The organism is Arthrobacter luteolus NBRC 107841 (assembly GCF_001552075.1).
Lineage (GTDB): Bacteria > Actinomycetota > Actinomycetes > Actinomycetales > Micrococcaceae > Arthrobacter_B > Arthrobacter_B luteolus.
In genome coordinates this window covers 1-57,671 of sequence record NZ_BCQM01000001.1, presented here as the reverse complement: position 1 = coordinate 57,671, position 57,671 = coordinate 1, and the positions used below count along the sequence as shown (strand labels likewise).

Sequence of the window (57,671 nt, the reverse complement as noted above, 5' to 3'; positions counted from 1 at the left end):
CGAAGCTGCCCAGCGGCGCGCAGCCGCAGCCCAGCTGCGTAATGAACAGTCCAGCCTGCGTACGGCCTTGCCGGACCTGCGGACCACGGCTGCCGGAGCGGCATCCGCCCGGGACCGGATGGACCAGGCCGACCACCTGATGGCTGTGATTGCCGGATACGCCAAGGCCCAGGCAGCGGCAGCTGTTTCAGCAGCAGCTGCTGCCGCCGCCCGGCAGGAGTACCAGGACCGGCGCGGTCGCTGGCAGGACCTGCTGCAGCTCAGGCTCGACCAGGCAGCTGCCGAACTTGCGGCTTCGCTGGCGGCAGGGGAGGCCTGCCCCGTCTGCGGCAGCTGCGAACATCCAGACCCCGCGCCGCTTCCCGAAAACGGGAAGTTTGTGGCGCGGGAAGAGGAAACTGCGGCCCGGGCCAGCAGTGAGGCGGCGGAAAAACTGTGGGAGGAAGCCAGGGCAGCAGCCGAGACGGACACCGCTGCCGCCGCAGCACTGCAGGCACAGGGCGGCGACGCCGATTCCGGGGACGCACTGCGGGCACGCGGAGCAGCGGCGGCCGAGCTGCACCTGGCCGAAGCAGCCGCCGCGGAACTGTCTGCAGCCGAAGCGCGCCTGCAGACGCTGGAACAGGAGATCGAAAGCCTGGGCGGAGCGGAGTCCAAGCTGCTGCAGGAGGCAGCCCTGGCAGAGGCCCGGGCACGCTCGGCGGCCGAGGACATCACCGCGCTGCGCAGCCGCAGCGCGGACCTGCGCAAGGGGGCGGCGACGCTCCAGGACCGGGTCGCCTCGCTCCGCACGCTCCGCAGACTGTGCGGCTCTGCGCGCTCTGCCCTGCAGGCCGTTGCCTACGCGGAAAATTCGCAGGCCACCAGCCGGCAGGCGCTGGACGAAGCCCTTGAAGGAACCGGGTTCCTCAACGCGGATGAAGCCCGGGACGCCCTGCTTCCGGCGCACGAGGCAGAGCAGATCCGCAGCACCCTCGATACCCTCGACGCCGACACCGCACGCCTTGCCATGCGGCGCGAAAGCGAGGACGCGGCAGCTGCGCAGGATGACGGCGGCGCACCGGCGCCCATGCCGGATGAGGAGGACATTGCCGAGGCCGCCGAGGCGGCAGACTCCGCGCGCCAGGCTGTCGCCGACGGAGGCATCCAGGCCGGCCTCCTGGAGGGGTCCGCGGCAACGCTCCAGGAACTGGCCGGAGAGCTTGCTGCTGCAGCCGAAGCGATGCGTCCCCTGCGCAGCCGGTTTGAACTGCTGCAATCGGTGACCGATACCGCGCGGGGCAACGGTGAGAACAACTACCGCATGGCGCTGAGTACCTATGTGCTGGCTGCCCGCCTGGAACAGGTCGCCGCCGCAGCAACCGAACGGCTGGCGGCAATGACCGCTGGACGGTATTCGCTGGTGCACGACGATTCCCGTTCCGGGAACCGCAAGGCCGGGCTCGGGCTGCACGTGATTGATGCCTGGACCGGGGTCCGCCGGGATACGTCCACCCTTTCGGGAGGGGAATCGTTTATGGCATCGCTGGCGCTGGCACTGGGGCTGGCCGACGTCGTACAGCAGGAATCGGGCGGCACCAGCATGGAGACGCTCTTTGTCGACGAAGGGTTCGGCAGCCTGGACGACGAAGCGCTGGAACAGGTGATGGATGCCTTGGAAGGGCTCCGGGACGGAGGCAGAGTGGTGGGCCTGGTCAGCCATGTGGCGGAGATGAAGCAGCGCATTGGTGCTCAGCTGCAGATTACCCGGGGCCGCAACGGGTCCAGCATCCGGTTCCGGGCCGCGGAGGCATTGCCGGCCTGACCAGCGGAAGAACAGGGGAGAGTAGTAGAATCACGGTGTAACCGGGTCGGGCGCATCGGGAGGAGGGACGATGCGCAGTTTTGCGTGAACAGAGCCAGAAAAATGACCCGAGATCCCCTGCAGCCTGAACAGCCCCCATCACCTCCCGCCGGGCCTCAAACCGCCGGGCACGGTGCCCGGTCCGCTGCGCCGCCTGCGCCGCCTGCGCAGCCTGCCCCGGAGGCCGGCACAGCTTCACCTTCCCCTACCCCTTTCTCTCAGCAGCCGCCCAGGAACCGCTACGCGCGGATTTTCGACATCGCGGGTAAAGCATTCTTCCCGGTCGCGTTCCTTGCCCGGCTGCCCCTGGCGATGCTGACGATCGGCGCGCTGACCCTCGTCACCAGCATCACCGGCTCCTACGCCCAGGGCGGGTTCGCCGCCGGGGCTGTAGGCCTGGGCTCCGCAGTGGGAGGACCCCTGCTCGGATACCTGGCGGACCGCATCGGCCAGCGCCCGCTGCTGCTGGGCGCCGCCGTCGTCAACCCACTGATGATCCTCGCTGTCCTCTTTACCGCAGCGCAGCTGCCCGCGGGCGGAACCTTGGCTGCCGTGCTCGCAGCTGCCTTTGCCATGGGAGCCACCGGAGCCCAGGTAGGACCGCTGGCGCGTGTGCGCTGGATGGCCATGACCGCCAGGGACCGCAGCGGCCGGGAACTCGGCACGGCACTGTCCTACGAGAGCATGGCGGATGAACTGAGCTTTGTCCTTGGCCCGGCCCTGGTGGGCCTGCTTGCGGCGGCGGTGGCGCCGTGGCTTCCGCTGGCGCTGGCCGCGGTGATCTCCGGAACCATGGTGGCGGCCTTTGCCCTGCACCGCTCCGCCGAGACGGTGGCTCCTGCCGGAAGGCGGCGTCCGAACCGGGGCCGGGCGAAGACCCGCGCCGCCGGCGCGGAGCACCCGCCAACCGCCGTCGTCTGGCGCACGTGGGCGCTGCTGGCCCTACCGATCCTGGGAATGGTGGCCATGGGGACATTCTTCGGGGCCACGCAGGCAAGCCTCACCGCCTTTGGCGGCACCTTCGGCATCGCCGACGCAGCGGGGCTGCTCTACGCAGTGATGGGCATCAGCTCGGCGGTGGCAGCACTGTCGGTTGCTTTCTGGCCGGAACGGCTGAGCCAGTCCGCGCGCTGGGCCCTCTCTGCATTGGCCATGACCGGTGCCGCCCTGCTGCTGCTTCTGCCCGCCGGAATTCCGCAGATGCTCGTGGTCCTTTTCATCCTCGGCATCCCCGTGGGACCGACCATGGTCAGCATCTTCGGCATCGGCGCCCAACTGGCACCCCCGAACCTGATGGGTACGGTGATGACCCTCCTCGCCAGCGGGACGGTCGCCGGGAGCGCGCTCGGTTCAGGGCTCGCGGGTCCGCTTGCACAGGAGTTCGGACACACCGCAGCCTTCTGGGTAAGCGCCGGGGCCGCCGGTGCCCTGCTGATCCTCGGCGTGGCCTCGGCCGCCGCGGTGCACGGGCTAAAAAAGCCTCCAGCCTAACTGAGCACCGCCTCATTGCGCGCATTCTTTGCGGGCGGCCCGGATACATTACGCGCGGGTATCGAATGTGGCTCCAATCACGTTTTTTCCTTGACGAAGAGTGACGTATTTCATAGCGTCTACCTGTAGAACTCTTGTTCAGCATGCGAACACTCGCTGCCGCAGGATGTTCTCGGCCCCGTCTCCGTCCAACCGGGGTCCCCCACGCACAAGGAGCTCTTTTCGTGAAACGTACTGTCCCCGTCATCCTCGCTGCCACGGTGGCTCTCGCTCTCAGCGCCTGTGGCGGCGGTTCCCTTTCCGGTGACGAGAGCACCGGGGAGGCTGAGGGCTCCGCCGGCCTGACCGCGCTGTCCGTTGGTGTTATTCCGATCGTTGACACCGCACCTATCTGGCTTGGCAAGGAGCAGGGCTTCTTCGAAGCGGAAGGGATCGACCTCGACATCCAGACCACCACCGGCGGCGCAGCAGCTGTTCCCGGCGTGGTCAGCGGCGACTTCCAGTTTGCCTTCGGCAACGTGGTGTCGGTAATGGTTGCCAATGACAAGGGCCTGAACCTGGAGTTCGTGTCGAACGGCAACTCGACCACCGGTGACACCTCCTCCGACTTCGGCGCCGTCGTTGTTCCGGCAGGCTCGGACATCCAGACTGCAGCGGACCTCTCCGGCAAGACCGTCTCGGTCAACAACCTCTCCAACATCGGGGACACCACGATCCGCAAGGTCGTCGAGAACGCCGGCGGCGACCAGGAGAGCATCAAGTTCGTGGAGATCCCCTTCCCCGATGCTCCGGCCGCAATTGAAGGCGGCCAGGTTGATGCAGCCTGGATCCTGGACCCGTTCCTGACCCAGTCGGTGGACAACGGCGCCCGCGTGATTGCCTACAACTTCGCCGAGACCCACGAGAACCTGGACATCTCCGGCTACTTCACCTCAAGCCAGTACGCCCAGGAAAACCCGGAACTCGTCGAAAAGTTCACGGCTGCAATGAAGAAGTCACTGGACTACGCGCAGGAGAATCCGGACGCTGTCCGCGACATCGTCGGCACCTACACCAAGATCGACGAGGAGATGCGCGCCAAGATGATCCTGCCGACCTTCCGGGCAGAGTTCGACCGTGACGGACTGACCGTCCTGGGCGAGGCTGCCGCAAGCTACGGAACGCTTTCCAAGGCGCCGGACCTGGCCGCCATGCTGCCCGCACAGGACTAACACCGGACTTCGTCCTCGACAGATCGAGACCTTATGAACACCTCCAAACGACTCCCCACGGGGCCGTTGCTGGGTTTGGCGGGAATCCTCGGATTCCTGCTGACCTGGGAACTGATTCCCCGGCTGGGCGTGGTCAATCCCCGTTTCCTACCTCCCGCCAGTGAAGTCCTGGGAGTCTTCTTCAGCAATCTGGGCCTGGGAGCTTTCTGGACCGCGGTCCTGGATACCATGACAGGCTGGTTCCTGGGCCTGCTCATCGCCACTGTCGCAGCCATCGTGCTGGGACTGGTGATCGGCTCCAGCGACTTCCTGCGGAAGGCCACCAACTCGACGATCGAGTTCCTGCGCCCGATTCCCTCGGTCGCCCTGATTCCGCTGGCAGTGCTGCTCTTCGGACTCAGGCTCGAATCGACTCTCCTGCTGGTCATCTACGCCTCCTTCTGGCAGGTCCTGATTCAGGTCCTGTACGGGGTGGCGGACGTTGACCCCGTTGCCAGCAACACAGCCAAGAGCTTCGGTCTGGGCCCGCTGGCCCGGATCCGGTACGTCGTATGGCCCACCACGCTGCCGTACCTGATGACCGGCATCCGGCTGGCCGCGGCCGTGGCCCTGATCCTGGCGATCACCGCCAGCCTGATCATCGGCTCCCCGGGTCTGGGCAAGGAGATCGCCAACGCCCAGTCCGGCGGTGCGATTTCCCAGATGTACGCGCTCGTGCTGACCACCGGCGTGCTCGGCATCCTGATCAATATGGGCATGCGCTTCGTTGAACGCCGCACCCTGTCCTGGCACAGCTCGGTCCGCGGGGAGGTCGTTGTATGAACACGCTCAAGAAAGCCGGCTATCTGGTTGCACTGCCTGCGCTGCTGATTTTCATCTGGTGGATCAGCACGCTGGGAAGCACCAACTTCTTCGTCCCCAAGCCCGGCATGCTGGTGGACAAGCTCGTGACGGTCTGGACGGGGGAGCGGCTGGTCGAGGACGTGCTGCCCAGCCTCACCAGGCTGGTCATCGGCATCCTGCTGGCAATCGTCCTGGGCACGGGGCTCGGCATCCTGGTCGGCACCACGCGCTGGCTCCGGAACCTGCTGGAACCGGTTCTGGAGTTCTTCCGGGCCATTCCGCCGCCGGTGCTTATTCCGGTGCTGATGCTGCTCATCGGCGTCAATGACCAGATGAAGATTGCGGTCATCGTCTCGGGCTGCATCTGGCCGGTGCTGCTGAACACCATCGAAGGCGTCCGCGCGGTCGACGGCGTGCTCAGCGATTCCGCCCGCACGTTCCGGATCAGCGGAGTCGCCCGGCTGCGCTACCTGGTCCTGCCCAGCGCCAGCCCGCAGATCATGGCGGGTGTGCGTCAGTGCCTGTCCATCGGCCTGATCCTGATGGTGATTTCGGAGATGTTCGCATCTTCCGAAGGTCTCGGCTTCACCATCGTCCAGTTCCAGCGCTCCTTCGCTATCCCGGAGATGTGGAGCGGCATCGTGGTCCTTGGGCTGATCGGTGTGGCCATGTCATTTATGTTCCAGTGGGCCGAACGCCGCATTCTCGGCTGGTACCACGGTTTGAGAGAGGTAGAACATGCAGAGTAATCCCACGGATGGCCAGGGCCAGCCGCTGCTTTCGGTCCGGGGTATCCAGAAGATCTACAAGGTTGACGCCGGCGAAATCGAAGCCGTCCGGAACCTGACCTTCGACCTGCGTCCGGGGGAACTGGTCTGCCTGGTGGGCCCCTCCGGCAGCGGCAAGACGACTCTGCTGAAGATCATCGCCGGCCTGATGGCGCCGACCTCGGGCGAAGTTGTCCTGGCCGGTAAGAAAGTCACCGAACCGCCGAAGGACATGGCAGTGGTCTTCCAGGAATACGGGCGCAGCCTGTTCCCCTGGATGACGGTCCGGGGCAACGTCGAGCTTCCCCTGAAGAACGCAGGAATTGCCAAGGCCGAGCGGAACCAGCTGGTGGACAACGCACTGGAGGCCGTGGGTCTGTCCCACGTGCCCACCAGCTACCCCTGGCAGCTTTCCGGCGGTATGCAGCAGCGTGTGGCCATCGCCCGCGCCGTCGCTTACCAGCCCAAGGTGCTGCTGATGGATGAGCCGTTCGCCGCCGTCGACGCCCAGACCCGCGCCGACCTCGAGGACCTGGTCCGTGACGTGTGGGAGAAGCTGGGCGTCACCATCCTCTTCGTCACGCACGACATTGACGAGTCCGTCTACCTGGGGGAGCGGGTGGTGGTGCTGTCCAGCTCGCCTACCGTTGTCCAGGAAGACATCATCATCGATCTGCCCGAAAAGCGCGACCAGCTCACCACGCGTTCGCTGCCGCGTTTCGTGGAACTGCGCAACCACGTCTATGAGCAGATCCAGATCGCGAAGAAGAACAAGGGTGCAGCCACCACGGCGCCGGTGGACCCGCGGGTCACGGTGCCGCACGCCGCAGATGCGGAGAACGGTCTGCCTTCTGCCGGGGAAGTGAACGCTTCCTAGCGGCCCGGGGAACGCTTCCGGAGAGCTGTCCGGAACTGGACAGGGACCTGGCTTCCTCCGCTTCGGCGGGGAAGCCGGGTCCCTGTCCAGTTAAAGGATGGTGGCCTAGTATCGGAAGTCAGCGGTCACGGCAGGCAGCGCGGCCGAGGTACCAGCCAAAGGGAGACAGTCATGGCTGAATCAGGCAAGCAGCAGCCCCGGGAGCAGGACGGGCCGGAGCCGGAGGAGCGTCCGGAGGCGAAGGGCGGAGCCGGGCCGGAAGGTACTATTCCGGCGTCGGACGACGGCGTTGCGGCAGGAAGCGGCGACGAAGCCTCGAACTTTGAACCGGAAGAGGACACGGACGCCGCCGGGGGTGGCGGGTCCTGACACTGCCTAGCCCAGGCTGGGTGCGTGGTCGGGCGGCAGCGGGATGTAGATATTACCGGTGGTGATGCCGCCGGTGCTGACTTCCTCGTCTTCCGGGACCGCCGCGCCTCCGACGGCCAGGGCAACATCGGGCTCGGCAGCCAGCAGGCGCAGTGCCGCCGCAGCATCCTGCGCTGCCGGGCGGACGTCAGGAAGCCGCGCCGTCATGGCGCGCAGCAGATCCGTCCAGTCCTCGCCGAGGGCAGCGGGGATCTCCGGATCCCGGAGCAGGCGGGCGACCGCCGCTTCCACGATGGGGCCAGGGAAGGCCTTTTCCCCGGTCAGTGATTCAAGGAGCACCAGGCCCAGCGAATAGACATCCGTTGAAGGCTGGACTGTTCCGCCCTGGGCCTGTTCCGGGCTGAGGTAATTCGCGGTGCCGATCGTCGCGCCGTGTGCGGTGGCGACCGTGGCTTCCACCATGCGGGCGATGCCGAAGTCCGTGAGTTTGGGGTACAGCCGTGAATCGTGCTCCTGCGGGTAGAGCAGGATGTTCGCCGGCTTCACATCGCGGTGGATGACACCCTGGGAATGCACATAGGCAAGTGCATCGGCCAGGTCAGCGCCGAGCGACGCGACAGAGACCGGGGGCAGCGGACCCGACTTAAGGGTGCGGCGCAGATCCGGTCCGTCCACCAGCTCCATCACGAGGTAGCTCAGGACGCGGCCGTCCTCATCGTGGTGCACGCCGGCGTCGAGGAGCGTGACCAGCCCCGGATGGTTAAGCGTCGCCAGGAGCAGCGTTTCGGTGTGCTGCCGGCGGTAATCGTCGTCTTCCTGCACAGTGGGCCGAAACAGCTTCACGGCAACTTCGCGTCCCAGGTTCTCATCCGTTGCGCGGTGTACGGATGCAGCGCCGCCGGTGCCGATGAGCTCGGTAATGCGGTAGCGCTGCCCCAGGAATAGGTCCAACGGCGTCCTCACTTATGGGTGGACTGCAGCACAAAAACTGCAGCAAAAAATGCAGGGGAAAGGGAAAAGGCAAAAATCGAAAGCACGCTTAGTAATTGTTTAAGTGTACTGACTGTTTGATCTTAGCCTGTACCCCCACCCTGCGGGTCCCATTTCCGGCCGGTCGTGACCAAGTCTTGACCTGGCGGGTCTAGACGGCAGCAGCGGTGTCCGGACCGAGGAACTCCACCGCAGCGCTCTTGAAGGCCCGTGAGGTCACCGCATTGGAATGGCTCCGGCCCGGCAGCAGAAGCAGGTCTGCCCGGCCGCTGAGTTCTGCCAGCTGTGGAGCGGTGGCGGCCAGCGCATCCTTGTCCCCGGCGACCAGCAGCAGCGGCATGGCGGGAACAGCATCCCCGGGCCGGAACGGCTCCTGTTTGATCGCTTCGATCAGTGTGAACAAGGCCTCGAGGTTATTGGACGGAACCAGGGTTGCCATCCGCAGCAGGTCCGCGCTGACCGGATCGGGGATGGGTGTCCCCTCGGCAAGCGAGGCACGTGCACCGGCCAGGTCGAAGCCGGCCAGCGGATCGCCGGTGCCCGGGCCGCCCAGAACCATCCGGTGCACATAGGCCGGAGCTTCTGCCCCGAATTCCCATGCCAGGCGGGAGCCGAGAGAGTAGCCAACAACGTCGACGCCGGAGGAGTCGTCACCGGCCGCCAGCGGCCGGACCCCGTTGGTACTAAGCAGCTGCAGGAGACCGGCCCTGATTTGGCTGGGCCGGTAGCTGTCCCTGGCCGCCGGAGCAGGGCTGCGCCCATGGCCGGGAAGGTCGACGGCGATTACCCGCCGTCCAGCCCCGGTAAGGGCCGGGATCCAGCCGGTGGACTGCCAGTTCATTTCCGTCGAGGAGGCAAAGCCATGCAGCAGCAGAATGGGCCGCAGGCCGGCGTCCGTTCCCTCGGCGGGATCATGGACCTCGAGATGCAGTGCCATTTCCGTGCCGTCGAGGGTGCCCGCCGTCATCAGTCCTCGTCCAGGACGGCGGAAAGCCGGACCCGGCGGCGCGCCGGGGCTTCCTCGGGAACGGTGCCGACAATGCCTGCGGTGTTATCCGGAACCTCAAACACCACCAGCGGCTCACCCACGTTGATCTTTTCGCCCGGTTCGCCGTAAATGCGGGCTACGATCCCGGCCTGCGGCGAGGGAAGCTCGACGGCGGATTTGGAGGTTTCCACCTCCACCAGCGGCTGGTTGCGCTCAACCTGGTCTCCCGGGGCCACCAGCCACTCGAGGACTGTTGCTTCGATCAGGCCTTCGCCGAGGTCGGGCAGGGGAAAGGAAATTTCAGCCACGTCGGTACTCCAATACTCGCTGGATCCCAAAGAGGATGCGGTCAATGTTCGGGATGTATTCGTCTTCGAGGTCACCTGAGGGATACGGTACGTCGAATCCGGTGACCCGTTCCACCGGAGCGCGCAGTGTGTCAAAGCACCGCTGGGTGATGAGTGCGGCGACTTCCGCTCCGAGGCCTGCGGTCAGCGGAGCTTCATGGACCACCACGGCGCGCCTGGTCCGGCTGACCGAAGCCGCCAGCCCCTCGGCGTCGATCGGCTTGAGCCAGCGCAGGTCCAGGACTTCGATTTCGATTCCGTCTTCGGCCGCAAGCTCTGCCACCTGCAGGCAGCGGGCCACCATGGCGCCCCAGGCGACGAGGGTCAGGTGCTTTCCGGGCCGGACCACCTTGGATCCCAGCGGTGAGCCGGAATCCGCGAAGTCAACGGAGTCCTTCTGCCAGTAGCGGGACTTCGGTTCCATAAAGACCACCGGATCCGGGCGGGAGGCGGCGTACTTAAGCAGGTGGTAGGCCTCGTGCGGGCTGGAAGGTGAGACCACCTGCAGCCCCGGAACATGGGCGAAGAGGGCTTCGAGCGACTCTCCGTGGTGTTCCGGCGCGCGGATGCCGCCGAAGCTGGGAACGCGCAGGGTGACCGGCATGGGGAGCGTGCCGCGGCTGCGGTAGTTCATCCGGGCGAGCTGCGTGATGATCTGGTTGACGGCGGGGTAGGTGAAGCCGTCAAACTGCACCTCGGGGATGGGGTGAAAGCCAGCCATGGCCAGGCCAACCGACATCCCCAGGATTCCGGATTCGGCCAGCGGCGTGTCAAAGACCCGGTCGGCACCAAAACGCTTCTGGAGTCCGTCCGTGATGCGGAAGACGCCGCCGAGCCGGCCGACGTCTTCACCGAGCACCACGGCCTTTTCATCGGCGGCCAGGATCTCTGCAAGCGCACGGTTGAGTGCTCCCTGCATGGAAAGTGTCTCGACGGCCGGGGAGGCGTCGGCGTCCAGGGGGCGGGCCCCCTCTGTCAGTTGGCTAGACATGCTCGGATTCCTCCCGCCAGGCACGTGCCTGGGCCTTTAGTGCATCAGTGGGCTCTGCATAGACAAAGTCGAACATTTCCCGGCCTGGCCGGGACTTGAGTGCCTGGACGCCTTCGCGGACGGTTTCGGCGTGGGACTTCGCCTCGGCAGCCGCCGCCGCCAGGAACTCGCTGGTTCCGGCGCCGCTGGCAAGAATGAGTTCCGCCAGCCGGGTGACCGGATCGGTTCCGCCGTCGCGGCGCTCCTGGTCGAGGCTCCGGTAGCGGCCGGGATCGTCGCTGGTGGAGTGCGGACCCCTCCGATAGGTCATGGCTTCGATCAGCACCGGTCCCTTGCCTGCGCGGGCGTGGGCAGCTGCGGTTCGCGTTGCGCGGACGACGGCGGCCGCATCGTTGCCGTCGACCGTCACTGACGCCATGCCGTACCCGGCGGCCCGGGCGGCCACCCTGCCGCCCGCGACCTGTTCCTCGGTCGGCAGGGAAATTGCCCATCCGTTGTTCTGCACGAAGAAGATCACGGGAGCCTTCAGGACCCCGGCGAAGTTCATCGCCTCGTGGATGTCGCCCTGTGAGCTGGCGCCGTCGCCAAAGTAGGTGACGGCGACCGGAAGGTCCGTTCCGGGCTCAGCGGCGAGCCTGGACCCGTGCGCCCAGCCGACGGCGTGCAGCACCGAACCGCCGACGACAGCTTGGATAGGCGCCAGCCGGGTTTGGACCGGGTTGTACAGTCCACCGTGCCAGCTGGCTTTGTGGGTGGACATGTACTCGACCATGTCCACGCCCAGGGCCAGGGCGACGCCCATTTCGCGGTAGGTCGGAAACAGGAAGTCCCGGGCCGGATCCATGGCGAAGGCGCTGCCTACCTGGGCAGCTTCCTGTCCCAGCTCCGGTGCGTAGCCCGGAATAATGCCCTGGCGCTGCCAGGCGACGGCGGCCAGGTCCAGTTCCCGGGTGGCGCTCACCAGCGAATAGAGCCGGCGGAGTTCCTCGTGCGTGAGCTCGGGAGTGCTCGTGGTGTCTAGGTCCATGAGGTGAAAGTAACCGCTGTCACGTAGCCGAGGCAATCAGAGATGCCGGCGTTGAACATACTGTGCATGTTGTGCCCCGTAGATGCCAATTACCTGTACAAAGTGTTTAGCTCTTCCCTAAACCGCTGGTCAGAGGGTGCAGCACAGTGCGCCAAGGGTGGTGACAGGTGTTGCCGGCGGGGTTGTTGAGGTTAAGCGGAAACCGGTTCTCCGGGACGGATTTTGCGGGCCGGACTGGCATTTATTTTATTTCCCGGTATGGTCTGAAAGTATCCACTGGTTGAGTGACACAGGAGTGTAAATTGTCTGGAAAATCACCGCAAGGATCCGACGCCAAAAAACCCGGCAAGTCGATCAAGGAGAAGCGGGCCGAGAAACGGGCCAAGTCAGCAGCCGACACTGAGCTCGTGCCCAGGAAGCGCAAGGGACAGTAGCGCATCAGGCGGCAGCGCTCCAAGGCTAACCGCCTGGAGGGATGGTCTGGAAGAGAAGCCCGGCTGGGTTTTACGGGAATTAAATATCCGTAAAAACCTGTCGGCTGGTTTTGCTTTCTGCGGGTTTTTTGCCTGAAAACCGTTTGGTAAAACGGCAAGGCTGCCTGCCGGCATTTTCTGCCGTTTTATTCCTTGAAAATAATCTAAATACGGCCGCCCCTGCTGGTTTTCCGGCGGGGGCGTTTGCCGTGGCGCGCTGAGCACTGTGCCGGTTCTGCGGATAGAGTTCCGGATGAGGGCCAGCGCACCTGCGCCCTCCGGTCCGGATCTGTTCGTCGGGCTGCCGGTTGCGGTTCCACGGAAAGGTTGCCATGGCGACGGATCAGCTCGATGCCAGGATCGTCTCCCTTTTTACCGACGACCCGCGGATGTCTGTGCTGGAGGCATCACGAAAGCTGAAAGTGGCCAGGGCAACCGTGCAGGCGCGGCTGGACCGGATGCAGCGCACCGGAGTGATAGCCGGATGGGGGCCGAGGCTTGACCCGGCCGCGCTGGGGTACGACGTCATTGCCTACTGCTCACTGACCATCCGCCAGGACCTGGGCCACGACGCAGTGGTGGCTGCGCTGGCGGAAATCCCGGAAATCCAGGAAGCGCACACGGTGTCAGGTGAAAGCGACCTGATCGCGCGGGTGGCTGCCCGCTCCAACTCTGACCTGCAGCGGGTCATTGACTCCATGGTCGCCACCGGAACGGTCCTTCGGTCCTCCTCCGTCATTGTGCTTAATACCCATTTTGAAGGGCGCATGCTTCCGCTGCTGCACGCCGCGGCCGGTCTCGAGGCGCAGGAAAGCCCCGGCTAGAGCGCGTAGCGTGGAGCTGAAGCTGCACTGACTGCCACTTAAGTTCAAGGAAGGGCCTGCGGGGATGACTCCGAAGTACGCCAACGTCTCCGAACGGGAGCTGGAGCCGCCGTCACTGGCCATTTCGACGGTGATTTTCGCCCTGCGCCCCGACCCGGACACCGGCAGGCTGGTCCTGTGGCTTCCCCTGGTCCGGCGGATCCGTCAGCCGTACCGGGATCTGTGGGCCCTGCCCGGTGGACCGCTGCGGCCCACCGAATCACTGCAGGACGCTGCCGCCCGGAACCTGCAGGACACCACCGGGCTGTCGCCGCGCTATCTCGAACAGCTCTATGCCTTCGGCGGCCCGGACCGGTCGCCGACGCCGCGGGTCGTCTCGATTGTTTACTGGGCGCTCGTCCAGCCTGATGAGGCGGCGCTTGCCCGCCAGGACGAGAATGTGGACTGGTTCCGCGCTGACGCCGTTGGAACCCTAGCCTTCGACCACAACCGGATTATTGAGTACGCCCTCTGGCGGCTGCGCAACAAGATGGAGTACGGCTCCATCGCCTACGCCTTCCTGGGCCCCACCTTCACGCTGGCGCAGGTCCGTGAGGTCTACGAAGCCGTCCTCGGTCGGGAACTGGACCCGGCGAATTTCCGCCGGCAGCTGCAGGCAACCCAGGACATTGAGCGGACCGATTCCTTCCTGCAGGGCGGCCGGCACCGGCCACCCCGGCTCTACCGCTACACCGGGCCGGAGCTGCAGTCGGACGCCTTCCCGCCCGCCTGATCCGGCCGCCCAGTCCGCCCGGTGCGACGCCGCGCCGTCGTTGAGCGGAATGAACCGGACGGCGCCGCACCCGCCCGCGGTGCCAGAACGGGTTGTGACGGTGATTACACTCATCCCATGCCTACGAGTGCCCTTGCTGACGCCGAGCCGCTGCCACGTACCCCGGAGGAGGCCGCGGCCTCCCGGCTGGCGCAGCTGATCACCTGCCGGACCGTCTCATCCCGGGATCCGGACGACCTTGACCCCAGTGAGTTTGCCAGGTTCAGGCGCCTGCTGGCAGAGCTGTATCCACTGGTGCATGCGGCACTTGAGTTTGAGCAGGTCAACGGCGGTGGTCTGCTGTACCGCTGGGCCGGACGGGCAGGCTCCTCCGGCCCGGCCGCCCCGCCGGCACCTATAGTGCTGATGGCGCACTACGACGTCGTTCCGGTTGAGGACGAGGACACCTGGGAGCATCCGCCCTTCGCCGGGGTCATCGACGGCGGCTACATCCATGGGCGTGGGGCGCTGGATGACAAGGGCGCCCTGGCGGCCATCCTGGAAGCAGTCGAAGCGCTGCTGCAGGAAGGTTTTGTTCCTGAGCGGGACGTTTACCTCAGCTTCGGCGACAACGAGGAAACCGCAGGCGACACCGCGGCCGCGATCGCGGAGACCCTCGCGGTCCGCGGGGTGCGGCCCTGGCTGGTCCTGGACGAGGGCGGCGCCGTGGCAGCGCAGGCCTTTCCCTTCGTGAACCGGCCGGTCGCCGTCGTCGGTGTCTCCGAAAAGGGAATCCTCGACGTGGAGCTGTCCGTGGAAGACCCCGGCGGACACGCGTCCACGCCCAGCCGCAGGGGCGCCACCAGCCGGCTCGCCCGCGCCGTCGTGCGCCTGGACAACCGGCCGTTCCCGGCATCGCTGCACCCGGTCACCCTCGAAATGCTGGGCCGGCTTTCCACGGGGGCCTCGTTGCTGCCCCGGCTCCTGTTCGCCCGCGCCGGCAACCTGCGGCGTCCGCTGACGCGCGTGTTCGGTGCACTGGGCGGCGAACCGAACGCCCTCACCCGCACCACCGTGGCGGTGACGCGGCTGCAGGGGTCCAAAGCCTCCAACGTGCTGGCAACCCGGGCAAGCGCCACCGCTAATATCCGCATCGCCCCGGGGGAGTCCATCGGCTCCGTCCTGGACCGGCTCCGGCGCACCATCCGGGACCGGAAAGTCTCCCTCCGCGTGATCGAAGGAACCGAGCCGTCGCCGGTGTCATCCACCACCAATCCGCAGTTCGCCCTGCTGGAAGAGGTGATCGGGGAGATCTTCCCGGATGCCATCACCGCCCCGTACATCATGCTCGGCGGCACCGATTCCCGCCGCTTCACCACCATCTGCGGCGCCGTCTACCGCTTCGCCCCGTTCAGGATGGACAAGGCAGCCCGCGCGTCCATCCACGCGGACAACGAAAAGCTCGCCGTGAAGTCCTTCGGTGAGGGGATTCTCTTCTACCGCCGGCTCCTGCAGGGTCTCGGGACGGAGGCCTGATGCGCGCGCTGGGACCGGTTGTCCTCTTCCTGGTGCTGGTGGAAATCACCAGCGGTATCCTGCAGGGCTACTACACGCCGATCCTCACGGACATTGCCCGCGGGCTGGGCATTGCCGACGGAGACGTTAACTGGTTCGAAGCCGCACAGCTGATGTTCAGCGCCCTGGCCGTTCCGGTCCTGGCAAGGCTGGGAGACATCTACGGGCACAAACGGATCCTGCTCGTCTCCACCGTGCTGACCGCAGCCGCGTCCTGGGGTGTGGCGTTCGCCCCCGATTTCTGGACCTTCCTGGCGGCCTGGTCGCTGCAGGGCTTCTATGTGGTCTGGCTGCCGCTGGAAGTGGCCCTCATCTTTGCCCGGGCTGGGTCGTCGCCGAACCGTGCGGCCCTGACCCGCAAGGCTGCCGGGCTGCTGGTGGGCGGGCTGCAGTTCGGCGTGATTGCCGGGGCGCTCGCAGCCGGAGCCCTGGTGGAGATTTTCGACGGCGATCTGCGCCTGACGCTGATGGTCCCGGCGGCCGCTGCCACGCTGTGCATCTTCGCCGTCTGGTTTGGCGTTCCGGAGTCCGCAGCCCGGGCGGGCGGCACCGTGGATATCAAGGGGTTCGTGCTGCTGGCTGTTGGGCTGCTGCTGCTCACCTCCGGTCTCACCTTCCTGCGGATCAACGGCGTGGACACCTGGTGGGTGTGGCTGGTGCTGGCAGCGGGACTCGCGGCTTTTGTGCCCTTTGTCCGCTACCAGCTGGGGCTGGCCGAGCCTCTGGTCGATATCAGGATGCTGTGTGCTCCGTCCATGTGGCCGGTGCAGCTGACCGCTGGCCTGTTCGGCATATCGGTGCTGGGAGCACAGGCGCCCATGTCCACATTCGCGCGGACGAACCCGGATCTGCACGGCTATGGGCTGGGTCTGGAAGCGGGGTCGGTGTCGCTGATTATCGGCGCCTACGTCCTGTCAGTGCTTGCAGGTGCCCTGCTGTTCCCGCTGGTTGCCCGGCTTTCAACTCCGCGGATTACGCTGAGCGGTGCCGCCGCCGTCGTCGGTATCGGGTACGGGATGTTCCTTCCCTTCCACGATTCCCTGGCCCAGACCCTGACCAACATGGTGGTGGCCGGCCTTGGCTCCGGGGCGCTCGTGGCGGCGCTGCCCTCCGCCGCTGCGGCCGCGGCACCGCTGAACCGCACCGGCATGGCGACAGGGCTGACCAACACCACCAAAACGATCGGCGGATCCTTCGCCTCGGCCGTCTTCGGGATTGCGCTGCTCAGCGCTGCGGGGGAGTCCCTGGGCGGGGTGACCGGCGCCGCCACAGCCGCCCCGCTGGCCGGGTACCTGACGGTGTGGATTGTCTGTTCGGTAACGGCTTTCGCGGCGGCACTTGCGCTGCTGCTGGTGCCGCGCCTGGCCTTCGCGGACCCGCCGCTGGCCTCAGGTGTGGAGACAGCTATGCCGGCGCCTGAAGATACCGCACCCCGGTGAGCCCGCAGCTGGCATCCCACAGCCGTGTTCCGGTTCCCCGGTCGAGGGCCCGCGGCGCGGGACGGATCCGCACTGGAGATCCGCGCAGCTGCAGCCGGCCGGACGGTGCATAGCAGTCTCCCTGTGCGGCCCCCGGAGCCAGCGCAGCGTGCAGCACCGGCAGGGCGCCCAGCCCGGCCGGCTGCACCAGCGCCCTGAACAGCCCACCCAGCAGGTCTGCAGCGGCGTACCTGCCGGTCAGGAAATTGGTATCCGTGAGGCCGGGGTGGGCTCCCAAAGCGGTGACTGGCAGGTCCGCCGCCGCCAGCCGGCGGCCCAGTTCCGCCGTGAACACCAGATTGGCGAGCTTGCTCATGAAATACCGCTGCCAGGGCCGGTAGCTGCGTTCGGCGGACAGATCGGTGAAATCAATCCGCCCGTAGCGGTGGGACACACTGGAGACCGTCACCACGCGGGCAGCGGATGCGGCCGCCAACCGGGGCAGCAGGAGCCCGGTCAGGGCGAAATGACCCAGATGATGCACTCCAAACTGCAGTTCGAAGCCGTCTCTGGTCTCGCGGCGGACTCTCGAAAAACCGCCGGCGTTGTTGATCAGCAGATCCAGCGGCCCGGTGATGGTTGAGGCAAACCTGCGGATGGAACGCAGGGAAGCGAGGTCAAGTACCCCCGGCCGCACCTGGTTGTTTCCGGTTTCCGCCCGGAGCGCTTCAGCGGCCCGGTAGCCGCGGCCGGTATCCCGGCAGGCGAGCACCACAGTGGCACCGTCCCGCGCCAGGGCACGGGAGACGGCCAGCCCGATACCGCTGTTGGCTCCGGTGACCACCGCCGTCATACCGAAGAGCTCCCGCTGGACGGGAGCCGCAGGGTGCGACGGCGGTTCAGTCATGCCGGTCCGGGTTTGCCGTCCGCGTTGAGGCTGTCGAGCAGCTTGTCGGTCAGGGCCTTCAGATCACTGAGTTCCTGCGGGGTCAGGGCCGGGGCGAGCAGGTCGTGGATGCCCCGGACATGAATCCGGCCCAGGCGCTTCTGCACCGCCCGGCCTTCCTCCGTCAGGGACAGCTCCACGCCCCGCTGGTCATTCTGGGCCGGACGGCGGCAGACCAAACCCTTGGTCTCCAGCCGGTCCATCATCCGGCTCAGGCTTGGCTGGCTGATCAGGAGGTGTTCGTTGAGCTCGTTCAGCCTGGTCCATCCGCCTGGGCACCGGCTGAGGTTAAACAGCACGTCGTACTCGCGCATGGTGAGTTCCTTGAACTCCCGGTCACGCTGGAGCCTCCGCATTACGCCGACCTGGGCCCGGAAGAGTGATTCCCAGGTTTCGGCTGTCTGTTTGACGGGAGTTGACCCGCTGTTCTCCGAACTCATCCCTTTAGCCTACTGAAGAAGATGCGCTCTGTGTGGCGGCACCGGCGCGAGCCGCAACCCGGTCTGCGTGGGTGGGACCGTCGGGTACGTGTGCCGGACGGCGGGAATCGAGCTCGCGGCGGAGTTCCGGCAGGACGTACTCACCAAAGAGATCCAGCTGCTCCAGCACGGTCTTCAGCGGCAGGCCGGCATGGTCGATCAGGAAAAGCTGGCGCTGGTAGTCGCCGAAGTACTCCTGGAAGGTCAGGGTCTTTTCCAGCACTTCCTGGGGGCTGCCGACGGTCAGGGGGGTCTGCGCGGTGAAGTCCTCCATCGAGGGGCCGTGGCCGTAGACCGGAGCGTTGTCGAAGTACGGCCGGAATTCGTTCACGGCATCCTGGGAGTTCTTCCGCATAAAGAACTGTCCGCCCAGCCCCACGATGGCCTGGTCCGCTGAACCGTGGCCGTAGTGCTCGTAGCGTTCCCGGTAGAGGCCGATCAGCTGCATGTAGTGCTCCTTCGGCCAGAAGATGTTGTTGGCGAAGAATCCGTCACCGAAGTAGGCAGCAATCTCTGCCACCTGCGGCGTGCGGATGGAGCCGTGCCAGACGAATGGGGCGACGCCGTCGAGCGGCCGCGGTGTGGCGGTGAAGTTGTGCAGCGGGGTGCGGAATTTACCTTCCCAGTTCACTGTCTCCTTGTCCCAGAGCTGGCGGAGCAGGTTGTAGTTCTCCACGGTCAGGTCAACCGAGTCCTGAATGTTCTTTCCGAACCAGGGGTAGACGGGGGCGGTGTTGCCGCGGCCCAGGACCAGGTCGGTGCGGCCGCCGGAGAGGTGCTGCAGCATGGCGAAGTCTTCCGCGATCTTCACCGGATCGTTGGTGGTGATCAGGGTGGTGGCGGTGGACAGGATGATGCGTTCTGTCTGCGCCGCAATGTAACCCAGCAGCGTGGTGGGTGAAGATGCATAGAACGGCGGGTTGTGGTGCTCGCCGGTGGCATAGACGTCCATGCCGATCTCTTCGACCTTCTTGGCTATCGCTACGGCAGCCTGGATGCGTTCGCCTTCGGTGGGCATCCGTCCCGTGACGGGGTCCCGGGTGATGTCGCTGACGCTGAATACGCCGATCTGCATGGTGGCCTCCTGTTGCCTGGCTGGTCCTGTTTCGCCGGTGGACGGAGAAACAGGAGATATATGCATTTGCATCTAATGACAGGATACAACAGAGCATCGGCCAGGAACATTCCTTCCGGACGAATCAGCCTCGGGGGAACCTGCTCAGCCGCCGGCGTCCGCGGTGCGGCGGGCAGATTCTTCCTTCGCCAGGGCACGGCGTTCCCTGGGTCCTTCAACCAGCTGGTACAGGACCGGGACCAGGACCAGGGTGAGCAGGGTGGAACTCACCAAACCGCCGACGACGACGATCGCCAGCGGGCGGGAAATGAAACCGCCTTCGCCGGTGACCCCCAGGGCCATCGGGGTCAGCGCAAAGATGGTCGCCAGCGCCGTCATCAGGATCGGCCGCAGCCGCTGCCGCGCTCCCCGCAGGATCGCGTCCCGCACGCTCATGCCAGGTTCGCCGCCGCGGGGCCTGCGGTATTGGTTGATCAGGTCCATCAGCACAATGGCGTTCGTCACCACGATGCCCACCAGCATCAGCATCCCCACGAGCGAGGGAAGGCCCAGCGGCACGTTGGCGATCAGCAGAAGAAGGATCGCTCCGGTGGCGGCGAACGGAATGGAGACCAGCAGGATCAGCGGCTGCACCAGGGACTTGAAGGTCGCCACCATGATCACGTACACAATCGCGATCGCCGCCAGCAGGGCCCAGCCCAGCTGGGTGAAGGACTCGTTCTGCTGGGTGGCGGCACCGCTCAGCGTCGCGGTGACGGTGGGCGGCAGCTCGACGTTGGCGAGCTCGGCCTGGACCTCGGCGATCGCACCGCCAAGGTTGTCACCGGCCGGGGTCACCGATACGACGGCGGTGCGTTCGCCTCCGGAGGAGGACACCGTGGTGGGGACGCTGGTTTCCTCCACGACAGCCAGATCGCTCAGAGGTACCGGCCCCGTGGCCGTCGGCACAATAATCCCGGCGAGCTGCTCCGTGGTGGTGACCTCGGTGCCTTCACCGATCAGGACAGGAAAGTCATCGGTGCCCAGCCGGACTGTGCCGGCCGGCAGCGGGCTCAGGGTGGAGGCAAGAATCCCCGCCACCTGCTGCTCATCCAGGCCCGCCGCGACGGCTTTCGCCCGGTCGATGGTCACCTGGACCACCGGTTCCGAGGAGGCCAGGTTCGACGTCGCTTCGGAGACACCGGGAAGCGTGGACATGGCTTCGACCAGGGCATCCGAGGCGGGCTGCAGCTCGGCCGGGTCACCGGCTGAGATCTCGATGTCCACCGTATTGGACGTGCCGAACCCGCCGCCCTGGGTGCCCAGGGACACGGTGCCGGACTCATCGCCAAGATCTTCCAGCTCGCGGCGGACGGTTTCGCGGAGCGCAACCTGGTCCACGCCCTGATCGGTGATCACCGTGAAGTTGGCGACCGACGCCCCGCCGGCGCTGAACGCGGCAATACCGGAAGTGGAGGTGCCCATGGTGACCTGGACGTCCTTCACCCCGTCGGTCCCGGCCAGCAGGTCTTCCACCGCGGCCGCGGCTTCTGAGGTGGTCTCCAGCGAGCTGCCCGGCGGGAGCTCCTGCCGGACGCTGAAGGTGTTCTGCCCCGTATCGCCCAGCAGGTTTGTCTGCAGCAGCGGCGTCATCGCCACGGTTCCGGCCAGGACCAGGGCGCCGGCCAGCAGGGTGTACACCGGATGCCGCTGCGTGCCGCGCAGGATCGGCAGGTAGCCGCGCTGCAGGAAGGTGGACTGTTCGCGGCGTTCGGCCTCGGCACGGTAGCCCTGCGGATCGCTGACCGGCTTGGGGGACTTCAGGAACCAGTAGGCCAGCACCGGAACAATCGTCAGGGAAACCAGCAGCGACGCCAGCAGCGCCAACGACGTGGTGACGGCAAAGGGGCGGAAGAGCTCCCCGGCCAGCCCGCCCACCAGGGCGATCGGAGCGAAGACAGCCACCGTCGTCAGGGTGGAAGCCGTCACCGCTCCGGCGACTTCACGGATCGCGGTGAGGATGGCCGTGCGTTTCTCCTCGCCGTACCCCAGATGGCGCTTGATGTTCTCAATCACCACGATCGAATCGTCGACCACCCGGCCGATCGCGATGGTCAGTGCGCCCAGGGTCAGGATGTTCAAGGAGTAGCCAAACGCCAGCAGCCCGATGAACGTGACCAGCAGTGACAGCGGAATCGACACCGCCGTGACCAGGGTGGACCGGACGGAGAGCAGGAACACCAGGATCACCAGAACGGCAAAGCCCAGGCCCAGCAGGCCTTCGGTAGTCAGGTCGGAGATGGACTTTTCGATGAAGGGGGCCTGGTCAAAGATCACCGTGAACTTAGCTCCGTTGCCCAGTTCGTCCTGGAGCGAGGGCAGCAGGTCCATCACTTCGTGGGATATCCCCACGGTGTCGCCCGCCGGTGTTTTCGTGATCGAGATGGCGAGGGTGGCCTCGCCGTTCGTACGGGTGATCGAGGTCTGTTCGTCGTCGGTGATTTCCACAGTGGCTACGTCGCCGATAACCGGAGGTTCTGCACCGGGCGAGGCGCCCTCCGTTTCCAGCGGCAGCGCTGAGATCTTCTCCAGGGAGTCCAGCGGGCTGCCCACCTGGATCGAGAGGGTGCGGGTGTCCTCCTGCACTGTTCCGGCCGGGATGAGGGCGCCGCTGTTCTCCAGGGCCGCGGATATGGCCGACGGCGTGACGCCCAGTGCCGCCATCGCGGCGTCGTCGGGCAGCACGGCAATGTGACGTTCAGAGCCTCCGGTGACCTCTGCCGTGCGGACACCCTCGATCTTCTGCAGCCGCGGCACGGTGAGCCGCTGCAGGTCAGCGCTGAGCTCGCTCAGCGGCTGGTCGCTGGAAACCGCCAGATAAACAATGGGGAAGTCACTGATGCTGCCGGCGAGCGACTGCGGGTTCGTGTCTTCGGGCAGGGACTGCCGGGCATTGGAGATGGCCCGGTCCACCTGGCCGCGGGCCCGGTCCAGATCGGTGCCGTAGGCGAAGGTCAGGGTGATCGCCGAAATGGAGGTCCGGGAGGTTGCGGAGGAGGACTCCAGGCCTTCGACGGCGGTCAGGGCCGCTTCCAGCGGCTCGCTCACCTGCTTGTCCACAACCTCGGGGGAGGCTCCCGGCAGCGCGGTAATCACGCTGATCTGGGGGAACTCCAGGGCAGGTATCAGTTCCTGTTTCAGCGAGTTCAGCGAGATCACACCGAAGACGGCAACGAAAACCGTGATGAGGGCGATCAGGGCCCGGTTGGAGAGGGAGAGCTTGGCCAGACGATCCATGTACCTGCCTTTTGACGTAGACGGAATCATCATACGTGCGCTCCCGGGCGGCCCGGCCGCAAACGGGCGTTAACGTGCTGTGCCCCGGACCGCACGTGGCGGTCCGGGGCACAGCGTCCGGGCGGGGGCCGGCTAGCCCAGCTTCAGGACGCGGTTTGCCTCGGCATCGATCTCTTCGGCGAGGGACTCGTTCTCGTTCAGTTTGACGCCGTAGCCCGGGATCATTTCCTTGATCTTCGGCTCCCATCCGGCGAATTCGCCGGGGAAGCAGCGCTTCATGAGGTTGATCATGATCGGGGTGGCGGTGGAGGCTCCCGGGGAGGCTCCGAGCAGGGCGCCGATGGACCCGTCCGCCGAGGTGATGAGCTCGGTGCCGAACTGCAGCACCCCGCCGCTCTTCGGATCCTTCTTGATGACCTGGACCCGCTGGCCGGCGGTGATGAGGTCCCAGCCTTCAGTGGTTGCTTCGGGGTAGAACTCGCGCAGCGCCTTGGTTTTGCCTTCGCGGGACTTGAGGACCTCAGTGACGAGGTACTTCACCAGGGACATGTTGTCCTTGGCGACGGCCAGCATGGGCACCAGGTTGTGCGGGCGGACGGACAGCGGCAGGTCCAGGAACGAACCGCCCTTGAGGAACTTGGGGGAGAAACCGCCATACGGGCCGAACAGCAGGGACTTCTTGCCGTCCACGAAGCGGGTGTCCAGGTGCGGGACCGACATGGGCGGGGCGCCCACCGAGGCCTGGCCGTAGACCTTGGCATTGTGCTGGGCGATGATCTTCTCGTCAGTGGAGCGCAGGAACTGGCCGGAGACCGGGAAGCCGCCGAAGCCCTTGCCCTCCGGAATGCCGGAGCGCTGCAGCAGGTGCAGGGCACCGCCGCCGCCGCCGATGAAGACGAACTTCGCCGAAACCGTGCGGGTTGTTTTCGTGGCGCGGTTCCGGACGGTGACGTCCCAGCCGCCGCTGGAGGCCCGCGTCACGTTGGTGACTTCATGGCCGAAGTGCAGGTCTGCCCCGTTGGCTCCGAGGTAGTTGATCAGTTCGCGGGTGAGCGCGCCGAAGTCCACGTCCGTGCCGCCGGCGACACGGGAAGCTGCGACCCGCTGTCCGGCGTCGCGGCCCTGCATCAGCAGGGGGGCCCACTCGGCAATCTTGCTGTGGTCCTCGCTGAACTCCATGGACTTGAACAGCGGCTGGGCGCTGAGCGATTCATAGCGCTTGCGCAGGTATTCGGCGTGTGCGTCACCCCAGACAAAGCTCATGTGGGGGAGCGGATTGATGAAACCGCCTGAGATGTGGCCCTGGTCCACCATGTGTGACCAGAACTGACGGGAGACCTGGAACTGCTCGTTGATGCCGACTGCCTTGGCCGGGTCAACTGTTCCGTCCGGTCCGGCCGGGCTGTAATTGAGTTCGCACAGGGCGGCATGGCCGGTGCCCGCGTTGTTCCACGGGTCCGAGCTTTCGGTGCCGGCACGGTCCATGCGCTCGAAGAGGGAAATGCTCCAATCGGGAGCCAGCTGCTTCAGGAACGCTCCGAGAGTCGCGCTCATGACGCCGCCGCCGATCAGCAGTACGTCAGTTTTTGTTGCGGACTTCTCCGCCGGGCTATCAGCAGTCAACTTCATATCTCCAGTCACGTGGACGCTAGCCTAAGAAGCGTATCCCCCGCAGCGCGCTTACTAAAATTCCTTGCGCTCTGTAGACACGGGACACGCCATCAAGGTGCCCCACGCTAGTTGGTGAGCCGGACCTTATTAAAGACCTCGTTGAGGACGGGAGAGGTTGGATACTGGGCAACCCGCGGTGAAACCGTCAGTGTCGAGATGGGGTAGGCCAGCGGTATGGCCGGCACACGCGTGGAGATGCGGTCCGAAATGGAGCGGTAGGCCTCGGAGCGTTCCTCGTCTGCCGGCAGCGTTCGGGCCCGGTTGATTTTGGTGAACAGCTGTGGATCGTCGTAGGCGAACTCTTCGCTGTAGGCCCCAAACAGGGTTCCCACGAAGTTGTCGGCGTCCATGTAGCTGCCGCTGAGGCCGGAGAGATGAAGCGCGCGGTCGCCCTTGCGGGAGATCTGCTCCAGGTAGCCGTCTGACCACTCGACGGGAACGGGCCGGATGTTCAGCCCCGCCGCCGTGAGCTGCCGGCTCAGCTCGGCGTAGACCTTCTCCGGGTTCGGCAGGTAGGCGCGGGTGACCCTGCGCGGGTAGTAGAACGGCAGCTCTTCGCCGGCATAGCCGGCTTCCGCCAGGAGCTCCTTGGCACGTTCGACGTTGTGGCCGTAGTTGGTCACGTTGTCTGACCTCAGCCCCAGCTTTTCCGGAATGAACTGGTTGGCTGACTTTGTGCCGCTCAGGAACAGGTCTTCGAGCAGGGCCGGTTTGTCCACGGCGTGGGCAATGGCCTGCCGCATCTTCGGTTCGTCGAGGCCGGGGAAGTTCTGGTTGATGCCCAGGTAAAGAATGGAATAAGGATCGCGCTGCAGGATCTGCATGCCGGCGCGCGCCAGTTCTCCGACGTCGGAGACTGTCACCAGGTCGTAGCCGTCCACCTCACCGTTCTTCAGGGCGCGCAGCCTGCTTTCCGGACTGGTGATGGTGCGGAAGACCAGCTCGCCGATCTCTCCCCGCTCGCCCCAGTAGTCCGGGTTGGAAACCAGCAGCACTTCATCATCGGTCCAGCTGGTGAAGGTAAACGGTCCTGTGCCGACCGGGTGCTGCGCGTAGGCGGAGACCCGGGTTCCGTTGCGGTCCTCGGAAAGGGTGTCAGCGCGTCCGCCGGCCAGCGCGCGGGGGGAGGAGATGCCGAACTCAGGTGAGGCGAGTGCGGGAATGAGACCGGTGAGCCTGGTGGTCAGTTCCAGCCGGACGGTGTACTCGTCCACCGCGGTGCAGGACTTGTAGGCGGAAGCGTCCGGCGTGTCGGCGAAGCCTTTGAAGACGGAGCGGAAGGTCAGTACCTCGGAGCCCCGGACCGCGGCCGGCAGGTTGTACCAGCGTTCAAAGTTGGTGCAGACGGCCGCCGCGTTAAAGGGCTCACCGTCGTGGAAGGTCACGCCCTGGCGGAGCGTGAAGTCATAGATCCGTCCGTCCTCGGACTCGGTCCAGGCCTCCGCCAGCAGGGGCACGGGGGCAGACGTCACGGGATCCACGCCCACCAGGGTTTCCAGGATCTGGCGCGTGATCCGGTGGGATTCCGTGTCGACGGCGAGGAACGGGTCCAGCCCGGCGGGGCGGGCAGCGGTCGCAAAGGTGAAGGACGCCGTGGGCTCGGTGGACGGCGACGGCGAGGGGGAGGGACTGGTTGGCTCCTCATCGGGGCGGGCGGCCGTGCAGCCTGCCAGGGCAAGGGCTGCGGCGATGGCTCCGGCCTTGATCACGGAGCGCCGTGTGGCGGATTGGGTCACAGCTGTTTGGTTCTCCTCCGGGACGCACCATCCCTGCCGGCTGGGTGAATTCCTAAGTCTAAATGATAAAAAACCGGTAAAGGCGGGTGAGAGTTACCTCACAACTGCCCTTTGGTAAGGCAGGATATGGAAATGACTGAAACCAGCCCTGAATCTCCGCTGCTCGAAGTGACCGATCTCGCCGTTGGCTTCCAGACGATGGACGGCCAGGTGCAGGCGGTGCGCAAGGCAGGGTTCAGCCTCGGCGCCGGACAGACCCTGGCGATCGTGGGGGAATCCGGTTCCGGAAAGTCCACCACGGCGATGGCCGTGATCGGCCTCTTGCCGGGCAACGGCAAAGTGACGGCTGGGAGCATTCGCTTCGACGGCAGGGAACTCGTTGGCCTGGCGGAGTCCAAGATGCGTGCCATCCGCGGCCGTGCGATCGGGCTGGTGCCGCAGGACCCCATGTCCAACCTGAACCCGGTCACCAAGGTTGGTACCCAGGTTGCTGAGACCCTGCTGGTTCACGGTATGGCCACTTCCAAAGACGTGGACCGGAAGGTTGTGGAGGTCCTGACTGCAGCGGGGCTGCCGGACGCCGCCGAGCGTGCCAAGCAGTATCCGCACGAATTCTCCGGCGGGATGCGCCAGCGTGCGCTCATCGCCATCGGCCTCGCATGCCGGCCAAGGCTGCTGATCGCCGATGAACCCACCAGTGCCCTGGACGTCACGGTCCAGCGGACCATCCTGGACCAGATTGGCCGCATGACCGACGAACTTGGCACGAGCGTCCTGCTGATCACGCACGACCTTGGACTGGCCGCCGAACGCGCCTCGGAGCTGGTGGTGATGCACCGGGGCGAGGTGGTGGAGACAGGGCCGGCCCGGCAGCTGCTGGAGGACCCGCAGCATCCCTACACACAGTCTCTGGTCCGGGCGGCTCCCAGCGTCGCCGCGGTCCGGCTCAGCCCCGGCGCGTTTGCGGCGCCGGCGTCCCAGCGCCTGCACCTGGCCGAAACCGGATCTGCCGGCGGCGCCGAATCTGCCGGCTCAGCTTTGGCTGTGGCAACTGAATCCGGTCCGGAAGCGGAACGGACGGAGGAGACCTACGCGAAGACGCCGAACATCGTGGAGATCCGGGACCTGAATAAGGTCTACAAGATCCGCGGCAAGGCCGGTGACTTCCATGCGGTCCGAAATGTCAGCCTGGAAATCCCCCGCGGCCGGACGGTGGCAATCGTCGGCGAGTCAGGTTCGGGGAAAACCACCACCGCCAGGATGCTCCTGAAACTGATCACCCCGACCAGCGGCACCATGACGTTCGACGGCGTAGACATCGCGTCGCTGGAGAAGAAGACACTGCGCAGCTTCCGCCAGCGCGTGCAGCCCATTTTCCAGGACCCGTATTCGTCCCTGGACCCGATGTTCACCATTGAGCGGATCCTGGAGGAACCGCTCAAGACGTACAAACGCGGGGACCGCGCTGAACGGGCTGCCCGGGTCCGGGAGCTGATGGAGCAGGTGGCGCTGCCGGCGTCGATGCTGCGGCGGTACCCGGCTGAACTCTCCGGCGGGCAGCGCCAGCGCGTGGCCATTGCCCGGGCGCTCGCCTTGAACCCGGAACTGATCGTGTGCGACGAACCCGTGTCTGCACTTGACGTCCTGGTGCAGGCCCAGATCCTGAAACTGCTCGGCGATCTGCAGCGGGACCTGGGACTGAGCTACCTCTTTATTTCCCACGACCTCGCCGTGGTCCGGCTGATCTCGGACTATGTCTGCGTGATGAAGGACGGCGAGCTGGTTGAGGCGGCGTCATCCGAGGAAGTGTTCCAGAACCCCCGGCACCCTTATACGCGGAAGCTGCTTGCCTCAATACCGGGCAACGAACTGAACATCGACGGCGAACTCGCCTCCTAGCACTCAGAAGAGGTCCTGCCTCCATCGCCCGCTCTCCGGAGTGCCGCTCCGCCAGCCGTGCGCCGGCGTACAAAGGGCCGGGCCCGCTCCGTGGGGAGCGGGCCCGGCCCTTTGAACGCAGCAGTGCGGTTATTTGCGCCTGGTTTTGGGGTCCAGGGCTTCGCGCAGCGATTCACCCAGCAGGGTGAAGCCGAGCGCTGTGACCGCAATGCAGATACCCGGCAGGAACGCCAGCTGCGGTGCCACCGCCAGTTCATTCTGTGCATAGGTCAGCATCCGGCCCCACTCAGCGCTTTCCGGACGCCCGCCGCCGAGTCCCAGGAAGGACAGGGCCGCGGCGTCGATCACGGCGGTGGCGAGGGTCAGGGTGGCCTGGACGATCACGGGACCGACGCTGTTGGGCAGCAGATGGCTCATGGTGATGGTCCGGGTGCTCAGCCCCAGTGCCTGCGCAGACAGGACGTAGTCCGCTCCGCGCTGGCTGATCATGGAGGAGCGCAGGAGCCGGGCGAAGATGGGCACCTGCGACACGCCGATGGCAATCATCACTGCGGAAGGCGTCTGCCCCAGGACCGCCGCGATGCTCACCGCCAGCAGCAGGTTGGGCACTGAAAGCAGGATGTCCACAAAGCGCATGATGACGTTGTCCACCCAGCCGCCGAACCCGCCGGCAATCACACCGAGCAGCATGCCTCCCAGCAGGCCGAGGGCCGTGGAAATAACGCCGATCAGGAGCGAAGCGCGTGCTCCCCAGATGAGTTTGGAAAGGACGTCGCCGCCGAACCGGTCCAGGCCGAGGGGGTATCCCTCGATATCCCCGGGGCCGGGAATCGACGTCGGCGTGATCTCGGTGCGGCCGGGTAGTTCCTCACCCCCGTAGGGAGCCAGGATGGGTGCGAAGATGGCCACCAGGATGAAGAGGCCAACGATCACGGCGCCCGCGATTGCCGCCGGGTTGCGGCGCAGCCGCCGGAAGGCGTCCTGCCACATGCCGCTCCCGCGCGTGTCTGGAGCTGACGGCTCATCCGGCCGGACGGCGCCGCCGGCAGGAGGGGGAAGAACTGTACTCATTGCACCCTCACCCTCGGGTCGATGAAGCCGTAGGAGACGTCAACCAGCAGGTTGATCAGTGAATACGCCACGGCGATGAAAATGATGAAGCCCTGCAGCACTGGATAATCCAGGTTGAAGATGGCATCCCGCAGGAATCTGCCCACTCCGCTGAACGCGAAGACTGTTTCCGTCAGCACCGCCCCTGAAATGAGGAGCCCGGTCTGCAGGCCGATCGTCGTGGTGACGGGAAGCATGGCGTTGCGGAGCACGAACCGGTTGCGGATGGTCCGTTCCATCAGGCCCTTGGCCCGGGCGGTGCGGACGTAGTCTGCTCCCTGGACTTCCAGGACCGAGGCACGCGTAATGCGCACGATGATCGCCAGCGGAATGGTGCCCAGGGCGATGCCGGGAAGCACCAGGTGCATCAGGGCATCCCAGGACGCATCCCATTCCCTGGTCAGCAACCCGTCCAGGACGTAGAAGTCCGTCACATGGGTAGCGTTGATCCGCGGATCCTGCCGGCCGTCTGTGGGGAAGAGGGGGATCTGGATGGCCAGGAGCCATTTGAGGATGAAGGCCAGGAAGAAGACCGGCACGGTGATGCCGATCAGGGACAGCACCACGGAGGAGTGGTCCCAGAACCGGCCGTAGTGCCTGGCTGCCATGTAGCCCAGGGGAATGCCGATGCCGATCGCGAAGATGAGGGCGACGGCGGCGAGTTCCAGTGTGGCCGGGAACCGGGTGGCGAACTCTTCCAGCACGGGCCGGCCGGTCACTGTGGACGTGCCGAAGTCGCCCTGGAGGAGCTTGCCGACGTAGGTGAAGTACTGCTCGATGAGCGGGCGGTCGAAGCCGTAGGCTTCGTTGATCCTGGCGATGGCCTCGGGTGTGGCCTTGTCTCCCAGGAGGGCGGTTGCTGGGCCGCCGGGAAGGCTGCGGACCCAAATGAACAGAAGGATGGACAAGCCGATCAGGGTCGGGATCAGCATTAGCAGGCGCTTGCCGATAACTCGCAGCACGAGTGTCCTTTCTCAGCCGGTTGCGTGGCTGCGGAAAAGGTAAGGACAGAACGGACCGGGACCCAGCTGAGCTGGATCCCGGTCCGTTTCGCCGCTACTTGTTGAGCTTGATCTGGTTGAACACTTCGTCATTCACGGGGGAAGCCGGGTAGGAATCCACGCGGTCTGAGAAAGCGAGCGACGGTGCCGGGTGTGCCAGCGGTACAGCCGGCACATACTTGGCGATGTCGTCGTTGATCTTCTCGTACATCGGAGTCTGCTCGTCCAGGCTGCTCACCTGGCGGGCTGCCTCGAGCTGGTCGAAGATTTCCGGGTTGGTGAAGCCGAATTCGGGCTTCTCCTGGCCGAAGAACACGCCTACGAAGTTGTCCGTGTCGTTGTAGTCGCCGGTCCAGCCCAGCAGATGGATGCCGTGGTCTTCGGTGGCCTGCACGCGGTCAAGGTAGTCGGGGGACCACTTGCTCGGCTGCGGGTTGACCTTGATGCCCACTTCCTCCAGCTGTGCGGAGATGTTGGAGAACACCTGCTCAGGAGTCGGCATGTACGGGCGGGAAACGCCAGTCGGGTAGTTGAAGTCCACCGTGAAGCCATCCGGGTAGCCGGCCTCGGCCAGCAGTGCCTTTGCCTTCTCCGGGTCGTACTCGTACGTGGTGACGTCTTCGTTGTAGCCGTTGACTACGTCCGGAATGAACTGCGTGGCCACCTTGGTGCCTTCAGGAAGCGTCTGGTTGACCAGCGCTTCCTTGTCGATTGCGTGGGCGATTGCCTGCCGGACCAGCGGGTCGGCAAGCTGCTCGACCTTCTGGTTCATGCCCAGGTAAAGGATGGTGAAGGGATCACGGGGAATGACCTTGAAACCGGCGTCGGCCAGGGCCTGGGTATCGGCGGGAGCCACCAGATCGTAACCGTCGATGTCCCCGGACTGCAGGGACTGACGGCGGGAGTTCGGATCATCGATCACCCGGAAAATGATGTCCGTGACCTGCCCCTGCTCACCCCAGTAGTCGGCGTTGGCCGCGAGGGTGATCTGGTTGCCGACTTCCCAGCCGTCGAACTTGAACGGACCGGTGCCGGTGGGGTGTTCCTTGGCATAAGCGGTCAGGGTGGGTGCCTCAGCGGTCCCGGAGGCCTCGTCAGCGCCGAACTCCTCCATGGCGGAGGGGCTCTGCATGGAGAACGCGGGGAGCGAGAGGGCAGCGATGAACCCGGCGAACGGCTTGGCCAGAGTAACTACTGCCTCGTTTTCTCCGGTGGCCTCGCAGGACTCATAGGTTGCGGTCTCGGGGGTATCAGCGAATCCCTTGAAGAGCTTGCCGTAGTAGTAGGCGAGGCTCTCGGCCTGCTGGATGCCGGTGAAGTTGTACCAGCGGTCGAAGTTGGCGCAGACAGCTTCTCCGTTGAAGGGGGTGCCGTCGTGGAAGGTGACGCCTTCCTCGAGCGCGAAGGTGTAGGTCAGGGCATCCTCGGAGGTCTCCCAGGACTTGGCCAGCAGCGGCGCCGGGTCTGCGGTGCCGGGCTCCACACCTACGAGGCCCTCGAAGATCTGGCGGCTGACGCGGAAGGACTCGCCGTCGGAGGCGAAGGCCGGATCCAGGGTTTTGGGATCCGAGGATGCGGCGAAGACGAACGTGCCGTCAACTTCCGAGGCTGTGGCGCCGTCGTCAGCGGCGTCGCGGTTGCTTTGGGCGCAGCCGGAGAGCACGAGTGCGCTCATGGCCAGCCCGGCGGTCAGGGCAGCTGCCCGTTTCCGGGTGGACCTGCTGAGAGTGAATCTGCCAGCAAGGGTCATTGTTATCTCCTCTGGGGCGGTGAATCCGGACAGCGTGCTGGCCGGCGGGTGTGGTGTGGCGTAGAACACAAACGTAATGTCAGAGCCTAATGGCACGTTGCCGGTGGTTTGGGACGCTAAGCAGGTCCGGCGCGGTCACAATTCGGTTAAGCCCACCCAGCCCCGAAGGGCTGCCATCGCAGCTTTTGTGTGGACACTGCCAGCCGGCGGCCGTAGCTTCGAAGGGTGAGATCCACTCCATCTGGTGCACCTTCGCCCTCCGGCGCTGCGCTCGCGGCCCTGGCCGCCGGAGCTGCTGCCGGCCTGGCGGCAGCGGCAGCTGCAGTGGTGCTCCGCAGGATGCTTCGGCATCCGGTCATCACCTCAGCGGTTCCGGGACCGGAGCGGCCGGGTACCGCGGGCGGGCCCGGTAACGGTAATCCGGCACCGGTAACCGCCGTCAAGGATGCGGGTGAACCCCTGCCAGGCTGGAAAGAGGTCTTTCCTGCTGTCCGGGCGGCGCCGGTTGAGGCGGTGGAGGTCACTCCATTGGATGCTCCGTCCGGCATTCCGCTGCGCACATGGGTGGTGCAGGACGGCCCTGAATGGGAAGGCGAACCGGGGGAGTTTATGATTCCACAGCCGGATCCGCGTCCGGGCGGGAGGAATGCCGGGCGGTGAGCCCGCCTCCCTTGGCTGCTGATTTCACTTTTACGAATAAGTACTGGTAGAGTTTCATGTCGTTGCGGAGGAGGAACTGCGGAATTTTCCGGCAGATTCAACCTCCAAAACTGCCAGCACCTCTAGCTCAATTGGCAGAGCAATTGACTCTTAATCAATGGGTTCCGGGTTCAAGTCCCGGGGGGTGCACAGAGTGGAAATCCCCGCGTCATCCGGTCAGTGGCCGGATGGGGCGGGGTTGCTCGTTCCGGCCGCCAGTCTGCCGGGTCCGCATAGCACCGGTTCGGTCCCGTGCGGAAAAGCTGGTAGAGTAACTTGTCGTTGCCCATCGCCCGGGACTGTCATCCAGTCTGGGAAAAAGCAGCGCTGTATCACCGCCAAGCACCTCTAGCTCAATTGGCAGAGCAATTGACTCTTAATCAATGGGTTCCGGGTTCAAGTCCCGGGGGGTGCACAGCTGGGCCCCGTCCGGAAGGTTGATCCTTCCTGGCGGGGCCTTTTTGCGTTCGGGTCCCGGGGCCGGGAAGTCTGCCGGGCTGCTTCCGCGGCCCCGCCTGCGCGCGTAGCATTCCCGGCAGGGCCGCTGCTTTTCTCCTGCCTCTGCGGCGGCGCGGTAACAGGCCAGAATGGGAGCCCTGATGAGCAACGAAGTCCGCATTGAAAGCCCCGCGAAGGACACCTACGTGCTGCGCAATACCAGCGGAAAGACACTTGAGCAGGTGATGGTGGACATCGCCAGGACGGGTGCCACCTCGCAGGACCTTCCGGCCGGGATGTCACTGGCGGCGGGGGAGGGCGTGGAATTCCACCTGCACCACCATGGCGGATACCATCCGCCGGCCAGTATGCACGTGCGTTGGGACGGCGGGCCGGAGTGGGTGGAAGTACCCGTTCAGTAGGCCAGCCGGAGCTCCGGCGGCGGTGCGCTTGCGGTACATGCGTGAACGGTGGCATAAAACGCTCCGACAGCGGCTAAAACGAACAGCGGCTTAAACAACAGTGTGCACGCTCAGAAGTGAGCGCGCACACTGGAAACTCTGCTGCCGGCGGTCCTTGGGACGGCGGGCCGGGTGCTGTTAGGCGGTTTGCTGCTCCGGGTTCAGCGGCGGAGCCAGCGGTGTATCGAGCGGAACGGGGAGGCCGGGAACGTCCACTGCCATCTGCCAGCGCGGGTTCCCAAGTTCGCGGATGACACTTCTCAGCTGGCTGCGCAGGTCTTCGGAAAGCAGTTCCTCGCCGTCGAGCAGCGTCCGTTCAATGTCGTGCGCCTCCCGCAGCGCCTCGACGCCGGCGGGGGTGATCGAAACCATGTGGCTGCGCTTGTCCAGGTCATTGCGGACACGTGTTACATGGCCGTGGGACTCCAGCCTGGAGAGCGTTTTGCCCATCGTCTGTGCCTGGACCCGGACCAGCTGGGCAAGGTGGGCCTGGGTCATGGGCCCCTGGGAATCCAGGACGCCAAGTGCGATGACGCCTGCATGCGTCACCCCTATACGGACCAGTCGCTCATTCCAGGCATGCTCCACCAGACGGGCAGCGGTTGACAAGAGGCGACCGGTGGGCCAATGCTCCATATCCGGCATAAAACTGAACTCTTCCTTTCGAGTACGGATTCGCCAGGCCAATCGGATAGCCTACAAATCCAGTGTCTAGGATATCCATCCGAAAGCCTGCTGTCGTCCTGTGACACAGCCGATGCGCAATCGATACCGAAGGAGCACCTGTTCAATGCCCAGACTAACCGTTGGTGACATCGCACCTGATTTCACCCTGACGGCGTCCGATTCCTCCGTCGTATCGCTCGCGGACCTGCGTGGCCGCAGCGTCATTGTGTACTTCTATCCGGCAGCGGCAACTCCGGGCTGCACCAAGGAAGCGTGCGACTTCCGGGACAACCTGAACTCCCTGTCCGCCGCCGGGTTTGCAGTGCTGGGAATTTCCCCCGACAAAGTGGAGAAGCTTGCAAAATTCGCTGCGGATGAGGCCCTTACCTTCCCGCTGCTCTCCGACCCTGACCACGCGGTTGCCGAGGCATACGGTGCCTGGGGCGAAAAGAAGAACTACGGCAAGGTGTACGAAGGTCTCATCCGGTCCACCGTGGTGGTGGATCCCGAAGGTCGGATTGCCCTCGCCCAGTACAACGTGCGGGCCACCGGACATGTTGCCAAGCTTCGGCGTGATCTCGGTCTCGACTGAACCTCGGGTACACTAAAGGCTGGCATTTGCCCCGGTCATCCGGGGCAGGCCGCGCGCGAGTGGCGAAATTGGCAGACGCGCTGGATTTAGGTTCCAGTGTCTTCGGACGTGTGGGTTCAAGTCCCTCCTCGCGCACCAGATGAAGGGTCGAGGCATCCTTCCCGGATACGCCGGATCATCTCAGGCACCCCGGTCTTTTGACCGGGGTGCCTTTTCTTGCCAAGGGCCGGCTGCCCGCCCGCTAGGCTTATGTCGCATGTCACCAGAATCACGCGCAGTCCGAAACATCACCGTTCCGACGGAAGAACTTCTCGATGCCCTGGGGCCGCTGCCCGCCGGTATGCGGGCAGGGGTCTGGGATTTGGTCGGTGAGCCCCGCGGGCTGGACTACCCGGAGATCGACGCCGTCGTGACCCCCTACGCGAGCGCCGCTGACTGGCGCTCCGGCGTCGCCCGGGTCCCCAACCTTCAGCTGCTCCAGGCACAGACCACCGGCCACGACGGGCTTCCGGAGCTGGTGGGCAGCGGTACAGCGGTTGCCAGCGCGGCCGGCGTCCACGCAGCGGCGACGGCGGAACTTGCGGTTGGTTTGATGCTCGCCTCCCTCCGCGGCATAGATGCGGCGGTCCGTGACCAGCTGGATGCCCATTGGAATCCGCAGCGCTGCCCCGGACTGGCTGACCGGCGCGTCCTGCTGGTGGGAGTAGGCGGGATCGGCCGGGAGATCGCGGCCCGGCTGGCACCGTTTGAAGTGGAGCTCACCCGCGTGGGCAGCCAGGCACGGGATGAGAATGAAGGGCATGTCCACGGCACCGATGAACTGGTGGAGCTGGCCTCCCGCACCGATGTGCTGGTGCTGATTACGCCGCTGACTGAGCAGACCCGGCACCTGGTGGGCCGGGAGGTGCTGGCTGCCCTTCCGGACGGCGCCTTGGTGGTGAATGTGGCCCGCGGGGCGGTGGTCGACACCGATGCCCTGACCGAAGAAGTGGTATCCGGCAGGCTCAAGGCTGCCCTCGACGTCGTCGACCCGGAGCCGCTGCCCGCGGACCATCCGCTGTGGAAAGCGCGGAACGTTATCCTGACGCCGCATGTGGGCGGGAACTCGGACGCCTTCACGCCCAGGATCCAGGCGTTCCTGCGCCGCCAGGTGCACCGGCTGTCCGATGGGCGCGAGCCGCTTAACCTCGTGCAGCGCGGGCCCTGGGCCTGACCCGGCACGTAGTTTGATCCGGCCCGCGGGAGCGGGCAGGCGCAGGTCCTAGGCGAGCTCCAGGAAGGTGTCCAGGAAGGAATTGAAGTCCTCCTGGTCCGCTTCCTGGAGTACCCGCTGCTGCGCTCCGCCGTTGCCGGGGGACAGCTTCGCCTCGGGCTCAACTCCGAAACGGAAGATCCGCCCGGTGGTGGTACCCACTTCGTAACTGCCCGGTCCAACCTCGTCCGCGTGCGAGAGATTGGTTGTGTTCACCGCCGTCGGAGGTTCAATGCTCTCGAAGGAGCCGGGGGAGAACGGGGCGAAGACGAGTTCCGCAGGCCGCCAGCGGTAGCCCATCACGTAGTAGGTGGAGGAGCCGGGAGCCGGTGTGGCACAGACCAGGTTGTAGTCCCCGTAGTTGGGGATCTGCGAATCGAAGATCCTGCGGAGCAGGGTCTTCAGGGCTTCGCTGGACTGGACATCGGGTGAGCCGGGTTCCGGAGTCATGGTCCCCAGTGTATGGACATGCGCCCCCATTGGGGGGAAGCGATGCGGCGCGAAGGCAAACTTGATGCCGCCGTCCAGGCTGCGTAACCCGGGCGTAACAAGCAGCGGCACGGACCGGCGGATGCGCCCGCGGGGCCGGCTTGGGAATAGGATTTCGGGTATGAGCATGGAGAACACCCCTGACATCAAACCCCGCAGCCGAGTTGTAACCGACGGTATTCACGCGGCCCCTGCACGCGGCATGTTCCGTGCTGTCGGTATGGGGGACGACGACTTCGCCAAGCCGCAGATTGGCATCGCCAGTTCCTGGAACGAAATTACCCCGTGCAACCTGTCCCTGAACCGGCTGGCCCAGGGCGCCAAGGAAGGCGTCCATGCGGGCGGCGGGTTCCCGATGCAGTTCGGCACCATTTCCGTCTCTGACGGTATTTCGATGGGCCACGAAGGTATGCACTTCTCGCTGGTCTCCCGCGAAGTCATCGCCGACTCGGTCGAGACAGTCATGATGGCTGAACGGCTGGACGGCTCCGTCCTGCTGGCAGGCTGTGACAAGTCCCTCCCGGGCATGCTGATGGCAGCAGCCCGCCTGGACCTCTCCAGCGTCTTCCTGTACGCCGGTTCGATCATGCCCGGCTTCGCCAAAATGGAGGACGGCACGGAGCGCGAAGTCACCCTGATTGATGCTTTTGAAGCCGTGGGCGCCTGCGCCGCCGGCAAGATGAGCCTCAAGGACCTGGACACCATTGAACGGGCTATCTGCCCGGGTGAAGGTGCCTGCGGCGGTATGTACACCGCCAACACGATGGCCTGCATCGGTGAGGCCCTGGGTATGTCCCTGCCCGGATCCGCTGCCCCGCCCTCGGCCGACCGCCGGCGCGACGAATTCGCCCGCAAGTCCGGCGAAGCCGTCGTCAACCTGCTGCGCAAGGGCATCACCGCCCGCGACATCATGACCAAAAAGGCGTTCGAAAACGCCATCGCCGTCACCATGGCCTTCGGTGGTTCCACGAACGCCGTCCTGCACCTGCTGGCCATCGCCCGCGAGGCCGAGGTTGACCTGACGCTCGAGGACTTCAACCGCATTGGCGACAAGATCCCGCACCTGGGTGACCTGAAGCCGTTCGGCCGCTATGTGATGTTCGACGTCGACAAGATCGGCGGTGTGCCGGTCATCATGAAGGCCCTGCTCGATGCCGGCCTGCTGCACGGCGACTGCCTCACCGTCACCGGCAAGACCGTCGCGGAAAACCTCGAAGCGATCAACCCGCCGGATCCGGACGGCAAGGTGCTCCGCGCCCTGGACAACCCGATTCACAAGACCGGCGGCATCACCATCCTGCACGGCTCCATGGCCCCGGAAGGCGCCGTCGTGAAGAGCGCCGGGTTCGACGCCGATGTCTTCGAAGGCACCGCCCGCGTGTTCGAACGCGAGCAGGGCGCCCTGGACGCGCTCGACGCCGGAGAGATCCACGCCGGCGACGTCGTCGTCATCCGCTACGAAGGCCCCAAGGGCGGCCCGGGCATGCGCGAGATGCTTGCCATCACCGGTGCAATCAAGGGCGCCGGGCTGGGCAAGGACGTCCTGCTGCTCACCGACGGCCGGTTCTCCGGCGGCACCACCGGCCTGTGCATCGGGCACGTGGCGCCGGAAGCGGTCGACGGCGGTCCCATCGCCTTCGTCAAGGACGGGGACCGGATCCGCGTGGACATCGCCGCCCGCAGCTTCGACCTGCTGGTGGATCCCGAAGAACTCGAAGCCCGCAGGATCGGCTGGGAGCCCCTCCCGGCCAAGTTCACCAAGGGTGTCCTGGCCAAGTACGCCAAGATGGTCAACTCGGCCTCGACGGGCGCTTACTGCGGTTGAAACCCCTCCCCAAGCGTCAGGCGCTGGAGCGCCTGACGCTTGGGGCCCCTAAGGGGTTTCAACCTTATTAAGCCCTGCCGCCTCTAAAGGGCATGCTTCAAAACCCGCTAGTGCGGGGTGGGAATCCTGCCGTCTCTGGAGTTCGGGGTGTCCAGAAGGTGGAACCGCTGTCCATATAATGAGACGGTAAAGCCTCCGGTTGACACTGGAACCGGGGGAGGGGAAGACTGAGCAGTATGCAGATCGTAACCGTCGTCCTTACCAAGCGCGTGGCGTAACAGCCCGACTTGAAAAAGACGTCACGCGCGAACCCCTACGGAGCCAACAGGCACGAGGGGTTTTTTTATTGGCTTCAGAAAGTACAAAGGCCGCACCGGTCCGACCGCCCGGGCAGCCGCCGCATCAGAACAACATGGATATGTATCCGCAAAGGAAGTTTCCGATGAGTAAGGGATCGCCAATCAGCCCGTCGCTGATGGCACAGAAGGCAGGCCCGGCCCGGTCCGTGCATGCCAAGAAACAAGATGCAGCATCCCCTGTAGCGGCCTCGGCTGAAGCTATGGACACGCGTGTCCAAGGTCCGAATAACGTAGTACCTCCCACCGAGATGACCGGTTCGCAGGCCATCGTCCGTTCGCTCGAAGAGCTCGGAGTCGATGACGTCTTCGGCCTCCCCGGCGGCGCCATCCTGCCGACCTATGATCCGCTGATGGATTCAAAGAAGCTGCGGCACATCCTGGTGCGGCACGAGCAGGGCGCCGGCCACGCAGCCGAAGGTTATGCCATGGTCACCGGCCGCGCCGGTGTCTGCATCGCCACCTCCGGCCCGGGCGCCACCAACCTGGTCACCGCCATCGCGGACGCGCACATGGACTCCGTGCCCATGGTTGCCATCACCGGCCAGGTTTCGAGCGCGGTCATCGGCTCGGATGCCTTCCAGGAAGCAGACATCGTCGGCATCACCATGCCGATCACCAAGCATTCCTACCTGGTGACCAACGCGGACGACATTCCCCGCGTCCTGGCCGAGGCCTTCCACATTGCCACCAGCGGCCGCCCCGGCCCCGTCCTGGTGGACATCACCAAGGATGCCCAGCAGGGAAAAACAACCTTCTCCTGGCCGCCGAAGATCGACCTGCCCGGCTACCGCACGGTGGTCCGCGGACACTCCAAGCAGGTGCGGGAAGCTTCCCGGCTGATCGCCGCTGCCCAGCGCCCGGTGTTCTACGTCGGCGGCGGTGTCCTCAAGGCCAACGCCTCGCAGGAACTGCTGGAGCTGGCAGAGACAGTCGGTGCGCCCGTGGTGACCACGCTGATGGCCCGCGGAGTCTTCCCCGATTCCCACCCGCAGCACGTCGGCATGCCCGGTATGCACGGTTCCGTCTCCGCCGTCACCGCACTGCAGCAGTCGGACCTGCTCATCACCCTGGGCGCCCGCTTCGACGACCGCGTCACCGGCGTACTGAGCACCTTTGCTCCCAACGCCAAGGTCATCCACGCGGACATCGACCCCGCGGAAATTTCCAAGAACCGCACGGCCGACGTTCCGATCGTTGGTTCGGTCAAGGAGATCCTTCCCGAACTGACAGACGCCGTCCGCGCCCAGTTCGAGGCCTCCGGCACGCCGGACATTTCCCCGTGGTGGTCAGTGATTTCCCGGCTGCGGGACACCTACCCCACGGGCTGGACCGAGCCCGAAGACGGACACATCGCCCCGCAGCAGGTCATCAAGCGCATCGGTGAACTCACCGGTCCCGAAGGCGTGTACGTGGCCGGTGTGGGCCAGCACCAGATGTGGACCGCACAGTTCATCAACTACGAGCGTCCCCGCGCGTGGCTGAACTCCGGCGGCCTGGGCACCATGGGCTACTCCGTGCCCGCCGCCATGGGCGCCAAGGTCGGCAACCCGGACCGTGTGGTCTGGGCGATCGACGGCGACGGCTGCTTCCAGATGACCAACCAGGAACTGGCCACCTGCCTGATCAACAACATCCCGATCAAGGTTGCCATTATCAACAACTCCTCGCTGGGCATGGTGCGGCAGTGGCAGACCCTGTTCTACAACTCGCGCTACTCCAACACGGACCTGAATACCGGACACGACACCGTCCGGGTGCCGGACTTCGTCAAGCTGGCTGATGCCTACGGCTGCGTGGGCCTGCGCTGCGAACGCGAAGAGGACATCGACGCCACCATCAAGCAGGCGCTGGAAATCAACGACCGCCCCGTGGTCATTGACTTCGTGGTCAGCCGCGACTCCATGGTGTGGCCGATGGTCCCGACCGGGGTCAGCAACGACCTCATCCAGATTGCCCGCAACATGACGCCCACCTGGGAAGAGGAGGAGTAGGGACATGGCACGCCACACCCTTTCCGTACTGGTCGAAGACGTCCCCGGTGTCCTGACCCGGGTTGCGTCCCTGTTCGCCCGCCGGGCGTTCAACATCAATTCTTTGGCTGTCGGACCTTCGGAGGTTGCCGGGCTGTCCCGCATCACCGTGGTCGTCGAGGCCGAGGGGGATCTGCTCGAGCAGGTCACCAAACAACTGAACAAGCTCGTCAACGTCATCAAAATCGTCGAGCTGGTTCCCGAGTCTTCCGTGCAACGCGACCACATCTTGGTCAAGGTTCGCGCGGATGCCGCAACCCGGCTGCAGGTAACCCAGGCAGCCGAGCTGTTCCGTGCTTCAGTGGTAGATGTGTCCACCGACTCCCTGATCGTTGAAGCAACTGGCACCGCCGATAAGCTCAATGCACTGCTTTCAGTGCTGGAGCCCTTTGGCATCCGCGAAATTGTTCAATCCGGAACCCTGGCCGTTGCCCGCGGCGCGAAGTCGATGAGCGACCGCGCGCTGCGCAGCGCCTAGGTTCCACCAAAACCTTTATCCAAGAACCCAAACAGGAGATATTGAAGTGACTGACATGTATTACGACGACGACGCCGACCTGTCGATCATCCAGGGACGCAAAGTCGCCGTCATCGGCTACGGCAGCCAGGGCCACGCACACGCCCTCAGCCTGCGCGATTCCGGTGTTGATGTCCGCGTTGGCCTCAAGGAAGGCTCCAAGTCCCGCGCCAAGGCCGAGGCCGAGGGCCTGCGCGTCCTCAGCGTCGCCGAGGCCGTAGCCGAAGCCGACCTGATCATGGTGCTGACGCCGGACCAGGTCCAGCGCTTCGTTTACGCGGAGGAGATCGCACCGAACCTGAAGTCCGGTGACGCACTGTTCTTCGGCCACGGTTTCAACATCCGCTACGGCTACATCCAGCCGCCGGCCGACGTCGACGTTGCCCTCGTGGCACCGAAGGGCCCGGGCCACATCGTCCGCCGCGAATTCGAAGCCGGCCGCGGTGTTCCCGACCTGATCGCCGTGGAGCAGGATGCTTCGGGCAAGGCCAAGGACCTGGCGCTTTCCTACGCCAAGGCCATCGGCGGCACCCGTGCAGGCGTCATCGAGACCACCTTCACCGAAGAGACCGAAACCGATCTCTTCGGCGAGCAGGCTGTCCTCTGCGGCGGCGCTTCGCAGTTGATCCAGTACGGCTTCGAAACCCTGACCGAAGCCGGCTACAAGCCGGAGGTCGCGTACTTCGAGGTCCTGCACGAGCTGAAGCTGATCGTCGACCTGATGGTTGAGGGCGGCATCGCCAAGCAGCGCTGGAGCGTTTCCGACACCGCCGAGTACGGCGACTACGTCTCCGGCCCGCGCGTCATCACCCCCGAGGTGAAGGAAAACATGAAGGCTGTCCTCGCCGACATCCAGAACGGTGCCTTCGCCAAGCGCTTCATCGATGACCAGGACGCCGGCGCTCCGGAGTTCAAGGAACTGCGCCAGAAGGGTGAAGACCACCCGATCGAGGCCACCGGCCGCGAGCTGCGCAAGCTCTTCTCCTGGATCAAGTCCGACGACGATTACACCGAAGGTTCCGTCGCACGCTAGTCACCTGAGTAACAAAGACGCGGATTCCCCGTGTCAATAAGCGGCACGCTAGGCTTAAAAAGCAAGCCGTTTCGGTAAGGAGGCCGGGCCCGGCAACGGGTCCGGCCTCCGGCGTGAATACCCAAACCACATCGACACACAGCTAAAGAGGTCATCGGTGACTGCCACCAAACCAGTAGTACTCCTTGCGGAGGAACTTTCGCCTGCCACGGTTGAGGCCCTCGGCCCCGATTTCGAGATTCGCCAGACCGACGGAGCAGACCGTACCCAGCTGCTGTCCGCCATCAAAGACGTTGACGCCATCCTGGTGCGCTCCGCCACCCAGGTCGACGCCGAAGCTATTGCCGCCGCCAAGAACCTGAAGGTCATTGCCCGCGCGGGCGTGGGCCTGGACAACGTGGACATCCGGTCAGCGACCCAGGCCGGCGTGATGGTGGTTAACGCGCCGACGTCGAACATCATCTCCGCTGCGGAGCTGACCGTTGGCCACATCCTTTCCCTGGCCCGCCACATCCCGCAGGCCTCCGCCGCGCTCAAGGGCGGCGAGTGGAAGCGCTCCAAATACACCGGCACCGAGCTCTTCGAGAAGAAGATCGGCATCATCGGCCTGGGCCGCATCGGCGCCCTGGTGGCAGCCCGAGTGCAGGGCTTCGGCACCGAGGTGCTGGCCTATGATCCGTACATCACCTCGGCCCGCGCGGCCCAGCTGAACGTCAAGCTGGTCACCCTGGATGAGCTCCTGGAACAGTCGGACTTCGTCACCATCCACATGCCCAAGACTCCGGAAACCCTGGGCATGCTTGGCGCCGACGCGTTCGAGAAGATGAAGGACACCGCCTACGTGGTGAACGTGGCCCGCGGCGGCCTCTTGGATGAGGAAGCCCTCTACACGGCCCTGACCGAAGGCAAGATCGCCGGCGCCGGCGTGGACGTCTTCGTCAAGGAACCGAGCACCGATCTGCCGTTTATGTCCCTGGACAACGTCATCGTCACCCCGCACCTGGGTGCATCCACCGACGAAGCGCAGGAGAAGGCCGGCATTTCCGTGGCCAAGTCCGTGCGCCTGGCCCTGGCCGGTGAGCTGGTCCCCGACGCCGTGAACGTCGCCGGCGGTGTGATCGCCGAGGACGTCCGCCCGGGCATTCCGCTGATCGAAAAGCTGGGACGGATCTTCACCGCCCTGGCCCACGACTCCATGACCGCCATCGACATCGAGGTGGCCGGCGAGATCGCGTCCCTGGACGTCAAGGCACTGGAACTGGCCGCACTGAAGGGCATCTTCACCGACATCGTCTCCGAGCAGGTGTCCTACGTGAACGCTCCCGTGCTCGCTGAGCAGCGCGGCATCGCCGTGCGGCTGATCACCACGCCCGACGTGGACGACTACCGCAACCTGCTGACCATCCGCGGCGCCCTCTCCGACGGCACGCAGCTGGAGGTGGCCGGCACCCTGACCGGGCCGAAGCAGATCCAGAAGCTGGTGGGCGTCAACGGCTACGACCTGGAAATCCCCATCAGCGAACACCTGCTGGTGCTGATCTACCAGGACCGTCCCGGCGTCATCGGCTCCCTCGGCCAGGTGCTGGGCGAAAAGGACATCAACATTGCCGGTATGCAGGTGGCCCGGAACTCCGAAGGCGGCCAGGCGCTGTCCCTGCTGACCGTGGATTCCTCGGTGCCGCAGGACGTCCTGGAAACCCTCCGCGACGCCATCGGTGCCTCCGTGGCCCGCGAAGTGGATCTGCAGGACTAATTCCGCAGAGTTTGTCAGGATGAGGCCGGTCCCGTTGGGGCCGGCCTCATCTGCGTCTACGGCAGCAGGGCTCGCTGACCCGTCTCCACCCGCAGTACGACGGCGCGTCCCGCCGGTTCATGCCGGAATCCGACGCGCCGGGCGGGCGCCACAACGGAGACTGGAAGCATGAGTGCAGATCTTCCGCTTCTGAGCGCCCACAACCTGAGAAAAACCTACGGCAGCACGACCGCGCTGAACGGCGTATCCGTTGGCATCCGCGCCGGTGAGTCGGTGGCGGTGATGGGCGCGTCCGGATCCGGCAAAACAACCCTGCTGCACTGCCTCGCCGGAATCGTGCAGCCGGACAGCGGGACGGTGCTGCTGCAGCTTCCCGGGACGCGGACGGACATTTCGTCCCTGAACGACGCCGGGCGTTCGCTCCTGCGCCGCCGGGACTTCGGTTTTGTGTTCCAGCAGGGGCTGTTGATTCCGGAGCTGACCGCAGGGGAGAACGTAGCCATGCCCCTGATGCTGAACGGAGTCCGGCGGGCCGCTGCCGAAGCCTCGGCGGCGCAGTGGCTGGCCCGGCTGGGACTGGCAGGGATGGAACAGCGCCGGATCGGCGAGCTCTCCGGCGGCCAGGCGCAGCGGGTTGCCATCGCCCGGGCCCAGGTCACCGGCGCCCAGGTCCTGTTCGCCGATGAGCCCACCGGTGCCCTGGATTCCCGTACCTCCGCCGAGGTGATGCAGGTGCTGCTGGAATCCACGGTTCACACCGGCAAGACGCTGGTTGTCGTCACCCATGACCCCTCGGTTGCGGCGTGGTGCAGCCGGACCATCACGCTGGCGGACGGAACCACAGCGGACGGGACCATAGGGGACGGCTCCGCGCAGGTGCGGGGCGGTGCCCGGTGAACCGCGCCGTCGAACCCGCACCCGGCGTCATCGGGAACCGTCCCCTCCGGGCCGGCGGGGCGGTGCCCTTCCGCGTCGCCTGGCTGCTGGCCAGGCCCCGGTCCGCCGGGAGGTCTGCTGCCCTGCTTCCGGTGGCTGCGTTCGCCGTCGTCACCACTTTGCTGCTCACCGTCCTGGCCGGCGCACTGACCTTCCTGACCTGGACGACTGAGCTGGCCGGCCTTTACCAGCTGCTGGCCGCACTGGCCCTGGTCCTGCTCCTGGTGCCGCTGCTGACACTGGGTGCCTCCGCCGCCCGGCTGTCTGCGCGGCGCCGAGACGCGAACCTTTCCACCCTCCGGCTGCTGGGTGCCACCTCGGGAACAGTGGCCCTGGTCAGCATCCTGGAGTCAGCGGCACTGGCCCTCGCCGGATCGCTGGCGGGCCTGGGCGGATACCTGCTGCTCGGCCCCCTGGTGCAGCTGATTCCGTTTGACGGTGCGCCGCTTGGATCCGCGTACTGGCTGAACCCGCTGGTGGCCGCGGCCGTGCCCGCCGCCGTCGTCCTGCTGGCAGCCGCCAGTGCCGCAGCGGGACTGCGCCGTGTGGTGCTGACCCCGCTGGGTGTTCGGATGCGGACCCAGCCGCAGAAAGCACACTGGCTCCGGGGACTCACCGGCCTGCTGGTCATCGGAACGGTCTTCATCCTGATCCAGACGCCGTTCGCGGACGCAGCGGCCGCCACTGTGGTGATTCTGGGCGGATTCGCCGCCGGCTGGGCCGTCCTGAACCTGGCCGGCCCGTGGGTGATCGCCGTCGCCGCCCGCCGGCGGCTGCGCCGGGCGGAGTCACCGGCGCAGCTGCTCACCGCCCGGACCATCCTGGATGCGCCCAAGGCAGCGTGGCGCCAGGTCAGCGGGGTGGCGATGGTGAGCTTCGTAGCCGTCTTCGGCGGCACCGGGGTGGCTCTCGCCGACGGGGCCGGGGGTGCAGGACCGGAGGATTTCCTGCTGCAGGACATCCGCACCGGGATCCTGATCACCGTGATCACCGGTTTCCTGATGGTCGCCTGCTCCGCGGCCATCAACTCGGCGGCCGGCATCCTGGACCGGGCGGACCTGTACGTCAGCCTTGACCGGATGGGAATGCCGTCCCAGGTGATCGACCAGGCACGGACCCAGGCAGTGATGGGACCGCTGCTGACAGTCAGCCTGCTCTCCTCGGCGTCCGCAGCCGTGCTGGTCTTCCCGCTGGCCGGCCTGGCCCTGGTCCTCGCGCCGCTCTCGGTGGCCGTGATCGCTGCCTCTTTGGCAGTGGGGGTCCTGCTGGTCCGCGGCGGGCTGCGGGCAACCCGCCCGGTGCTGGACGGCGTGCTTGCCGGCCCGGCCGGTGCCGGCTGCTGAGTGCCCGGGAGAACGCAAAGCGACAACCGGCGGGCAAACAGGGTAATTTTCTAGTGTGACTTCAACCGACTCCAAGACCCCGTTCTACATCACCACTGCCATCTCCTATCCCAACGGCGTGCCGCATATCGGCCATGCGTGGGAAGCGATCGCCACCGACGCGATGGCCCGCTTCAAGCGGCTGGACGGATACGACGTCTTCTTTATGACCGGCACCGACGAGCACGGTCAGAAGATGCAGCAGTCAGCGGACAAGGAAGGCATCCCCGCCAAGGAACTGGCGGACCGCAACTCCGCCGCGTTCCGGAAGATGAACGATGACCTGGGCACCTCCTATGACCGGTTCATCCGCACCACGGACGCAGACCACGTTGCCGCGGCGCAGGCCATCTGGAAGCGGATGGAAGAGAACGGCGATATCTACCTCTCCAAGTACGCCGGCTGGTACTCCGTGCGGGATGAGGCGTATTACGGCGAAGATGAAACCGAGCTCCGCGAGGACGGCATCCGCTACTCCAAGACAACGGACACCGAACTGACCTGGACGGAGGAGGAGAGCTACTTCTTCCGGCTGTCCAACTACCAGGAGAAGCTCCTGGCCCTGTACGAGGAGCAGCCGGACTTCGCCGCGCCGCGTTCCCGGTTCAATGAGGTGATCAGCTTCGTCAAGGGCGGGCTGGAGGATCTCTCGATTTCCCGGACCACCTTCGACTGGGGCGTTCCGGTGCCCGGCAACCCGGACCACGTGATGTACGTGTGGGTGGACGCACTGACCAACTACCTGACCGGCGTCGGCTTCCCGGACGTCGACTCGGAGGCCTTTAAGAAGTACTGGCCGGCGGACGTGCACGTGATCGGCAAAGACATCTCCCGCTTCCATGCGATTTTCTGGCCGGCCTTCCTGATGTCCGCCGGACTGCCCCTGCCCAAGCGCGTGATGATCCACGGCTTCCTGCATAACAAGGGCGTGAAGATGTCCAAGTCGCTGGGCAACGTGGTGGCGCCCGGGGACTGGGTGGAACAGTACGGACTCGATGCCGTGCGCTTCTTCCTGCTGCGTGAGGTGCCGTTCGGCGCTGACGGCTCCTACAGCCACGAAGCCATCGTCGGCCGGATGAACGCGGACCTGGCCAACAACCTGGGCAACCTGGCCCAGCGGTCCCTGTCCATGGTGGCGAAGAACTGCGGCGCAGCCGTCCCGGAACCGGGGGAGTTCACACCCGAGGATGAGGCTCTGCTCTCCGCCGCGCGCGGCCTGCTTGAGGTTTCCCGCGAGGCCTACGACGTGCAGGACTTCCACCGGGCACTCGAAGCGGCCTGGGCGGTGCTGGGGGACACCAACGCCTACTTCGCCGAGCAGGCGCCGTGGGTGCTTCGCAAGACCGACACCGCGCGGATGAACACGGTGCTCTACGTCACGCTGGAGGTGCTGCGGATCGTGGCGATCCTGGCGCAGCCGGTGATGCCCGCCAGCACCGGGAAGCTGCTTGACCTGCTCGGCCAGGCCGACGGCGGGGCCCGGACCTTCGCGGCGCTCGGCACCGCGCTGGTCCCCGGCACCCCGCTGCCGGCTCCGGCACCGATCTTCCCCAAGTACGAGGAACCGGCGGAGTAATCTGCCGCCGGCACTGCAGCAACTGACACAACAGAAGGTGGCCGGAGATCCGGCCACCTTCTGTTGTGTCTCATGTGGAATCCGGCGGAGTGCCGGCCTAGGTCAGGAAGCGTGCCGGCGCGGTGTCTTCCATGACCTTGGCGACGGCGTCCTGCTGCTCCCGGGCCGTGCCCAGCAGCTCCCGGATCCGCGGGGCATGGAACCGGTGGTCGTGGGCGGAGAGGACCAGCAGCGTCTGCCAGAGACACTCCTTGGCCCGCACAATCGCCTGGAGCGTTTCGAGTTCGAGCTGGCCGGTGGTTCCGGAACCGGTGCTCAGCGGGTTGACCGGACCGGCGCGCCCCACCAGGGCCCCCACCCAGGCCAGGGCCGTCTTGATCCGGCTCCGCTGGTAGCCGAGTGCCAGGATCAGGGTCTCGAGCTCGTCCCGCTCATCGGAGATCTGTTCCGTGAGGCTGGCGAATACGCCCTCGTGTTCGGTGCCTTCCCAGGTCCTGCGCGCTGCCTTGAAGAGCCGTACGCCGGACTCCGCACCCAGCAGATGGTCATCCAAGTAGGCGGCCAGCGACTCGTGGCGCGGGGTCCTGCCGGACTCAGTCTGGGGCATGGCGGGCTCCTTCATCGTTCCGGGGCGGCAGGCAAGACCTGCCGCAAACGCTCAGTCTGCTTTGTATCTTCGCAGATCGCCGAGCAGTTGCGCGAGGTATCCGTCCAGCCGGCGGATACCCCGCGCACCGGGAAGCAACTCCGGATCAGTCCGCTGCCAGTCCCGCCACCGGAGACAGCCGGGCAGCCCTGCGGGCCGGAAGCAGCGAGGCCACCAGGCCTGCTGCCAGGGCGACGGCGAGGACGCCGCCCAGCTGGGCCCAGGGGAGGGCCGGCGTGACGGCGGCGAAGGAACCCAGGGCGGACTGTGCGCCCAGCCAGCCGTACAGTGCCCCGAGCACGCAGCCGAACAGGGCTGCCACTCCCGCGATCAGCACCGCCTCCAGCGCCAGCATGCCGCGCAGCTGGCCCCGGGTGAGCCCCAGCGCACGCAGCAGGGAGGACTCCCGGGTGCGTTCCAGGACGGACAGGGAGAGCGTGTTCGCCACGCCGACCAGCGCGATCACGACGGCGACTCCCAACAGCCCGGTCACCACCATCAGCAGCACATCGATGACCTGCTCGTATGCCGCGCGTTCAATCGAGGAGCCGGAGATTTGGTAGTCCTCCACGCCGATGGCCGCGGCCAGTTCCGACTGAAGGTCCATCAGCTCGTTGGTCCCCAGGCCGTCAGCAACTGAGAGCCAGAGCATGGGCTCAGGCGCATAGCCGCCCGCCTCCGGCATGGCGGGCAGCCCGCCCAGCGTCCTGGCTGTCTCTGCCGAGACCAGCGCGGGGAAGAAGGCGCTGCCGGAGGTTCTAACCTTCAGCTCGGTGTCGCCGGAGGCTCCCCGGACAGTAACGGTCTTGGCTTCGGTGCCCTGCGGCATGATGATCACGCCGTCCTCCGGAATCAGGGACTGGTCCTGGAGGACGGAGGCCCCGGCGGGATCGAGCGCATAAACAGCGATCTCGCCGTCGTTGCCCCCGGCCATTCCGGCGACGGGCATCAGCACAGCGTTGTCCACGCCCTGCACTGACCGTGCTGCGTCGGTGTCTCCGGCGTCCAGCGGACTTCCATCCAGCAGGGCGCCCCGGACGCTGACGTCTACGGGAAATTCACTGGACAGCGCTGAATCGAAAGCGGTGCGTGCAGTGGCCGCTCCGGTCATCATCATGGCGACCAGGGTCACGCCGATCAGCAGGGCCGACGACGTCGCGGACGTGCGCTGCGGATTGCGGACGGCGTTGACTGCGGCAAGCTTGCCCGGGACACCGAGCGGGGCGGCCAGGGCACCGACGGCGCGGACCAGCGGCGGAACGAACAGGGTGGAGCACATCAGCACACCGATGAAGCTCAGCAGACCGCCGGGGAGGGCGATCAGCAGGTCTCCGCGCACGGCACCCAGGATCAGCAGGGCACTGCCGCCCGCGGCCAGCACCAGGCCGGCGGTGAGCCGGACCCGGCCCTTGCGGGTACCGGCACGGACGTCCTCGGCCGGACGCAGGGCGGCCAGCGGGGCCACACTGGTGGCAGCGCGGGCCGGAACCAGCGCGGCCAGGACCGTGAGCAGGATGCCGGCGGACATGCCTGCCACCACCGACCAGGGGGTGACGGCCATGGTGGCGAATCCGCTGGTGGGCTGCGTCTGGAGGTAGGCAACGATTGCGGCGACCAGACCTATCGCAGCCAGCACACCGGCAACAGACGCCACAATGCCGACCAGGAGCGCCTCAACAAGGACGGAGCGGCGGATCTGGGACCGGGCTGCGCCGATGCAGCGCAGCAGGGCAAGTTCCCGCGTCCGCTGTGCCACAAGCACCGAGAAGGTATTGGAAACCACCAGGGCACAGACCAGCAGGGCGACGGCGGCGAACGCCAGCAGGATGACGGTCAGGGCGTCCTCGCCGCCGGTCAGGGATGCGACAAGTTCCGTGGTCTGTTCCTCCACGGTCCGTACGGTGACCGCGGAGAAGCCGGCAGCCGCCAGATCCTGCTGGAGCGCAGCCTGGACCTCCTGCAGTGAGGCTCCGTCCGCGAGGGAAAGCTGGATGCTGTCAAAACCGTAGGCGGGATCGGCATACAGGGCGGCCGCCGCATCCACTGTGTAGAGCTGGGCAGCGCCCATCATGCCGGGATCCGCGGAAGTTTCCACCAGCGCGCTGACCCGCAGTTCCGCCGGCGGCACGTCAGTGGTGGGGTCCTGGGACGCGACGGGCAGCATCGAGCCCAGGGAAAGGCCCCTTCGCTCCGCCGTGGTCTGGTCTACGGCGATCTCCGTGCCCGTGGCGGGCAGGGTGCCCTGAACCACGTCGACCGGCATCAGCGACTTGTCGGTCGGAATGTTCCTCAGTTCGGCGAATGCGGTGCTTCCGCTGCCGCCGATGGTGACGTAACTGGTCCGGACTGCATAGGCATCGGTGACGCCGTTCACACCTCGGGCCAGGCTGGCGGTCTCCTCGGTGAGGACCGCCAGGCTCTGGGACTCGTCGTCGTATCCCGCTGACACCACCAGGTCCGCGTTCCGGAAACTCTGCCCCACACTCTGCGTCAGCGACGCCTTGGAGGAGGAATTGATGATCAGCGTCGCGGTCAGGAAACCGACGGCGATCAGAACCGCGACGCCGACGGCGATGAAGCGCCGCGCATTCAGGCGCACCTGCGCCAGGGCTACCTGCAGCACGTCAGGCACCCAGCTTCGTCAGGGCCGAAAGAACCGATTCAGGGGTGGGCTTTGACAGCTCGCCGACGAGTTCGCCGTCGTTCATCAAAACGACGCGGTCGGCGTAGGAGGCCGCGACCGGATCGTGGGTGACCATGATGATGCTCTGGCCCATCTCCCGGGTGGAGCGCCGCAGCAGTGAGAGCACCTCGGCACCGGAGCGGGAGTCGAGGTTGCCGGTGGGTTCGTCGCCGAAGACAACGTGCGGGCGGGTCAGCAGCGCACGGGCCACCGCCACGCGCTGCTGCTGGCCGCCGGAGAGTTCATGCGGGCGGTGCAGGAGGCGCCCTTCCAGGCCGAGCGTGCGGGTGATCTCGGCCAGCCACTGCTTGTCCACCTTCCCGTTGGCCAGGGCGACGGGAAGGGTAATGTTCTGTTCCGCGGTCAGCGTGGGGACGAGGTTGAAGGACTGGAACACGAATCCGACGCTGTCGCGGCGTAGCCGGGTGACGTCTGCGTCATTCAGTCCGGTGATCTCCGTACCGCCGATCCAGATCTGTCCGGAGTCCGCCGAATCCAGCCCGGCCAGGCAGTGCATGAGGGTGGACTTGCCGGAACCGGAGGGGCCCATGATGGCGGTGAAGGAGCCGGACTCAAAGCTGACGTCCACGCTGCGCAGGGCGTGGACAGTGGTGTCGCCTTTTCCGTAGGTCTTGTTCAGTGCCTGTGCCGCCGCGGCAGCCGTGGTGCTGCCGGGCCCGGGCACAGGGTTTTGCTCAGTAAGGGTTGTCATACCCCCAACGCTATTTCGCCGGCCGGTGCCGGCACATCGGAGGGTGGAGGGGGATTACCGTCCACCGGGTCATACCGTGGGTGGAAGCGGGCCTGCCAGCTGGTAGGACTCCAGCAGCAGCTGCTGCAGTTCTGTCTCCTCCACCGCAGCGAGCCGGACCAGCACCAGCAGGGGTGAGCGGTCATGATGCGGGGTCCAGAAGAACTTCTGCGGATCCGTGCCGGCCAGGGCCTCGCGTTCCTCCGATTTCACCGTAAGAACGCCGTCCTCCCACATGCGGGCCATCAGCGTGCGGGCAAACCAGGCCGGCTGCTGCCAGCTCAGCCGTTCGGTAACCCCGGGCAGCGCCAGGCAGATGGAACGGACGTCGTCCTGAGTGGACACAACAGGCCCCTCTCCGCACGGCAGCTTCGCGCTATGGGGCGACGATACCGGTTTCGTAGGCGATGACAACCGCCTGCACCCGGTCCCGGGCGCCGAGCTTGGCAAGTATGTGGCCGACGTGGGTCTTGACCGTGGCCTCGGACAGGAACAGCGTCGCCGCGATCTCCGGATTGGACAGGCCGCCGGCAATCAGTGTGAACACTTCGCGCTCGCGGGGCGTCAGGGTCTCCACGCTGGCAGCGTGCCGGCTGACCTCGGGAGTTGGTTCGCGCAGCAGGGGAGCCACATGGTCCAGCAGCCTCCGCGTGGTGGAGGGAGCAATCACGGCATCCCCGCGGTGAACGGTCCGGATCGCGTCCAGCAGTTCCTCGGGCGGCGCGTCCTTGAGCAGGAAACCGCTGGCTCCGGCGCGGATGGCGGAGAGCGCATATTCGTCCAGGTCGAAGGTGGTCAGGACAACCACCCGGATTCCAGCGTCCGTTGAGCCTTCCGGCTGCCCCGCTGCCCGCTCAAGGATCTTGGCGGTGGCCTCAATCCCGTCCATACCGGGCATCCGTACGTCCATCAGGACGACGTCGGCAGGAACCGAGGAGAGGACCCGGACGGCTTCGGCGCCGTTGCCGGCTTCCGCCACGACAGTCAGGTCCGGCTGCGAGTTGATGAGCATCTTGAAGCCGCCGCGGACCAGCTGCTGGTCATCGACCAGGGCTACGCGGATCGGTTCCTGGCTGGCTTCGCCGCCGGCAGGATGGGGGGACAGGGCGCCGGTCATGCTTAGGCCTCCGTATAGGGAATGAAGGCGGCCACGCGGAATCCTCCGCCGGCCGCGGGTGCAGCAATAAGGCTTCCATCGTAAAGGGCCACGCGTTCGGTCATGCCCTTGATGCCCTGGCCGTGGCTGCCCGCGGTGTTCCCCGCGCCGCCGGGGGTCGCGGCATCCGCCGCAGCTCCCCGGCCGTCGTCGCGCACCTGGATTTCCAGGCCCCGGGGCGTCCATTGGAGGTCCACCTCGGCGTGCGTCTGGGGGCCGGCGTGTTTGAGCACGTTGGTCAGTGACTCCTGGACCACCCGGTAGGCCGTGAGTTCCGCACCGGCGGGCAGTGGACGGCGCATCATCCCGGTTCGGTTCACCCGTACTTCCAGACCGGCGCGCTGCACGGCGTCCACCAGGGAATCGATGTCGTCAAGGGTGGGCAGGGGGCGGGTCGAGGCCAGCTCGTCGCCGCGGAGGACCCCCAGCAGCCGGCGCATTTCGCGCAGTGACCCCCGGCCGGTTTCGGCGATGGTGCCCAGGGTCTTCGCGGCAATCTCCGGATCCTGGGCGCTCGCATACCGGGCGCCGTCGGCCTGCGTAATGATGACGGAGAGCGAGTGCGCCACGATGTCGTGCATTTCGCGGGCAATGTGGGTGCGTTCATCGGCAGCGGCCAGATCGCGTTCCTGCTGGCGTTCCACCTCCAGGCGGCGGGCATGGTCCTTCAGGGCCTGCATGGCCAGGCGCCGGGTGCGGGCCAGATCGCCAAACGTCCAGGCCACCAGCACCACCGCGTCAACGGCGATCACGGAGATTACGAAGATCACCAGCTGACCGGGGAAAAACTGCGGGGTGCCGGCAACCATCTGCACCGAGGGGATGATCAGATACCGCAGGATGAGCAGGACCCCGCCGACCAGGGCCAGGGCCAGCCCGCTGAGGCTGGCCCAGCGCGGGGCATGGGCGGCCAGGGAATAGACGGTGCCCAGAACCAGGACGTAGGCCGGCAACCCGGTGTCCGGAACCAGGACCAGCGACAACAGGCACGCCGAGGCCTGGATCGCAGCGGCTGTCACCGGCCGGGACCGGCTCCAGGCCAGCGGCAGGCAGAGCGCGCAGGAGAGGAGGAACTCGACCACTGATCCGGTGAACAGCAAAAACGGGACTGCGAAGATCAAAGTGACGCCGAGGGCCTGCGCGAGGTCCACCTTGCCGGGGTTGGCCTGGACCCAGGCATAGATTCGTCGGTGCAGGAGCATGGAAAACAACTCTAGGGCCCGGCGGTGGAGGGGCGCGTCATGCCGTGGTCTGAACCTTCGGGCCCGCCGCGGACCGCGCCGGCACCCGAGGCGCTGATGCTCCGTTGTGATGTCTCAGTATGTGATACGTGTTGACCGCTATATGGACAGTCTTCCTAGAATTGGCCCATGAATGAAGCAGCGTCGAACGTTATCTCCCTGGCCGTCATCCCCGGCGACGGCATCGGTCCCGAAGTCACGGCAGAAGCCGTCAAGGTACTGACGGCGGTGACGCAGGGCAGCCCGGCCCGCTTCGACCTCACGGAATACTCCCTGGGCGCAGAGCACTGGCTCCGGACCGGTGAAACCCTTCCGGAAGAAACCCTGGAGTCGCTCAAGGGGCACGACGCCATCCTCTTTGGCGCTGTCGGCGCCGCACCGGGGGACACCACCATGCCCTCGGGCCTGATCGAGCGCGAACTGCTGCTCAAGCTGCGCTTCAGCCTGGACCACTTTGTGAACCTGCGGCCGTCCAAGCTCTTTCCCGGCGTTGCCAGCCCGCTGGCCAATCCCGGCGAGATCGACTTCATCGTCGTCCGCGAGGGCACGGAAGGTCCGTACGTCGGCAACGGCGGATCTCTGCGCACCGGGACCCCGCATGAAATCGCCACCGAGGTTTCGCTCAACACGGCCCACGGCGTCGAGCGCGTGGTCCGGGACGCCTTCCGCCGGGCCAATGACCGGCCGCGCAGGAAACTGACCCTGGTGCACAAGCACAACGTCCTGGTTTACGCCGGCAAGCTGTGGAAGCGGACCGTGGACGCCGTCGCCCCCGAGTTCCCGGACGTCACGGTGGATTACCTCCACGTTGACGCCGCGACCATCTTCCTGACCACGGACCCCTCCCGGTTCGACGTCATTGTCACTGACAACCTGTTTGGCGACATCCTCACCGACCTCGCTGCTGCGGTCACCGGCGGGATCGGGCTGGCAGCCTCCGGCAACATCAACATGGAAGGCACCTTCCCCTCGATGTTCGAGCCGGTCCACGGCTCAGCCCCGGACATTGCCGGCCAGCAGATTGCCGACCCGACGGCGGCGATCCTCTCCGCGGCGCTGCTGCTGCACCACCTCGGTTTCCACTCCGAAGCGGAACGCGTGGAACAGGCTGTGGAAGCCGACGTCGCAGGCCGCACCGCACACACACGCAAAACGGCGGAAATCGGCGATGCGATCGCCGCGGCAGTGTCATAAGCTCAACAGTGACCCAATCAATCGGCAAAGAGAACGGCTTCCCCGTTCACCGTGGAGGAATAATGTCTGTCAGCGCTCTGGAGTTCACCCAGAAGCTATCCGCCCAGCGCAAGTCCGAGGAGGAACGCGCAAGGATTCTCGCGGATCCGGGATTCGGAAACCACTTCACGGACCACACCGCCGTCATTGATTACCGGGTCGGCGAAAACGGCGAAGGCCAGTGGCAGGACGCCCGAGTCGAGCCCTACGGGCCGATCGCCATGGACCCGGCAGCTGCGGTGCTGCACTACGGCCAGGAGATCTTCGAAGGCCTCAAGGCCTACCGCCACCAGGACGGGTCCATCTGGACCTTCCGCCCGGAAGCGAACGCCGCCCGCCTCAACACCTCGGCCCGCCGCCTGGCCCTGCCGGAACTGCCGGAGGAACTGTTCCTCGAATCCCTGAGCCAGCTCGTCGCCGTCGACCGGGACTGGGTTCCCACCGGTGACGGCGAATCCCTATACCTGCGCCCGTTCATGATCGCCACCGAACCGTTCCTCGGTGTGCGTCCGGCCCGGGAAGTGTCCTACCGTGTCATCGCCTCACCGGCCGGCAACTACTTCGGCGGCGAACTCAGGCCCGTGTCCATCTGGCTTTCCACGAAATACGCCCGGGCCGGCCGCGGCGGAACCGGCGAAGCCAAGTGCGGCGGCAACTACGCCGCATCGCTGATCGCACAGATGGAAGGCGAAGCCAACGGCTGCAAGCAGGTGTTGTTCCTGGACGAGTTCAATGACAACGCTGTGGAAGAACTCGGCGGGATGAACGTGTTCTTCGTCTTCAAGGACGGGCGGCTCGTGACACCGGCACTGTCCGGCACCATCCTGCACGGGGTGACACGCAATTCCGTGCTCCAGCTGGGACGCGACCGCGGACTGCAGGTTGAAGAACGCAAGATCACCCTGGACGAATGGCGCGACGGCGTTGCCTCCGGCGACATCACCGAGGTTTTCGCCTGCGGCACCGCAGCGGTAATCACCCCGGTCGGCGAGCTGAAGTCGGAGACCGAGACCATCGGTTCCCCGGAAGCTGCGGCAGGGGAAATCACCATGTCGATCCGCCGGGAACTCCTGGGAATCCAGACCGGAGCCGTGGAGGACACCCGCGGCTGGCTGACCCGGCTGGCGTAACCGGAGATGACTGAATCGGCACAGCCGGCACCGGAACAGCTGGTGCGCAGTTCCCCGCTCGCCCGGTACCGGCTGGCCGACAATCCCGGGCCGATGAGCCTGGACGGCACGAAGAGCTACATCATTGCCGCCGCAGACGGCGGCCCCTCGGTAGTGGTTGATCCGGGTCCTGCCCAGGAAGACCACCTCGCGGCCCTGGCTGCCGCAGGCGACATTGCCCTGATCCTGATCACGCACAGGCACCCGGACCACACAGAGGGAGCCGAAAGGCTGCACCAGCTGACGGGTGCACCTGTCCGCGCCGCCGATCCGGGCTTCTGCCGCGGCGGAGAAAAGCTGGCCGACGGCGAAGTCATCCATGCCGGCGGCACACGGATCCAGGTAGTGGCGACGCCGGGACATACGTCCGACTCCGTCTGCTTTTATCTCCCCGCAGACGGTTCCAACGGCTCGGTGCTGACGGGTGACACCATTCTGGGCCGGGGAACCACCGTGCTGGATTACCCGGATGGAACCCTGGTGGACTTTATGGCCAGCCTGGACAAGCTCGGCAAGCTGGGCCCCACCACGGTGCTGCCGGCCCACGGCCCGGACCTGGAGAACCTCGAGTCTGTGGTTCTGACCTACCGTGACCACCGGGACGAACGGCTCGCGCAGATCAGATCGGCGCTGGAACATCTGGGGGAGGGCGCCACGGTTGGGGACGTGACCGACGCCGTCTACGCGGATGTGCCCGCGTCAGTCCGTTCCGCGGCCGAGCTTTCGGTTGCCGCACAGCTGGAATACCTGCGCGTCACCAGCTGAATCCGGCCGTTGTGAGCACCGGCACGGCCGTTCGGCTTGCGCCCGGCCGCCCGTCTCTCCCTACAATGGATCTGTACTTCCCACCGGGGCCGGCTGGTTCCGGAACGGGGAGGGCACGCACCGAAGGCTGGACCGGACGGTGCGGGGCATCACAGCCCCGCCGAGTTGCAGGAACTGCCCGGGGTGTGGCAAGATAAACGAGTTGCCGCCGACCAGGACTGGTCGGAACGGAAACCAAACCCACACAAAATCACGGATAAATCCGGTTGCTTTTGTGTGGCTCGGACAGCC

General features: G+C 65.8%; 50 protein-coding genes and 3 tRNA genes (1 of these 53 running past the window's edge). 31 read left to right on the top strand and 22 right to left on the bottom strand.

Annotation, left to right across the window (positions count from 1 at the left end; all coding sequences use genetic code 11):
• The 7 genes from AL3_RS00260 to AL3_RS00230 form a co-directional block, all read left to right on the top strand.
• A protein-coding gene (locus AL3_RS00260; protein WP_066295423.1) for an AAA family ATPase crosses the window boundary here: on the top strand, positions 1–1,804 show its 3' portion. 1,337 nt of this gene lie to the left of the window's left edge; only the last 1,804 of its 3,141 coding nucleotides appear in the window; its start codon lies off the left edge, out of view; its stop codon occupies positions 1,802–1,804.
• A 351-nt stretch (positions 1,805–2,155) separates the two neighbouring features.
• A complete protein-coding gene (locus tag AL3_RS00255; protein ID WP_246168439.1) occupies positions 2,156–3,334 on the top strand; it encodes an MFS transporter in 1,179 nt (392 codons plus the stop codon).
• A 224-nt stretch (positions 3,335–3,558) separates the two neighbouring features.
• The gene (locus tag AL3_RS00250; protein WP_066295421.1) at positions 3,559–4,545 is read left to right on the top strand and encodes an ABC transporter substrate-binding protein; all 987 of its coding nucleotides are present in this window, start codon (positions 3,559–3,561) and stop codon (positions 4,543–4,545) included.
• Positions 4,546–4,578: 33 nt separating this feature from the next.
• Positions 4,579–5,367 (top strand): ABC transporter permease, encoded by a 789-nt coding sequence (locus AL3_RS00245; protein WP_066295419.1) that lies wholly within the window; start codon positions 4,579–4,581, stop codon positions 5,365–5,367.
• A complete protein-coding gene (locus tag AL3_RS00240; RefSeq protein WP_066295415.1) occupies positions 5,364–6,137 on the top strand; it encodes an ABC transporter permease in 774 nt (257 codons plus the stop codon). The genes AL3_RS00245 and AL3_RS00240 overlap by 4 nt, the downstream gene beginning before the upstream one ends.
• On the top strand, positions 6,127–7,032 hold the full coding sequence (locus tag AL3_RS00235; protein ID WP_083521326.1) for an ABC transporter ATP-binding protein: 906 nt from the start codon (positions 6,127–6,129) through the stop codon (positions 7,030–7,032). Before AL3_RS00240 ends, AL3_RS00235 begins: the two co-directional genes overlap by 11 nt.
• 171 nt (positions 7,033–7,203) lie before the next feature.
• On the top strand, positions 7,204–7,401 hold the full coding sequence (locus tag AL3_RS00230; protein WP_066295413.1) for a hypothetical protein: 198 nt from the start codon (positions 7,204–7,206) through the stop codon (positions 7,399–7,401).
• Between the two features lie 6 nt (positions 7,402–7,407).
• On the opposite strand, the gene AL3_RS00225 is transcribed toward AL3_RS00230, so the two are convergent.
• The 5 genes from AL3_RS00225 to AL3_RS00205 form a co-directional block, all read right to left on the bottom strand.
• Positions 7,408–8,352 (bottom strand): serine/threonine-protein kinase, encoded by a 945-nt coding sequence (locus tag AL3_RS00225; RefSeq protein ID WP_066295412.1) that lies wholly within the window; start codon positions 8,350–8,352, stop codon positions 7,408–7,410.
• A 190-nt stretch (positions 8,353–8,542) separates the two neighbouring features.
• Positions 8,543–9,358, bottom strand: coding sequence for an alpha/beta fold hydrolase (locus tag AL3_RS00220; protein WP_066295410.1), 816 nt, complete (start codon positions 9,356–9,358; stop codon positions 8,543–8,545).
• Positions 9,358–9,687 carry a biotin/lipoyl-containing protein gene (locus AL3_RS00215; RefSeq protein ID WP_066295408.1) on the bottom strand — a complete coding sequence of 110 codons (330 nt, stop codon included), beginning with the start codon at positions 9,685–9,687 and terminating at the stop codon, positions 9,358–9,360. The genes AL3_RS00220 and AL3_RS00215 overlap by 1 nt, the downstream gene beginning before the upstream one ends.
• Positions 9,680–10,717: an alpha-ketoacid dehydrogenase subunit beta gene (locus AL3_RS00210; RefSeq protein ID WP_066295407.1), complete on the bottom strand. Its 1,038-nt coding sequence runs from the start codon at positions 10,715–10,717 to the stop codon at positions 9,680–9,682. The genes AL3_RS00215 and AL3_RS00210 overlap by 8 nt, the downstream gene beginning before the upstream one ends.
• Complete coding sequence (locus AL3_RS00205) at positions 10,710–11,744, bottom strand: thiamine pyrophosphate-dependent enzyme (RefSeq protein WP_066295405.1); 1,035 nt, start codon at positions 11,742–11,744, stop codon at positions 10,710–10,712. The genes AL3_RS00210 and AL3_RS00205 overlap by 8 nt, the downstream gene beginning before the upstream one ends.
• Before the next feature lie 302 nt (positions 11,745–12,046).
• On the opposite strand from AL3_RS00205, the gene AL3_RS18825 reads away from it, so the two are divergent.
• The 5 genes from AL3_RS18825 (at position 12,047) to AL3_RS00185 (ending at position 16,806) form a co-directional block, all read left to right on the top strand.
• Positions 12,047–12,178, top strand: coding sequence for a hypothetical protein (locus AL3_RS18825; RefSeq protein ID WP_255220879.1), 132 nt, complete (start codon positions 12,047–12,049; stop codon positions 12,176–12,178).
• 371 nt (positions 12,179–12,549) lie between these two features.
• Positions 12,550–13,041, top strand: coding sequence for an Lrp/AsnC family transcriptional regulator (locus AL3_RS00200; RefSeq protein WP_066295404.1), 492 nt, complete (start codon positions 12,550–12,552; stop codon positions 13,039–13,041).
• Between the two features lie 64 nt (positions 13,042–13,105).
• Positions 13,106–13,813, top strand: coding sequence for an NUDIX hydrolase (locus tag AL3_RS00195; RefSeq protein ID WP_066295403.1), 708 nt, complete (start codon positions 13,106–13,108; stop codon positions 13,811–13,813).
• A gap of 117 nt (positions 13,814–13,930) precedes the next feature.
• Entirely contained in the window at positions 13,931–15,328 is a 1,398-nt protein-coding gene (locus tag AL3_RS00190) for a M20/M25/M40 family metallo-hydrolase (RefSeq protein ID WP_083521325.1), read from the top strand.
• Complete coding sequence (locus AL3_RS00185; protein ID WP_066295402.1) at positions 15,328–16,806, top strand: MFS transporter; 1,479 nt, start codon at positions 15,328–15,330, stop codon at positions 16,804–16,806. The genes AL3_RS00190 and AL3_RS00185 overlap by 1 nt, the downstream gene beginning before the upstream one ends.
• On the opposite strand, the gene AL3_RS00180 is transcribed toward AL3_RS00185, so the two are convergent.
• From AL3_RS00180 to AL3_RS00155, 6 genes are all read right to left on the bottom strand, one after another.
• Positions 16,772–17,692 (bottom strand): oxidoreductase, encoded by a 921-nt coding sequence (locus AL3_RS00180; RefSeq protein WP_066295400.1) that lies wholly within the window; start codon positions 17,690–17,692, stop codon positions 16,772–16,774. The two genes, AL3_RS00185 and AL3_RS00180, sit on opposite strands and share 35 nt — an antisense overlap.
• Positions 17,689–18,171: a MarR family winged helix-turn-helix transcriptional regulator gene (locus tag AL3_RS00175; RefSeq protein WP_066295399.1), complete on the bottom strand. Its 483-nt coding sequence runs from the start codon at positions 18,169–18,171 to the stop codon at positions 17,689–17,691. Before AL3_RS00175 ends, AL3_RS00180 begins: the two co-directional genes overlap by 4 nt.
• Before the next feature lie 4 nt (positions 18,172–18,175).
• On the bottom strand, positions 18,176–19,285 hold the full coding sequence (locus AL3_RS00170; protein WP_066295397.1) for an LLM class flavin-dependent oxidoreductase: 1,110 nt from the start codon (positions 19,283–19,285) through the stop codon (positions 18,176–18,178).
• Between the two features lie 144 nt (positions 19,286–19,429).
• On the bottom strand, positions 19,430–22,561 hold the full coding sequence (locus AL3_RS00165) for an efflux RND transporter permease subunit (RefSeq protein WP_066295396.1): 3,132 nt from the start codon (positions 22,559–22,561) through the stop codon (positions 19,430–19,432).
• 132 nt (positions 22,562–22,693) lie between these two features.
• Positions 22,694–24,190 (bottom strand): malate:quinone oxidoreductase, encoded by a 1,497-nt coding sequence (locus AL3_RS00160; RefSeq protein WP_066295394.1) that lies wholly within the window; start codon positions 24,188–24,190, stop codon positions 22,694–22,696.
• A 107-nt stretch (positions 24,191–24,297) separates the two neighbouring features.
• Positions 24,298–25,968: an ABC transporter substrate-binding protein gene (locus tag AL3_RS00155; protein ID WP_151723898.1), complete on the bottom strand. Its 1,671-nt coding sequence runs from the start codon at positions 25,966–25,968 to the stop codon at positions 24,298–24,300.
• A gap of 132 nt (positions 25,969–26,100) precedes the next feature.
• Here AL3_RS00155 and AL3_RS00150 point away from each other — a divergent pair, with 132 nt between their 5' ends.
• Complete coding sequence (locus AL3_RS00150) at positions 26,101–27,867, top strand: dipeptide ABC transporter ATP-binding protein (protein ID WP_066295393.1); 1,767 nt, start codon at positions 26,101–26,103, stop codon at positions 27,865–27,867.
• 129 nt (positions 27,868–27,996) lie between these two features.
• Here AL3_RS00150 and AL3_RS00145 read toward each other — a convergent pair whose 3' ends face one another.
• From AL3_RS00145 to AL3_RS00135, 3 genes are all read right to left on the bottom strand, one after another.
• Positions 27,997–28,938 (bottom strand): ABC transporter permease, encoded by a 942-nt coding sequence (locus AL3_RS00145; protein ID WP_066295392.1) that lies wholly within the window; start codon positions 28,936–28,938, stop codon positions 27,997–27,999.
• Entirely contained in the window at positions 28,935–29,939 is a 1,005-nt protein-coding gene (locus AL3_RS00140; protein ID WP_066295389.1) for an ABC transporter permease, read from the bottom strand. The genes AL3_RS00145 and AL3_RS00140 overlap by 4 nt, the downstream gene beginning before the upstream one ends.
• A gap of 94 nt (positions 29,940–30,033) precedes the next feature.
• Entirely contained in the window at positions 30,034–31,728 is a 1,695-nt protein-coding gene (locus AL3_RS00135) for an ABC transporter substrate-binding protein (protein WP_083521324.1), read from the bottom strand.
• A 225-nt stretch (positions 31,729–31,953) separates the two neighbouring features.
• On the opposite strand from AL3_RS00135, the gene AL3_RS00130 reads away from it, so the two are divergent.
• The 4 genes from AL3_RS00130 to AL3_RS00115 all read left to right on the top strand — a co-directional run bounded on the left by AL3_RS00130 (position 31,954) and on the right by AL3_RS00115 (position 33,287).
• Positions 31,954–32,388, top strand: coding sequence for a hypothetical protein (locus AL3_RS00130; protein WP_066295388.1), 435 nt, complete (start codon positions 31,954–31,956; stop codon positions 32,386–32,388).
• A gap of 116 nt (positions 32,389–32,504) precedes the next feature.
• Positions 32,505–32,577, top strand: a tRNA-Lys gene (locus AL3_RS00125).
• A 192-nt stretch (positions 32,578–32,769) separates the two neighbouring features.
• A tRNA-Lys gene (locus AL3_RS00120) sits at positions 32,770–32,842 on the top strand.
• 184 nt (positions 32,843–33,026) lie between these two features.
• On the top strand, positions 33,027–33,287 hold the full coding sequence (locus AL3_RS00115; RefSeq protein WP_066295387.1) for a hypothetical protein: 261 nt from the start codon (positions 33,027–33,029) through the stop codon (positions 33,285–33,287).
• Positions 33,288–33,464: 177 nt separating this feature from the next.
• Here AL3_RS00115 and AL3_RS00110 read toward each other — a convergent pair whose 3' ends face one another.
• Positions 33,465–33,875, bottom strand: coding sequence for a MarR family winged helix-turn-helix transcriptional regulator (locus AL3_RS00110; protein WP_370664869.1), 411 nt, complete (start codon positions 33,873–33,875; stop codon positions 33,465–33,467).
• Between the two features lie 241 nt (positions 33,876–34,116).
• On the opposite strand from AL3_RS00110, the gene bcp reads away from it, so the two are divergent.
• The 3 genes from bcp to AL3_RS00095 all read left to right on the top strand — a co-directional run bounded on the left by bcp (position 34,117) and on the right by AL3_RS00095 (position 35,797).
• A complete protein-coding gene (gene bcp / locus AL3_RS00105) occupies positions 34,117–34,584 on the top strand; it encodes a thioredoxin-dependent thiol peroxidase (RefSeq protein ID WP_066295386.1) in 468 nt (155 codons plus the stop codon).
• A 53-nt stretch (positions 34,585–34,637) separates the two neighbouring features.
• A tRNA-Leu gene (locus AL3_RS00100) sits at positions 34,638–34,722 on the top strand.
• Between the two features lie 118 nt (positions 34,723–34,840).
• Positions 34,841–35,797 (top strand): 2-hydroxyacid dehydrogenase, encoded by a 957-nt coding sequence (locus tag AL3_RS00095; RefSeq protein WP_066295384.1) that lies wholly within the window; start codon positions 34,841–34,843, stop codon positions 35,795–35,797.
• Positions 35,798–35,845: 48 nt separating this feature from the next.
• Here the strand turns inward: AL3_RS00095 and AL3_RS00090 are convergent, their stop codons facing one another.
• Positions 35,846–36,286: a hypothetical protein gene (locus AL3_RS00090; RefSeq protein WP_066295383.1), complete on the bottom strand. Its 441-nt coding sequence runs from the start codon at positions 36,284–36,286 to the stop codon at positions 35,846–35,848.
• Positions 36,287–36,446: 160 nt separating this feature from the next.
• On the opposite strand from AL3_RS00090, the gene ilvD reads away from it, so the two are divergent.
• The 8 genes from ilvD to metG all read left to right on the top strand — a co-directional run bounded on the left by ilvD (position 36,447) and on the right by metG (position 47,736).
• Positions 36,447–38,150, top strand: coding sequence for a dihydroxy-acid dehydratase (gene ilvD, locus AL3_RS00085; protein ID WP_066295381.1), 1,704 nt, complete (start codon positions 36,447–36,449; stop codon positions 38,148–38,150).
• A gap of 442 nt (positions 38,151–38,592) precedes the next feature.
• Positions 38,593–40,500: an acetolactate synthase large subunit gene (locus AL3_RS00080; protein ID WP_066295379.1), complete on the top strand. Its 1,908-nt coding sequence runs from the start codon at positions 38,593–38,595 to the stop codon at positions 40,498–40,500.
• A 4-nt stretch (positions 40,501–40,504) separates the two neighbouring features.
• Positions 40,505–41,017 (top strand): acetolactate synthase small subunit, encoded by a 513-nt coding sequence (gene ilvN, locus AL3_RS00075; protein ID WP_066295378.1) that lies wholly within the window; start codon positions 40,505–40,507, stop codon positions 41,015–41,017.
• Positions 41,018–41,063: 46 nt separating this feature from the next.
• Positions 41,064–42,089 carry a ketol-acid reductoisomerase gene (ilvC, locus tag AL3_RS00070; protein ID WP_066295377.1) on the top strand — a complete coding sequence of 342 codons (1,026 nt, stop codon included), beginning with the start codon at positions 41,064–41,066 and terminating at the stop codon, positions 42,087–42,089.
• A gap of 157 nt (positions 42,090–42,246) precedes the next feature.
• Entirely contained in the window at positions 42,247–43,842 is a 1,596-nt protein-coding gene (serA, locus tag AL3_RS00065; RefSeq protein ID WP_066295375.1) for a phosphoglycerate dehydrogenase, read from the top strand.
• Positions 43,843–44,010: 168 nt separating this feature from the next.
• Complete coding sequence (locus AL3_RS00060; protein WP_066295373.1) at positions 44,011–44,739, top strand: ABC transporter ATP-binding protein; 729 nt, start codon at positions 44,011–44,013, stop codon at positions 44,737–44,739.
• A complete protein-coding gene (locus AL3_RS00055; RefSeq protein WP_246168441.1) occupies positions 44,736–46,121 on the top strand; it encodes an FtsX-like permease family protein in 1,386 nt (461 codons plus the stop codon). Before AL3_RS00060 ends, AL3_RS00055 begins: the two co-directional genes overlap by 4 nt.
• Before the next feature lie 55 nt (positions 46,122–46,176).
• A complete protein-coding gene (metG, locus tag AL3_RS00050; RefSeq protein ID WP_066295371.1) occupies positions 46,177–47,736 on the top strand; it encodes a methionine--tRNA ligase in 1,560 nt (519 codons plus the stop codon).
• 97 nt (positions 47,737–47,833) lie between these two features.
• On the opposite strand, the gene AL3_RS00045 is transcribed toward metG, so the two are convergent.
• From AL3_RS00045 to AL3_RS00020, 6 genes are all read right to left on the bottom strand, one after another.
• Complete coding sequence (locus AL3_RS00045) at positions 47,834–48,343, bottom strand: hypothetical protein (RefSeq protein WP_066295367.1); 510 nt, start codon at positions 48,341–48,343, stop codon at positions 47,834–47,836.
• 145 nt (positions 48,344–48,488) lie between these two features.
• Positions 48,489–51,014: an ABC transporter permease gene (locus AL3_RS00040; protein WP_246168442.1), complete on the bottom strand. Its 2,526-nt coding sequence runs from the start codon at positions 51,012–51,014 to the stop codon at positions 48,489–48,491.
• Positions 51,007–51,777, bottom strand: coding sequence for an ABC transporter ATP-binding protein (locus tag AL3_RS00035; protein ID WP_083521322.1), 771 nt, complete (start codon positions 51,775–51,777; stop codon positions 51,007–51,009). The genes AL3_RS00040 and AL3_RS00035 overlap by 8 nt, the downstream gene beginning before the upstream one ends.
• A 69-nt stretch (positions 51,778–51,846) precedes the next feature.
• The gene (locus tag AL3_RS00030; RefSeq protein WP_066295364.1) at positions 51,847–52,161 is read right to left on the bottom strand and encodes an MmcQ/YjbR family DNA-binding protein; all 315 of its coding nucleotides are present in this window, start codon (positions 52,159–52,161) and stop codon (positions 51,847–51,849) included.
• Between the two features lie 31 nt (positions 52,162–52,192).
• Complete coding sequence (locus AL3_RS00025; RefSeq protein ID WP_066295362.1) at positions 52,193–52,933, bottom strand: response regulator; 741 nt, start codon at positions 52,931–52,933, stop codon at positions 52,193–52,195.
• 2 nt (positions 52,934–52,935) lie between these two features.
• Complete coding sequence (locus AL3_RS00020) at positions 52,936–54,174, bottom strand: sensor histidine kinase (protein ID WP_066296871.1); 1,239 nt, start codon at positions 54,172–54,174, stop codon at positions 52,936–52,938.
• 168 nt (positions 54,175–54,342) lie between these two features.
• Between AL3_RS00020 and AL3_RS00015 the strand changes: the two genes are divergently transcribed.
• The 3 genes from AL3_RS00015 to AL3_RS00005 all read left to right on the top strand — a co-directional run bounded on the left by AL3_RS00015 (position 54,343) and on the right by AL3_RS00005 (position 57,380).
• On the top strand, positions 54,343–55,407 hold the full coding sequence (locus AL3_RS00015; RefSeq protein ID WP_066295360.1) for a 3-isopropylmalate dehydrogenase: 1,065 nt from the start codon (positions 54,343–54,345) through the stop codon (positions 55,405–55,407).
• A 62-nt stretch (positions 55,408–55,469) separates the two neighbouring features.
• Positions 55,470–56,576 carry a branched-chain amino acid aminotransferase gene (locus AL3_RS00010; protein WP_066295358.1) on the top strand — a complete coding sequence of 369 codons (1,107 nt, stop codon included), beginning with the start codon at positions 55,470–55,472 and terminating at the stop codon, positions 56,574–56,576.
• 6 nt (positions 56,577–56,582) lie between these two features.
• Entirely contained in the window at positions 56,583–57,380 is a 798-nt protein-coding gene (locus tag AL3_RS00005; protein WP_066295357.1) for an MBL fold metallo-hydrolase, read from the top strand.
• Positions 57,381–57,671 lie beyond the last annotated feature (291 nt).

Bases quoted from the DNA above. Each gene is read 5' to 3' on its own strand.
- AL3_RS00115 (WP_066295387.1), top strand. From the start codon at position 33,027: ATGAGCAACGAAGTCCGCATTGAAAGCCCCGCGAAGGACACCTACGTG.
- AL3_RS00080 (WP_066295379.1), top strand. From the start codon at position 38,593: ATGAGTAAGGGATCGCCAATCAGCCCGTCGCTGATGGCACAGAAGGCA.
- AL3_RS00255 (WP_246168439.1), top strand. From the start codon at position 2,156: ATGCTGACGATCGGCGCGCTGACCCTCGTCACCAGCATCACCGGCTCC.
- AL3_RS00160 (WP_066295394.1), bottom strand. From the start codon at position 24,190: ATGAAGTTGACTGCTGATAGCCCGGCGGAGAAGTCCGCAACAAAAACT.
- AL3_RS00220 (WP_066295410.1), bottom strand. From the start codon at position 9,358: ATGACGGCGGGCACCCTCGACGGCACGGAAATGGCACTGCATCTCGAG.
- AL3_RS00175 (WP_066295399.1), bottom strand. From the start codon at position 18,171: ATGAGTTCGGAGAACAGCGGGTCAACTCCCGTCAAACAGACAGCCGAA.
- AL3_RS00230 (WP_066295413.1), top strand. From the start codon at position 7,204: ATGGCTGAATCAGGCAAGCAGCAGCCCCGGGAGCAGGACGGGCCGGAG.
- AL3_RS00150 (WP_066295393.1), top strand. From the start codon at position 26,101: ATGACTGAAACCAGCCCTGAATCTCCGCTGCTCGAAGTGACCGATCTC.
- ilvD (WP_066295381.1), top strand. From the start codon at position 36,447: ATGAGCATGGAGAACACCCCTGACATCAAACCCCGCAGCCGAGTTGTA.
- AL3_RS00200 (WP_066295404.1), top strand. From the start codon at position 12,550: ATGGCGACGGATCAGCTCGATGCCAGGATCGTCTCCCTTTTTACCGAC.
- AL3_RS00025 (WP_066295362.1), bottom strand. From the start codon at position 52,933: ATGACCGGCGCCCTGTCCCCCCATCCTGCCGGCGGCGAAGCCAGCCAG.
- bcp (WP_066295386.1), top strand. From the start codon at position 34,117: ATGCCCAGACTAACCGTTGGTGACATCGCACCTGATTTCACCCTGACG.
- AL3_RS00035 (WP_083521322.1), bottom strand. From the start codon at position 51,777: ATGACAACCCTTACTGAGCAAAACCCTGTGCCCGGGCCCGGCAGCACC.
- AL3_RS00235 (WP_083521326.1), top strand. From the start codon at position 6,127: ATGCAGAGTAATCCCACGGATGGCCAGGGCCAGCCGCTGCTTTCGGTC.
- AL3_RS00090 (WP_066295383.1), bottom strand. From the start codon at position 36,286: ATGACTCCGGAACCCGGCTCACCCGATGTCCAGTCCAGCGAAGCCCTG.
- AL3_RS00180 (WP_066295400.1), bottom strand. From the start codon at position 17,692: ATGACTGAACCGCCGTCGCACCCTGCGGCTCCCGTCCAGCGGGAGCTC.
- AL3_RS00135 (WP_083521324.1), bottom strand. From the start codon at position 31,728: ATGACCCTTGCTGGCAGATTCACTCTCAGCAGGTCCACCCGGAAACGG.
- AL3_RS00145 (WP_066295392.1), bottom strand. From the start codon at position 28,938: ATGAGTACAGTTCTTCCCCCTCCTGCCGGCGGCGCCGTCCGGCCGGAT.
- ilvN (WP_066295378.1), top strand. From the start codon at position 40,505: ATGGCACGCCACACCCTTTCCGTACTGGTCGAAGACGTCCCCGGTGTC.
- AL3_RS00005 (WP_066295357.1), top strand. From the start codon at position 56,583: ATGACTGAATCGGCACAGCCGGCACCGGAACAGCTGGTGCGCAGTTCC.
- AL3_RS00190 (WP_083521325.1), top strand. From the start codon at position 13,931: ATGCCTACGAGTGCCCTTGCTGACGCCGAGCCGCTGCCACGTACCCCG.
- AL3_RS00205 (WP_066295405.1), bottom strand. From the start codon at position 11,744: ATGGACCTAGACACCACGAGCACTCCCGAGCTCACGCACGAGGAACTC.
- AL3_RS00020 (WP_066296871.1), bottom strand. From the start codon at position 54,174: ATGCTCCTGCACCGACGAATCTATGCCTGGGTCCAGGCCAACCCCGGC.
- AL3_RS00015 (WP_066295360.1), top strand. From the start codon at position 54,343: ATGAATGAAGCAGCGTCGAACGTTATCTCCCTGGCCGTCATCCCCGGC.
- AL3_RS00045 (WP_066295367.1), bottom strand. From the start codon at position 48,343: ATGCCCCAGACTGAGTCCGGCAGGACCCCGCGCCACGAGTCGCTGGCC.
- AL3_RS00095 (WP_066295384.1), top strand. From the start codon at position 34,841: ATGTCACCAGAATCACGCGCAGTCCGAAACATCACCGTTCCGACGGAA.
- AL3_RS00185 (WP_066295402.1), top strand. From the start codon at position 15,328: ATGCGCGCGCTGGGACCGGTTGTCCTCTTCCTGGTGCTGGTGGAAATC.
- AL3_RS00245 (WP_066295419.1), top strand. From the start codon at position 4,579: ATGAACACCTCCAAACGACTCCCCACGGGGCCGTTGCTGGGTTTGGCG.
- AL3_RS00195 (WP_066295403.1), top strand. From the start codon at position 13,106: ATGACTCCGAAGTACGCCAACGTCTCCGAACGGGAGCTGGAGCCGCCG.
- AL3_RS00240 (WP_066295415.1), top strand. From the start codon at position 5,364: ATGAACACGCTCAAGAAAGCCGGCTATCTGGTTGCACTGCCTGCGCTG.
- AL3_RS00010 (WP_066295358.1), top strand. From the start codon at position 55,470: ATGTCTGTCAGCGCTCTGGAGTTCACCCAGAAGCTATCCGCCCAGCGC.
- AL3_RS00170 (WP_066295397.1), bottom strand. From the start codon at position 19,285: ATGCAGATCGGCGTATTCAGCGTCAGCGACATCACCCGGGACCCCGTC.
- AL3_RS00060 (WP_066295373.1), top strand. From the start codon at position 44,011: ATGAGTGCAGATCTTCCGCTTCTGAGCGCCCACAACCTGAGAAAAACC.
- AL3_RS00210 (WP_066295407.1), bottom strand. From the start codon at position 10,717: ATGTCTAGCCAACTGACAGAGGGGGCCCGCCCCCTGGACGCCGACGCC.
- AL3_RS00165 (WP_066295396.1), bottom strand. From the start codon at position 22,561: ATGGATCGTCTGGCCAAGCTCTCCCTCTCCAACCGGGCCCTGATCGCC.